General features: G+C 64.0%; 49 protein-coding genes (2 of these 49 only partly in view). 23 read left to right on the top strand and 26 right to left on the bottom strand.

Annotation, left to right across the window (positions count from 1 at the left end; all coding sequences use genetic code 11):
* A protein-coding gene (locus ACQR0W_RS21100; protein WP_409998682.1) for a PHA/PHB synthase family protein crosses the window boundary here: on the top strand, window positions 1-852 show its 3' portion. 822 nt of this gene lie to the left of the window's left edge; 852 of the gene's 1,674 nt are visible here — the last part of the coding sequence; the start codon falls outside the window, past its left edge; it ends in the stop codon at window positions 850-852.
* Window positions 853-892: 40 nt separating this feature from the next.
* On the opposite strand, the gene ACQR0W_RS21095 is transcribed toward ACQR0W_RS21100, so the two are convergent.
* Both ACQR0W_RS21095 and ACQR0W_RS21090 read right to left on the bottom strand, forming a co-directional pair.
* On the bottom strand, window positions 893-2,437 hold the full coding sequence (locus ACQR0W_RS21095) for an AAA family ATPase (protein ID WP_315712951.1): 1,545 nt from the start codon (window positions 2,435-2,437) through the stop codon (window positions 893-895).
* A 22-nt stretch (window positions 2,438-2,459) separates the two neighbouring features.
* Window positions 2,460-3,449: a zinc-dependent alcohol dehydrogenase family protein gene (locus ACQR0W_RS21090; protein ID WP_316169865.1), complete on the bottom strand. Its 990-nt coding sequence runs from the start codon at window positions 3,447-3,449 to the stop codon at window positions 2,460-2,462.
* A 251-nt stretch (window positions 3,450-3,700) separates the two neighbouring features.
* Here ACQR0W_RS21090 and ACQR0W_RS21085 point away from each other — a divergent pair, with 251 nt between their 5' ends.
* Window positions 3,701-6,394: a bifunctional acetate--CoA ligase family protein/GNAT family N-acetyltransferase gene (locus ACQR0W_RS21085; protein WP_316169726.1), complete on the top strand. Its 2,694-nt coding sequence runs from the start codon at window positions 3,701-3,703 to the stop codon at window positions 6,392-6,394.
* 38 nt (window positions 6,395-6,432) lie between these two features.
* Here the strand turns inward: ACQR0W_RS21085 and ACQR0W_RS21080 are convergent, their stop codons facing one another.
* Together ACQR0W_RS21080 and ACQR0W_RS21075 are read right to left on the bottom strand one after the other, a co-directional pair.
* Window positions 6,433-6,939 carry a phage holin family protein gene (locus ACQR0W_RS21080; RefSeq protein WP_315712946.1) on the bottom strand — a complete coding sequence of 169 codons (507 nt, stop codon included), beginning with the start codon at window positions 6,937-6,939 and terminating at the stop codon, window positions 6,433-6,435.
* Window positions 6,940-7,209, bottom strand: a complete 270-nt coding sequence (locus tag ACQR0W_RS21075) for a hypothetical protein (RefSeq protein WP_316169725.1) — start codon at window positions 7,207-7,209, stop codon at window positions 6,940-6,942.
* Window positions 7,210-7,370: 161 nt separating this feature from the next.
* Here ACQR0W_RS21075 and ACQR0W_RS21070 point away from each other — a divergent pair, with 161 nt between their 5' ends.
* From ACQR0W_RS21070 to ACQR0W_RS21060, 3 genes are read left to right on the top strand one after another with little or no spacing between them, the layout of a single operon-like run.
* Entirely contained in the window at window positions 7,371-8,507 is a 1,137-nt protein-coding gene (locus tag ACQR0W_RS21070; protein ID WP_316169724.1) for an MlaE family ABC transporter permease, read from the top strand.
* 2 nt (window positions 8,508-8,509) lie between these two features.
* Complete coding sequence (locus ACQR0W_RS21065; protein ID WP_315712944.1) at window positions 8,510-9,289, top strand: ABC transporter ATP-binding protein; 780 nt, start codon at window positions 8,510-8,512, stop codon at window positions 9,287-9,289.
* Between the two features lie 3 nt (window positions 9,290-9,292).
* Window positions 9,293-10,393: an ABC-type transport auxiliary lipoprotein family protein gene (locus ACQR0W_RS21060; RefSeq protein ID WP_316159259.1), complete on the top strand. Its 1,101-nt coding sequence runs from the start codon at window positions 9,293-9,295 to the stop codon at window positions 10,391-10,393.
* A gap of 10 nt (window positions 10,394-10,403) precedes the next feature.
* Here the strand turns inward: ACQR0W_RS21060 and ACQR0W_RS21055 are convergent, their stop codons facing one another.
* Window positions 10,404-10,721 (bottom strand): c-type cytochrome, encoded by a 318-nt coding sequence (locus ACQR0W_RS21055; RefSeq protein ID WP_315825125.1) that lies wholly within the window; start codon window positions 10,719-10,721, stop codon window positions 10,404-10,406.
* A gap of 138 nt (window positions 10,722-10,859) precedes the next feature.
* On the opposite strand from ACQR0W_RS21055, the gene ACQR0W_RS21050 reads away from it, so the two are divergent.
* Complete coding sequence (locus ACQR0W_RS21050; RefSeq protein WP_315712941.1) at window positions 10,860-11,573, top strand: helix-turn-helix domain-containing protein; 714 nt, start codon at window positions 10,860-10,862, stop codon at window positions 11,571-11,573.
* Between the two features lie 571 nt (window positions 11,574-12,144).
* Window positions 12,145-12,876 (top strand): Crp/Fnr family transcriptional regulator, encoded by a 732-nt coding sequence (locus ACQR0W_RS21045; RefSeq protein WP_315712940.1) that lies wholly within the window; start codon window positions 12,145-12,147, stop codon window positions 12,874-12,876.
* Between the two features lie 25 nt (window positions 12,877-12,901).
* Here ACQR0W_RS21045 and ACQR0W_RS21040 read toward each other — a convergent pair whose 3' ends face one another.
* From ACQR0W_RS21040 to ACQR0W_RS21030, 3 genes are all read right to left on the bottom strand, one after another.
* Complete coding sequence (locus ACQR0W_RS21040) at window positions 12,902-13,153, bottom strand: TRAP transporter large permease subunit (RefSeq protein WP_316169723.1); 252 nt, start codon at window positions 13,151-13,153, stop codon at window positions 12,902-12,904.
* Between the two features lie 206 nt (window positions 13,154-13,359).
* Window positions 13,360-14,358 carry a TRAP transporter substrate-binding protein gene (locus ACQR0W_RS21035; RefSeq protein WP_315825123.1) on the bottom strand — a complete coding sequence of 333 codons (999 nt, stop codon included), beginning with the start codon at window positions 14,356-14,358 and terminating at the stop codon, window positions 13,360-13,362.
* 55 nt (window positions 14,359-14,413) lie between these two features.
* Window positions 14,414-15,100, bottom strand: coding sequence for a GntR family transcriptional regulator (locus tag ACQR0W_RS21030; protein ID WP_315713634.1), 687 nt, complete (start codon window positions 15,098-15,100; stop codon window positions 14,414-14,416).
* A 361-nt stretch (window positions 15,101-15,461) separates the two neighbouring features.
* Between ACQR0W_RS21030 and ACQR0W_RS21025 the strand changes: the two genes are divergently transcribed.
* The 5 genes from ACQR0W_RS21025 (at window position 15,462) to ACQR0W_RS21005 (ending at window position 23,286) form a co-directional block, all read left to right on the top strand.
* Window positions 15,462-17,549 carry a molybdopterin oxidoreductase family protein gene (locus ACQR0W_RS21025; protein ID WP_316169722.1) on the top strand — a complete coding sequence of 696 codons (2,088 nt, stop codon included), beginning with the start codon at window positions 15,462-15,464 and terminating at the stop codon, window positions 17,547-17,549.
* A 187-nt stretch (window positions 17,550-17,736) separates the two neighbouring features.
* Entirely contained in the window at window positions 17,737-18,003 is a 267-nt protein-coding gene (locus ACQR0W_RS21020) for a hypothetical protein (protein ID WP_315753528.1), read from the top strand.
* 268 nt (window positions 18,004-18,271) lie between these two features.
* Complete coding sequence (locus ACQR0W_RS21015) at window positions 18,272-21,697, top strand: acyl-[ACP]--phospholipid O-acyltransferase (protein WP_316169721.1); 3,426 nt, start codon at window positions 18,272-18,274, stop codon at window positions 21,695-21,697.
* Window positions 21,697-22,434, top strand: a complete 738-nt coding sequence (locus tag ACQR0W_RS21010; protein ID WP_315753624.1) for an esterase/lipase family protein — start codon at window positions 21,697-21,699, stop codon at window positions 22,432-22,434. Before ACQR0W_RS21015 ends, ACQR0W_RS21010 begins: the two co-directional genes overlap by 1 nt.
* 72 nt (window positions 22,435-22,506) lie before the next feature.
* Window positions 22,507-23,286, top strand: a complete 780-nt coding sequence (locus ACQR0W_RS21005) for an enoyl-CoA hydratase/isomerase family protein (protein WP_315753532.1) — start codon at window positions 22,507-22,509, stop codon at window positions 23,284-23,286.
* A 698-nt stretch (window positions 23,287-23,984) separates the two neighbouring features.
* Here ACQR0W_RS21005 and ACQR0W_RS21000 read toward each other — a convergent pair.
* Both ACQR0W_RS21000 and ACQR0W_RS20995 read right to left on the bottom strand, forming a co-directional pair.
* Window positions 23,985-25,196: a DUF418 domain-containing protein gene (locus ACQR0W_RS21000; RefSeq protein ID WP_316169720.1), complete on the bottom strand. Its 1,212-nt coding sequence runs from the start codon at window positions 25,194-25,196 to the stop codon at window positions 23,985-23,987.
* Between the two features lie 43 nt (window positions 25,197-25,239).
* On the bottom strand, window positions 25,240-25,725 hold the full coding sequence (locus ACQR0W_RS20995) for a hypothetical protein (RefSeq protein WP_315753536.1): 486 nt from the start codon (window positions 25,723-25,725) through the stop codon (window positions 25,240-25,242).
* A 163-nt stretch (window positions 25,726-25,888) separates the two neighbouring features.
* On the opposite strand from ACQR0W_RS20995, the gene ACQR0W_RS20990 reads away from it, so the two are divergent.
* Window positions 25,889-26,761 (top strand): GNAT family N-acetyltransferase, encoded by an 873-nt coding sequence (locus ACQR0W_RS20990; RefSeq protein ID WP_410051239.1) that lies wholly within the window; start codon window positions 25,889-25,891, stop codon window positions 26,759-26,761.
* 1 nt (window position 26,762) lies between these two features.
* Here ACQR0W_RS20990 and ACQR0W_RS20985 read toward each other — a convergent pair whose 3' ends face one another.
* From ACQR0W_RS20985 to ACQR0W_RS20965, 5 genes are all read right to left on the bottom strand, one after another.
* Window positions 26,763-27,125, bottom strand: coding sequence for a VOC family protein (locus ACQR0W_RS20985; protein WP_315753540.1), 363 nt, complete (start codon window positions 27,123-27,125; stop codon window positions 26,763-26,765).
* Between the two features lie 87 nt (window positions 27,126-27,212).
* Complete coding sequence (locus ACQR0W_RS20980) at window positions 27,213-28,217, bottom strand: SDR family oxidoreductase (protein ID WP_316166145.1); 1,005 nt, start codon at window positions 28,215-28,217, stop codon at window positions 27,213-27,215.
* A 206-nt stretch (window positions 28,218-28,423) separates the two neighbouring features.
* The gene (locus ACQR0W_RS20975; protein WP_315753544.1) at window positions 28,424-28,852 is read right to left on the bottom strand and encodes a GlcG/HbpS family heme-binding protein; all 429 of its coding nucleotides are present in this window, start codon (window positions 28,850-28,852) and stop codon (window positions 28,424-28,426) included.
* A gap of 167 nt (window positions 28,853-29,019) precedes the next feature.
* On the bottom strand, window positions 29,020-31,977 hold the full coding sequence (locus ACQR0W_RS20970; protein ID WP_316186987.1) for an FAD-binding and (Fe-S)-binding domain-containing protein: 2,958 nt from the start codon (window positions 31,975-31,977) through the stop codon (window positions 29,020-29,022).
* 113 nt (window positions 31,978-32,090) lie between these two features.
* Window positions 32,091-32,849 carry a GntR family transcriptional regulator gene (locus ACQR0W_RS20965; protein ID WP_315753548.1) on the bottom strand — a complete coding sequence of 253 codons (759 nt, stop codon included), beginning with the start codon at window positions 32,847-32,849 and terminating at the stop codon, window positions 32,091-32,093.
* Between the two features lie 127 nt (window positions 32,850-32,976).
* Between ACQR0W_RS20965 and ACQR0W_RS20960 the strand changes: the two genes are divergently transcribed.
* The 6 genes from ACQR0W_RS20960 (at window position 32,977) to ACQR0W_RS20935 (ending at window position 39,716) form a co-directional block, all read left to right on the top strand.
* Window positions 32,977-34,182: a pyridoxal-phosphate-dependent aminotransferase family protein gene (locus ACQR0W_RS20960; protein WP_316186986.1), complete on the top strand. Its 1,206-nt coding sequence runs from the start codon at window positions 32,977-32,979 to the stop codon at window positions 34,180-34,182.
* A 208-nt stretch (window positions 34,183-34,390) separates the two neighbouring features.
* Window positions 34,391-35,584, top strand: coding sequence for a pyridoxal-phosphate-dependent aminotransferase family protein (locus tag ACQR0W_RS20955; protein WP_316195783.1), 1,194 nt, complete (start codon window positions 34,391-34,393; stop codon window positions 35,582-35,584).
* Window positions 35,584-36,381, top strand: coding sequence for an enoyl-CoA hydratase/isomerase family protein (locus ACQR0W_RS20950; protein WP_316166149.1), 798 nt, complete (start codon window positions 35,584-35,586; stop codon window positions 36,379-36,381). The genes ACQR0W_RS20955 and ACQR0W_RS20950 overlap by 1 nt, the downstream gene beginning before the upstream one ends.
* Before the next feature lie 133 nt (window positions 36,382-36,514).
* Entirely contained in the window at window positions 36,515-37,501 is a 987-nt protein-coding gene (locus ACQR0W_RS20945) for a tripartite tricarboxylate transporter substrate binding protein (protein ID WP_315825115.1), read from the top strand.
* Window positions 37,502-37,533: 32 nt separating this feature from the next.
* A complete protein-coding gene (locus tag ACQR0W_RS20940; protein ID WP_315753558.1) occupies window positions 37,534-38,076 on the top strand; it encodes a tripartite tricarboxylate transporter TctB family protein in 543 nt (180 codons plus the stop codon).
* 119 nt (window positions 38,077-38,195) lie between these two features.
* Complete coding sequence (locus ACQR0W_RS20935) at window positions 38,196-39,716, top strand: tripartite tricarboxylate transporter permease (protein ID WP_315712921.1); 1,521 nt, start codon at window positions 38,196-38,198, stop codon at window positions 39,714-39,716.
* A 61-nt stretch (window positions 39,717-39,777) separates the two neighbouring features.
* On the opposite strand, the gene ACQR0W_RS20930 is transcribed toward ACQR0W_RS20935, so the two are convergent.
* Complete coding sequence (locus ACQR0W_RS20930) at window positions 39,778-42,837, bottom strand: autotransporter outer membrane beta-barrel domain-containing protein (protein WP_316186984.1); 3,060 nt, start codon at window positions 42,835-42,837, stop codon at window positions 39,778-39,780.
* A 650-nt stretch (window positions 42,838-43,487) separates the two neighbouring features.
* On the opposite strand from ACQR0W_RS20930, the gene ACQR0W_RS20925 reads away from it, so the two are divergent.
* Window positions 43,488-43,694 carry a hypothetical protein gene (locus ACQR0W_RS20925; protein WP_316186983.1) on the top strand — a complete coding sequence of 69 codons (207 nt, stop codon included), beginning with the start codon at window positions 43,488-43,490 and terminating at the stop codon, window positions 43,692-43,694.
* 39 nt (window positions 43,695-43,733) lie between these two features.
* Here the strand turns inward: ACQR0W_RS20925 and ACQR0W_RS20920 are convergent, their stop codons facing one another.
* From ACQR0W_RS20920 to ACQR0W_RS20880, 9 genes are all read right to left on the bottom strand, one after another.
* A complete protein-coding gene (locus ACQR0W_RS20920) occupies window positions 43,734-43,895 on the bottom strand; it encodes a hypothetical protein (RefSeq protein WP_315712919.1) in 162 nt (53 codons plus the stop codon).
* Window positions 43,896-44,062: 167 nt separating this feature from the next.
* Window positions 44,063-45,253, bottom strand: a complete 1,191-nt coding sequence (locus ACQR0W_RS20915) for a CaiB/BaiF CoA transferase family protein (RefSeq protein WP_316186982.1) — start codon at window positions 45,251-45,253, stop codon at window positions 44,063-44,065.
* Window positions 45,254-45,390: 137 nt separating this feature from the next.
* Entirely contained in the window at window positions 45,391-46,611 is a 1,221-nt protein-coding gene (locus ACQR0W_RS20910; RefSeq protein WP_316169713.1) for a phenylacetate--CoA ligase family protein, read from the bottom strand.
* A 125-nt stretch (window positions 46,612-46,736) separates the two neighbouring features.
* A complete protein-coding gene (locus ACQR0W_RS20905) occupies window positions 46,737-47,573 on the bottom strand; it encodes an ABC transporter ATP-binding protein (protein WP_315712917.1) in 837 nt (278 codons plus the stop codon).
* Between the two features lie 166 nt (window positions 47,574-47,739).
* On the bottom strand, window positions 47,740-49,026 hold the full coding sequence (locus ACQR0W_RS20900; protein ID WP_316169712.1) for an ABC transporter substrate-binding protein: 1,287 nt from the start codon (window positions 49,024-49,026) through the stop codon (window positions 47,740-47,742).
* Window positions 49,027-49,084: 58 nt separating this feature from the next.
* Window positions 49,085-50,158 carry a branched-chain amino acid ABC transporter permease gene (locus ACQR0W_RS20895; protein WP_315712915.1) on the bottom strand — a complete coding sequence of 358 codons (1,074 nt, stop codon included), beginning with the start codon at window positions 50,156-50,158 and terminating at the stop codon, window positions 49,085-49,087.
* 3 nt (window positions 50,159-50,161) lie between these two features.
* Window positions 50,162-51,055, bottom strand: coding sequence for a branched-chain amino acid ABC transporter permease (locus tag ACQR0W_RS20890; protein ID WP_316169711.1), 894 nt, complete (start codon window positions 51,053-51,055; stop codon window positions 50,162-50,164).
* A 121-nt stretch (window positions 51,056-51,176) separates the two neighbouring features.
* Complete coding sequence (locus ACQR0W_RS20885; protein ID WP_316166155.1) at window positions 51,177-53,108, bottom strand: long-chain fatty acid--CoA ligase; 1,932 nt, start codon at window positions 53,106-53,108, stop codon at window positions 51,177-51,179.
* On the bottom strand, window positions 53,105-53,926 hold the full coding sequence (locus ACQR0W_RS20880) for an ABC transporter ATP-binding protein (protein WP_315712912.1): 822 nt from the start codon (window positions 53,924-53,926) through the stop codon (window positions 53,105-53,107). Before ACQR0W_RS20880 ends, ACQR0W_RS20885 begins: the two co-directional genes overlap by 4 nt.
* A 329-nt stretch (window positions 53,927-54,255) precedes the next feature.
* On the opposite strand from ACQR0W_RS20880, the gene ACQR0W_RS20875 reads away from it, so the two are divergent.
* From ACQR0W_RS20875 to fcl, 3 genes are all read left to right on the top strand, one after another.
* Entirely contained in the window at window positions 54,256-54,930 is a 675-nt protein-coding gene (locus tag ACQR0W_RS20875) for a Crp/Fnr family transcriptional regulator (protein ID WP_315753574.1), read from the top strand.
* Between the two features lie 132 nt (window positions 54,931-55,062).
* Window positions 55,063-56,145, top strand: a complete 1,083-nt coding sequence (gene gmd, locus ACQR0W_RS20870; RefSeq protein ID WP_315768775.1) for a GDP-mannose 4,6-dehydratase — start codon at window positions 55,063-55,065, stop codon at window positions 56,143-56,145.
* Window positions 56,129-57,082 carry a GDP-L-fucose synthase gene (fcl, locus tag ACQR0W_RS20865; protein ID WP_315753578.1) on the top strand — a complete coding sequence of 318 codons (954 nt, stop codon included), beginning with the start codon at window positions 56,129-56,131 and terminating at the stop codon, window positions 57,080-57,082. The genes gmd and fcl overlap by 17 nt, the downstream gene beginning before the upstream one ends.
* 130 nt (window positions 57,083-57,212) lie before the next feature.
* Here fcl and ACQR0W_RS20860 read toward each other — a convergent pair whose 3' ends face one another.
* A protein-coding gene (locus ACQR0W_RS20860) for a uroporphyrinogen-III synthase (RefSeq protein ID WP_315753580.1) crosses the window boundary here: on the bottom strand, window positions 57,213-57,357 show its 3' portion. It continues 698 nt past the right edge of the window; only the last 145 of its 843 coding nucleotides appear in the window; its start codon lies off the right edge, out of view — the gene reads right to left on this strand; its stop codon occupies window positions 57,213-57,215.

Below are 57,357 nucleotides of genomic sequence, written 5' to 3'. Positions count from 1 at the left end.
GACATGATCGGAACGATCATTCCGAATACGCCGGTCCATGCCGCAGGCTATTGTCTCGGGGGAACGCTTCTTTCGATCACGGCGGCAGCCATGGCACGGGATGGCGACCAGCGTCTGAAGACAATCACGCTGTTTGCGGCCCAGACCGATTTCACGGAAGCGGGAGAGCTGACGCTCTTCATCAATGAAAGCCAGGTCGCCTTTCTCGAAGACATGATGTGGGAGCGTGGATATCTCGATACCACCCAGATGGCGGGCGCATTTCAATTGCTGCGCTCCAACGATCTGATCTGGTCTCGTGTCTCGCGCGACTATCTTCTCGGCGAGCGCGCAAACCCGAGCGACTTGATGGCATGGAACGCAGATGCGACGCGGCTGCCGTATCGGATGCACTCCGAATATCTGCGCAAGCTCTTCCTGAACAACGATCTCGCCGAGGGGCGGTATCGGGTCGAGGGGAAGCCTGTTTCGCTCTCCGATATCCACACGCCGATGTTCGTCGTCGGGACGCTGCGTGATCACGTTGCGCCTTGGAAATCGACGTACAAGGTCCATTACGAGGTTGATGCTGACGTCACTTTCGTGCTCGCGAGCGGCGGCCACAATGCCGGCATCGTGTCGCCGCCGGGCGAGCAGGGGCGCTCCCATCAGATGCGGACCAAGGCTGCCGACGCTCCTTATCTCGGGCCGGACGAGTGGCAGAGCAGCTCTCCAAAGCTGGAGGGATCGTGGTGGCCGGCCTGGACAACATGGCTCGGACAGCAGTCGGGAGCGCCGGGCGCGCCGCCGCAAGTCGGGACAGATCGTTCGAATGATCTTGGAGACGCGCCGGGCGACTACGTGCACACGTGATCGCCGCATGTTGCGGCCAAGGAGCACCATCCCGTCGGGCTTAGGCGCTGGCCCGGAGCAATGAAAGGCTTCGGTCCAATGTCGTCTCAGCCGTGCCTGACGCATCGACCTGGAGCCAATCGAGACCGCCGATATCGTAGTGTTCCTGATCCTCGGCAACCCCGACCGTTGCATCGGACGCATCGGCGACTCGATGGTGAATCCGCTCCTGCCGGCTGCGCAAATCTGCAACGAGGAAGAGGCCGGCAAAGGGCACCTTCAGCCGTTTCGCGAGATCATGGATATCCTGCCGTTCATCCGAACGTGCAAACACGGCGTCGACGATCACCGTGAAACCTTGTGAGAGCACGCGGCTGGCCCGCGTCGTCAACTCTCGATAGACTCGTGCACTCGATTCCGGCGTATAGGCCTCAGCTGGGAGGCGTTCGGTTTCCTTCACGCCAGACAGTTGCTTGCGCAGCACATCGCTGCGCAACACGATTGCTCCCGGTGGAGGAACCAAGAGAGGAGCGAGAGCCCGGGCGAGCGCAGATTTCCCCGTTCCCGACAGGCCTCCGACCGCGATCATCCTCGGCTCCGCCGGCCGAATCAGGCTGCGCGCAAGTTGAAAGTAGCTCTCTGCGGTCTCGATCGTTGTGGAGCGATCTGCGTCCGAGTGTTCAGCATCAAGGCGGTCGAACCTTGCGACAAAGACTTGTGCACGGATGGCGGCCCGGATCGCCATGAACAGAGGCAGAGCAGCCAATCCTCCGGTCTGGTCGGGCGCCGCGGTCGAGAGGTAGCGGTTCAAGAGGTGGCTTGCAGCGACCGGCTGCGCGAAGTGCAAGAGGTCCATCAGTGGAAAGGCGAGGTCGTACAGGACGTCGATCGTGGCTATTCGGTCGTCGAACTCGATGGCGTCGAACAGCACCGGCTTGTCGTCAATGAGGACAATGTTGGCCAGATGGAGGTCGCCATGGCAGCGTTTCACGTGCCCGTCCTTTGCACGTTGCTCGAGCAGGGGGCGGAGCCGCGCGAAGGCCGAGTGGCAAAGGACGCGGAGTTCTTCGACCTCCGTTTCGCCAAATCGCGAGACTGTCCGAAAGCTGGCGACGAATGCGTCGATCCAGATTGGAATGGAGTCCGTCCACAGATTGGAGGAGCTCCGAACGGCGACTGCATGCGACGCCGCGATCGTCTCTGCCAGACGCTCGCCCAATCCGACGTCCAACTGCTGGCGGCGAGAAAGATGATCAAGCGTCTGGCTGTCATCGAAGCGACGCATCTCGACGGCATATTCGACCGGAGTGCCGGATCCACCGACATCGAATGACCCGTCTGGCGCCTTGGTGATGGCGACGACACGCAGATAGATGTCCGGAGCAAACGGGTGATTGATCTCCATTTCCTTTACGCACGCGGCCTTGCGCCGATCGAGCGTCGAATAGTCCAGAAATGGCAGCCGAACGGCGCGCTTGATCTTCAGGGCGCGGTCGCCGATCAGAAACACGGAAGCCGCGTGCGTGTCGATCCGGCGGACACCTGGATGTCGGGCGGTATTGCCCAAGAAGGAGAAGACCAGTTCCTGATCGGATGGTGATGCCATGGGCGGTGTTGCCGCGTTCAATTCAAAAGTCCGGGATGAGCACCGCCGCGCCGACGACGTCACCCCGCCTCAGGCGAGCCAGAACGTCATTTGCGTCGGACAGCGGATAGGGCGTCGTATGGGTCCGTATTTGAGCCTGCTGCGCGACTCGCAGGAAATCGAGACCGTCTTGCCGCGTCAGGTTGGCGACGGACACCACCTGGCGTTCTCCCCAGAGGAGGGAATACGGGAACGTCGGAATGTCGCTCATATGGATACCTGCGCAGACCACCCGGCCGCCCTTCCGAACAGCCCGCAGAGCGGCCGGAACAAGCTCGCCAGCCGGCGCGTAGATGACGGCCGCGTCCAGAGCAACATCGGGACGCTGGCCCGCCGCTCCGGCCCATGTGGCGCCAAGTTGGCGCGCCAAATCCTGCGCAGCCTCGTCGTGCTCGCGGGTGAACGCATAGATCTGGCGCCCCTGCCAGCGGGCCACCTGGGCAACGATGTGACCGGCCGCGCCGAATCCGTAGATGCCAAGCCTCTCGGCGTTCCCTACCATGACCAGGGATCGCCAGCCGATCAGGCCGGCGCACAACAGCGGTGCGGTGGCGATGTCGTCCTCCAGACCTCCGAGCGGGAACGCATAATTTGCGTCGACGACGGTGTGGGTCGCATAGCCGCCATCGCGCGTATAGCCGGTAAACGTCGGCTGGTCGCAGAGATTTTCCATACCAAGTGCGCAGAACGTGCAGTGGCCGCATGTATGCCCCAGCCATGGAATTCCGACCCGCTCGCCGAGCCTGTGCGTCGTCACACCAGGACCAATCTGATCGACATGACCGACGATCTCGTGTCCGGGGATGATCGGATACCGGATGTCGGGAAGCTCACCGTCGAACACATGCAGGTCAGTGCGACACACACCGCATGCCCTGACCTTGACGCGGATCTCACCGGGACCAGGATCGGGGTCCGCGAGTGTCTCGGGCTGCAGAGGCGCTCCAGGCTTTCGCAGAACCATCGCTCGCATCGGAGATGCCTCCCGGACGAATTTGCAGGGTAATAAGATAATCAGCCCGGCAATCGTTTGATGCTCATCAAGGACTTGGTTCGAATACTGCGGCCTACCGAGCAGAGCCGGCAGGTGCGGTCGGGGAACGGAGCGGTATTGCATCCGTCACTATGCTGGGATGATAAGTCGCGCTAGACCCGCTGCGGATTGAAACTAAGATCAATCTCCGGGATTCACCCGCCTTTCACCAACTGATGTTGGACGTGCAAATGTCGACCTACCGATTGCGGAACCTGCTTTTGCCTCGCTCCATCGCTCTGATCGGAGGGAGTCCGCGACCGAACTCGGTAGGGAAGGCCATTCTCGACAATATCGTCAAGGCGCGGTTCGAGGGCAAGCTTGGCCTGGTCAATTCCCGCTATCGGGAAATATCCAACATCGCAGCCGTTGGCAGTCTCGCCGAATTGGCGTTTGTGCCGGAACTTGTGGTGATCACGACGCCACCCCCTTCGATCCCGGATCTCATTCATCGCGCAGGCGCGTTGGGGACGGCAGGGGCTCTGATCATTACCTCGGGTCTCGGGCATGGAGAGGGGTCGCTCGCTGACCAGGCCGAGAAGGCAGCGCAGAAATACGGCATGCGTCTCATTGGGCCGAACTGTCTCGGCATCATGATGCCGACCATCAAGCTCAATGCGAGCTTTTCGGCGCACATGCCGGTTGCAGGCAGCCTGGCGCTCATTTCACAGTCCGGCGCTATCGCGGCGGGGATGGTAGATTGGGCTGCTCAGCGCGGTGTTGGGTTTTCTGGAATCGTCTCGATCGGCGATCAGTTGGACGTCGATCTCGCAGATCTACTGGACCACTTCGCGCTGGACGGTGGGACCCGCGCGATCCTGCTCTACATCGAAGCCGTCAAGGACGCTCGAAAGTTCATGTCCGCGGCGCGAGCGGCGGCAAGGGTCAAGCCGGTTGTGGTTGTGAAATCGGGCCGCGGTGCCGTCGGTGCGCAAGCTGCGGCGACACATACGGGCGCGCTGGCGGGAGCGGATGCCGTCTACGATGCGGCTTTTCGCCGGGCCGGCGTTCTGCGGGTCTCCGATCTGCGCGAGTTGTTCGACTGCGCCGAAACGCTGGGGCGGGTGGAGTCGCCCATGGGCAAGAGGCTCGCCATTCTCACGAATGGCGGCGGGATCGGCGTGCTCGCCGTGGATCGACTGGTCGAGCTCGGAGGCGTGCCTGCCGCACTTTCGCCGGTCATCCACGACAAACTCGACGCCATCCTGCCGCCGACCTGGTCCGGATCCAACCCGGTCGACATTGTCGGCGATGCCGACGCCGCACGCTACACGCTCGCGCTCGAGGCGCTGCTCGCCGATCGAGCGAACGATGCAATTCTCGTCATGAACGTTCAGACCGCGATTGCATCCGCGAGCGCCATTGCCACGGCTGTCACCGAGTTCGTCAGTACCTATCGAAAGCAACACCGGCGCTGGGCAAAGCCGGTTCTGGCGGCATGGGTCGGTGCGGAGCAGTCGGTCATCGAGACCTTGAGCGGGGCAGGAATTCCGAACTACCCAACGGAGGATGATGCCGTTCGCGGCTTCATGCATCTCGTTCGTCATCGGGAGGTGGTCGAATCGCTTGCCGCTGTGCCGCCGGCCATGCCGAGCTCTTTTGCGCCCGACGTCGAGGCAGCCCGCAGAATTGTAGCGACAGCCCTCGCCGACGGGCGGACCTGGCTCGATCCGGTCGAGATCAGTCGCCTGCTGGAGGCCTATGATATTGCGATGGTGCCGACGTTCGCTGCGTCCTCGGTCGACGAGGCGGTCGGATATGCGGAGCAGTTGTTCGCTCAAGGCACAACTGTCGTGCTCAAGATCTTGTCGAGAGATATCATTCACAAATCCGACGTCGGCGGTGTCGTGCTCAATCTCACTACGGCCGAGGCCGTGCGTAACGCCGCGAACGAGATCATGGCCCGCGCGAAGGCCGTTCGGCCCGACGCACGGATTTCCGGCGTGATCGTGCAAGCCATGATCGTCCGCGCCAAGGCGAGGGAGCTGATCATGGGCATTGCCGACGATCCGACCTTTGGAACCGTGATCGTGTTCGGCAGGGGCGGTACCGCCGTCGAGATCATCAACGACAAGGCGCTCGGTCTGCCTCCGCTCGATCTCCATCTGGCGCGAAACCTCATCGAGCGGACGCGCGTCTCACGATTGCTGCGCGCCTATCGTGATGTCCCAGCGGTCAAGCCCGATGCAGTCGCACTGGTGCTGGTCAAGCTTGCGCAGCTTGCAGCAGACGTTCCGGAGATTCGCGAACTCGATATCAATCCGCTGCTCGCCGACGAGAGCGGCGTCATGGCCGTCGATGCGCGCGTCGCCGTCGGCAGGGTTCCGCCGAAATTCAAAGGCTCTGGTCCGTCGAATTTCGCCGTTCGGCCCTATCCGAGCCAATGGGAACGGCATCTCCAGGTCAAGGACGGCTGGCGGATCCTTGCGCGGCCGATCCGACCCGAGGATGAGCCAACCATTCATGAGTTCCTCAAGCATGTCACTGCGGAAGACCTGCGTCTTCGATTCTTTGCTCCAATGAAGGAGTTCACGCACGAGTTCATCGCGCGCCTGACGCAGCTCGACTATGCGCGCGCGATGGCTTTTGTGGCTCTCGATGAAGCGACAAACGAACTGGTCGGCGTCGTGAGGATTCACTCCGACTCGGTCTACGAGAGCGGGGAATACGCGATCCTGTTGCGGTCGGATCTCAAGGGACGCGGACTCGGCTGGGCATTGATGCAGCTGATCATCGAATACGCCAAGTCGGAGGGCCTGAAGATGATCTCCGGCGACGTCCTGCAGGAGAATGTCGTCATGCTGGAGATGTGTAGGAATCTCGGTTTCGAGGTCAAAACCGATCCAACCGAGCGCGACCTTTGCAATGTCAAACTCAGGCTCTAAGCTCAGATCTTCGGTGTCCTCTCACCCGGTCCATCGGTTCAGGTCGGATGGTGGTCGTCATTGGACGGCGGACTCGCCGCCTCGCCTTCGGAAGCGCCATGCGAGCGGAGAGTTCTGATGATCATCGTCGCAATGGGAACGATGAGCAGCGGAATGAGGCTGTTGAGCGGATGGTTGACCACGCTCGAGATTCGGGACTGCAAAGCTCGTGCTTCCAATTGCAGCGAGTCCATCGCCGAGGAGTGAATCTCGTTGGCTAGTTCGAGTTCCCGGCCGGACGGTGCACGGGATGCGATGATCAGCAGGATCGCCGCAATCGCGATATTGCAGGCTCCGAGTGCCGCGGCTGCCACGACCGCGGAGGTGACCTGGACCAATGCAAGATAAGCCGCCAGCTCGAACATCAGGAGGCCAAAGACGGCGATCAGCGCCGCAAAGGCCCGGAGGCCAAGCCCGACGAGCAAGTGCCGAAGCCTGATGTCGGCAATGACCCGGTCCGTCCGCCAGAGAAGGCGTAAATGTTTAACGACATTTTCGGTATCCACTTAAGTTCTCCGCAGCAGGAGGCCAACGGCAAGCCCGAGGGCGAAGGCCGAAGCCGTCGCCACGATCGGACGATCCCTGATCATTCGTTCCACCTGAACGTCTGTCTCGCTTAGACGCATGTCTAGCGCCTCGATCGCTGCAGCGAGCATTCCGGCGGCTGGTTGCGCGTCCGGGTTGTCACGCGGCGTACCCGCGCCCCGCAACAGCTGGCTTAGCTCTCGCGTCAGGCTCTCCAGCTCGGTCCGGAGGGTCGTCGGGTCGATGGCCATGTTTTGTCCTTGCGTCAAAATCACTGTAGAACGTAGCTCGGCACGATGCTTGATTTCGCTCAACCCGTTGCGCTGACGGGATTGACGCAGATCAAGCGAGGCAGATCGGCGCGATTTAGGAACGGGTGTGCCTCGGCACGCCGACTGAGGGAGACATCCAATTGCGTGCTCATCCGGGACTGACCGCGGCGACGACGGAGGATGTGCTCGAGCTTCGTCCGAGCGGATCATGGGTGTCCCTGAACGTGGCAGAGCTCGAGAGCTTGACCAGCTCTGTCGGCAACAGCATCAACAGCGCGACCGCCGTGAAGCTCGATCTTGGGGCCGTCAGCGAAATCGATACCGTCGGTGCTTGGTTGCTTGAGAAGCTCGGCCGCCGGGCTGCTGCGGGCGATCGTCGGGTCGAGATGATCGGGGTAGCAGAAAACTACATCGGCCTCGTCGAGGAGGTCCGGCAGGTCAATCGACGAGTCGTCGAGCCGGCACCGAGACTGAACCCGATCCTCGCCAAACTCACCGACCTCGGTCGTTCGAGTCTGGGGGCCGCCCAGGACATCAAGGTGTTTCTGGACATGTTGGCCGCGCTGTTCTTTGCGCTGCTGCGCACGCTGCGCCGGCCTCAATCTCTGCGCGTGACCTCCCTCGTCTATCAGATGTACCGCATCGGGTGGCAGGCCATTCCAATCGTGGTGTTGATCACATTCCTGATCGGCGCCATCATCGCCCAGCAGGGGATCTTCCATTTTCGACGTTTCGGTGCCGAGTCTTACGTCGTCGACATGGTCGGAATTCTGGTCCTGCGCGAGCTTGGCGTTCTGATCGTCGCGATCATGGTGGCAGGGCGGTCGGGAAGCGCCTACACGGCCGAGCTTGGATCGATGAAGATGCGCGAGGAGATCGACGCGCTGGTGACGATGGGACTTGACCCTGTCGAGGTGCTGATTCTGCCCCGTATCGTTGCGTTGATCTTGACCTTGCCAATTCTCGCCTTCATCGGCTCGATGGCTGGCCTGTATGGAGGAGGGCTGGTGGCCCAGCTCTATGGCGGGATGGGACCGGCAATCTTCATCGCCCGGCTACACGATGCCATCTCGGTGACGCACTTCGAAGTGGGAATATTGAAGGCGCCGTTCATGGCCCTGGTGATCGGCATTGTTGCCTGCAGTGAGGGACTTCGTGTGAAAGGTAGTGCCGAATCGCTGGGGCAACAGACTACGACATCCGTGGTGAAATCCATTTTCCTGGTCATCGTGCTCGATGGTCTTTTCGCCGTGTTTTTTGCGTCCATTGGAATGTAGCGATGGATGATCTTGGCGTGTCCAGCGCGATCCGCGTGACCGATCTCGTTGTCGGGTTCGGCCGGCAGCTCGTTCTGAACAATCTTTCGCTCGACGTTCGTCGCGGTGAGATTCTCGGGTTGGTTGGCGCGTCAGGCGGCGGAAAATCCGTCCTGATGCGGACGATCATCGGACTCATTCCTCGGCGCAGCGGGACCATTGAGGTCATGGGGACAACCGTTGGGGGCGCCGAGGAGCGGACGACGCAGGCTGCAGCGAAGCGCTGGGGAATTCTGTTTCAGCAGGGTGCTCTGTTCTCGTCACTGACGGTCAAACAGAACGTACAGTTTCCGCTGCGCGAGAGCCTGCAGATGTCGCAGGAGTTGATGGATGAGATCGCGATAGCCAAGCTCGAAATGGTCGGCCTTCGCGCAGAGGACGGTGATAAATTCCCAGCCGAGCTATCCGGCGGCATGACGAAGCGCGCCGCGCTGGCGCGCGCCCTCGCTCTCGATCCGGCGATCGTATTTCTTGATGAGCCGACCTCCGGCCTCGATCCGATCTCCGCCGGCGACTTCGACGCCCTGATCAAGACGCTCCAGCTGACGTTGGGATTGACGGTGTTCATGGTGACCCATGACCTCGCCAGCCTCAACACGGTCTGCGACCGTGTCGCTGCGTTGGCCGATGGCAGGATCGTGGCGATTGGTCCTATGAGCGACCTCCTCCGATCAGAACATCCATGGGTCAAAGCCTATTTTCACGGCAAGCGATCCCAGATGCTGCAACCAAAAGCGAGTTGAAAGATGGAAACCCGTGCGCCCTTCGCTGTCATCGGCGGCTTCGTGCTGGCGGCCATCGTCGCGATCTTTGGCTTCGTTTACTGGCTCAACAACACCGGAGGACTCGGGCCTCGCACGACCTATCACGTGCAGTTCGAGGGCTCGGTGCCCGGCCTGCTGGTCGGGGCTGCCGTTCTGTTCAACGGAATCCGGGTCGGCGAGGTGACTGAGCTCGGTCTGGCGCCGAACGATCCGCGTCGGGTCAACGCAACGATTTCCGTGGCGTCGACGACCCCGGTGCGCGCCGACACCAAAGTAGGGTTGGAATTTCAGGGGCTGACCGGAGTGCCGGTGATCGCGCTGGAGGGCGGCGCGTCTGCAGGAGCGGCGAGTGCCGTATCGACCTTGATTGCAGAACCAGGCGCCGGACAAAGCATGACGCAGGCCGCCCGGGACGCCCTGCGGCGTGTCGACGCAGTTCTTGCGGAGAATGCCGGGCCGCTCAAAGATACGATCGCTAACCTCAAGACATTCTCGGACGGCCTCGCGCGGAATACCGGCAAGCTCGATGGAATCGTCTCGGGTCTGGAGAAAATGACGGGAGGCGGTGCTCCAGCACAGAAAGTCACCTATGATCTGAGCGCGCCAAGAGAACTGGGGCCGGTCAACAAGACCATCAAGGGTCAGCTCTCGATACCTGAGCCCACGGCCGTGGCGATGCTGCAGACTCAGCGCATGCTGTTCACGCCCACAAAGGACTACCCCGGGTTCGGTGATTTCCTGTGGGCTGACAGCATCCCCAAGTTGTTGCAATCACGTCTGATCGATGCCTTCGAGAACTACGATGTGGCCCACGCTCCGCTGCGGACATCCGATCTGGGCCAGCCGGATTTTCAGCTGCTGATCGATGTCCGCCGTTTCCGGATCAATGGCGATACCGCCGCGGTGGAAATTGGCCTGTCGGCTCGCCTCGTCGACAAGAACGGCAAGGCCATCGCGTCTCGGCTGTTTGGCGAAAGCCAGCCCGTTGCCCGGCTTGATCCTGCTGATGCCGTGTCCGCCTTCGATGAGGCCTTCGGCCGGATTGCCAAATCGATTCTGACCTGGACGATACAGGCGCTCTGAATCGATCGGGCTATTCCAAGCTCTTCAAATACGAGAGCAGATCGTGGATCTGCGGCGGCGCAAGCTGGAATTGGGGCATGGCCGGGTGACCAGTCATGATCCCCTCCGCGAGCGCTTCGCCCAAAGATTCGATCGGGTAGCGGAGATGGAGGCTTCGGAACGGAGGAGCCGGTTCGAACGGGCTATCTCCCGTTCGACCAATGGCGTGGCATCGTGCGCAGTGGGCCTTCGCGAAAGCCTGTCCGCGTTGCTGCGCCGTCGACGTCGCGTATGACGGGGTCGCCAACGCAATCGCGGCGAGAAGGTGGCACAGAACAAGCCGCTGCATTCACGATATCCATTGGTTGGGAGTGGCGGCCACGATAGGGCCCGGATTGTTGGTTCGTTTGATTTGAATCAATCGGAACTTCGAGCGTCCGTTAGAATGCAATCATTCTCTTTGCGCTTGGCCCACCGGAGCCCCCGTATGAAGACGTCTCTTGTTGCAATCGATTTCCACGGGCAGGCCTGTGCCGATTGTGCCGTGCGGGGATTCAGTGTCTGTGCGTCGCTCGACCAGTTCGAAATGCGCGAATTCGAGCACCTCAGCCGCCGAGCGCATTTTGCGACCTGCGAGACGGTTTTCGCGCAGGAAGACACGTCGTCCTGCTTCTACAATTTATTGGATGGGGTAATGAGGCTCTACAAGCTTCTCCCCGACGGACGCAGGCAGATCGTCGGATTTGCGCTCCCCGGTGACTTCGTCGGCATGACGACGGAGGAACGGCACGGATTTTCGGCTGACGCGATCGGTCCCGTCACCGTCTGCCAGTTCGCGAAGGGACCGTTCGGACGCTTTGCCGAGGACAAGCCGAATCTGCTGCGCCGGATGAACGAACTGGCCGTGCAGGAGCTGAATCAGGCGCGTGATCACATGGTACTTCTTGGGCGCCGATCAGCCGAGGAGAAGGTCGCGACATTCCTCGTTGGCTGGAGGGATCGGCTGGTGGAGCTTCGGGGGCCCTCTAACATGGTACCGTTGCCGATGAGTCGGCAGGATATCGCTGACTATCTCGGGCTCACCATCGAGACCGTCAGTCGAACGTTCACGAAGCTCGAACGGGAGGGCATCATCGCGATCCTGCCCGGGGGCGTCTCGCTTCGGGACTCGGCACGAGCCGAAGCAATGGCTGCTGCCTGACATCGTTGGCGAAATCCGCATTGCATTGATCTGGATCAAGGACTGTCGCGCAGCCGGTAGGGAACTGTATCTCAAACTCGAACAGGGGAGAGAGACATGCCGCTCGACGCTATGTTGGTCAGCTTTGCAGTTGTGGGGGTCTTTGTCGGGTTCGCCGCGGTCCTGCTTTGGGCTGATTCACAGACAAGGCATCGGGTGTGAGGTACAGGCTGCCCTTGGACTGCGGCATCTTGCGCTCAGAAGAGTAGCGCTGCTGGTCCGACGGGGCGGCTGGACGATTCCCACGCGCTGCACAATGTATGCCGGGCCCGTATCTGCGGCGGAAACGCCTCCGGCGTCGATTGGCACATGGCTTTGCCGTTGAGCGTTCGCCGCATTTTCCTGGACAATCCGCCGATCTGCCGTATTCCGAGGTGCAATGAAATCGAGGATCGGTGGTCGCAAGTCTGAGGGATCGTCTTTGCTGGTGGCTGTAGGCGTGTCCATAGTCCCCTGACATTCGCGGGGCTTTGGCCACCGGCTTTGGACCTCTCCCTTGGGCGGCGGTATTCGGACGCCTGGGAGATGCGGTGTGGCTGAGGAAAAGCGGGCGAGCGTCCGACCTACCAACAACGGCAAGCTGTCGGTGCTGCGTCAGCATCCGATTTTTCGTGAACTCGAGGCTGATGCGGTCGATCAGCTCTGCCGCTACGCCAAGCCGACATCGCTCAAGCGCGGTGCAACCATCTTCTCAAAAGGCGATCCCGGCTCGAGCTTGTATGCCGTGATCAGTGGCACCGTCAAAATCAGTGTCTCGTCGCCCGACGGCCGCAATGCTATCCTGAACCTGATCAGCGCCGGCGAGATATTCGGCGAAGTCGCCGTGCTCGACGGACGAGAACGTACAGCCGATGCAACGGCCAATACGAACTGCGAGATCCTGGTCATCGATCGGCGCGAATTCCTGCCGTTCGTAAAGAGCCAGCCGGTGCTGGCAATGAAGTTCATCGAGCTGCTTTGCGATCGGCTGCGCTGGACCAGCGACCAGGTCGAGCAGGTCATCCTTCAGGATCTTCCCCGCCGCCTTGCCAGTGCGCTGCTCGGCCTGACCGACAAGCGCAAGCTGGATGCCGCGAGCCGCACCATTGCCATCACGCAGCAGGAGATCAGCGAAATGGTCGGCATGACGCGGGAGAGCATCAACAAGCAGTTGCGTGCATGGGCCGCGCGGGACTGGGTCCGCCTCGAGCACGGGGCGATCGTGCTTCTGAACCCCGAGCCGCTACGCGGATTGGCGGAGGCTGGTCAAGACGAAGACGAGTAGGGGCGGCGAGGCATTTTCCGGCGTCCTACCTAGCCGATGATGGCCGTATCTCGCCGGCGGCGAGCTGGATTTCGGGGGGGCGGCGGACGACCAAATCCTTGGCCGGACCCGCTGGCCGTGGGGGATGGCCCTCGCGATAGGCGATCACGATGCAGAGCAGGATCAGCGAGAAGCCGAGCAGCGGCCCCGGGAATACACCCGCCATGAACAGCGCGCTGATCGAGATCGTCCCGCCGGTCGCGAGCGCGTGAAGGACGGCGTTAGGGCTTGGTGGCACCAGCACAACAGGACGGCCATCGCCTCGGGCCAGGAAGCGGCGCCGTTCAGGACGTAGCGGGTGAAGACCGCCCAAGGGATGACGGCTGAGATCAGCACGAGCGCCGTTACGCCCACGATGACGCAAGCGGGATACAGTGCATCCATCGCCCGGCGATAGAGTCCGGCCATCGTAAGCCTCCTGATCGTCCGAACCGAGCGTGCGGTCTATGCGATGTCCTGAATGCGCTTGATCATTTCTTGGTACTTCGGACCGTATTTGTCCCAGACCGGCTTCACGGCCTTCTGGAACGGCGCCTTGTTGGCGATTTCGACGATCTCGGAGCCACCGGCCTTGGCCTTCTCAATCGCTTCCCGCTCGTAGGCCTTCCAGAGTTCGCGCTCCTCCATCTGCGCTTCGCGCGCGAACTTCTTGATCAAGGTCTGGTCGTCGGTCGACAGGTTTGCCCAGGACCGCTTCGAGAATACGAGGATTTCCGGAATGACGAGATGCTGGGTGAGCGAATAGTACTTCGCGGCCGTGTAATGATTGCTGGAGACGTAGCTCGGCGGATTGTTTTCGGCCCCGTCGATCACGCCGGTCTGCAGCGCGCTGAAGACCTGATCGTAGCCCATCGCGACGCCGTTGCCGCCGAGCGCGTTCATCATGTCGATGAAGATGGGATTGCCGATCACGCGGATCTTGAGCCCCTTGACGTCCTCGACCGTCCTGATGGGCTTCTTGGTGTTGTAGATGCTGCGCGCGCCAGAATTCATCCAGCAGAGTGCGACGAGATTTGCGCTGGCATTGGCGCTGACGCGGTCCAGAAGGTCCTGACCGATCGGACCGTCCATCATCTTTTCAGAATGTTCGATGCTCTTGAACAGGAAGGGCATGTTGACGACGTTGACGTCGTCGACGATCGGGCCGAGCGCGCCGGCGCTGACCCGCAGTATCTGGATCGCCCCGATCTGGGTCTGCTCGATAGTCTCTTTCTCGCCGCCGAGCTGAGCGGAGGGATACATCTGGATCAACAGCCTGCCGTTGGTTGCCGCTGCAAGCTTCTTGCCGAGGTTTTCTGTTGCTGCAACCGTCGGATAACCCGGCGGCTGAACGTCGGATGCCTTGAACACCGCCTTCGATTGCGCAAGGGCGGCCGAGATCGGCGGCAGCGTTGCAACGCCCGCAAAGCCCACGCTCAGTCTGATGAAATCGCGTCTTTTCATGGCGTCTCTCCGACGGAATGATCGTGTCGCCGCAAGGTTCGATGCGATCATCTCGTTAGCCTGGTTGATCGAAATACTCTGGATTCTTGGTCTGAATTTCAGAGATGTCGTCGAGCAGGCGTTCCAGATGACTCGCCATGGCAGCCCTGGCACGATCCGGATCGCGCCGTTCGATGGCCTGGAGAATTGGTTCGTGCTCTGCGATCACTTCGGCCATCCGTCCGATCTGCGGCAGGGTCAGTCGACGATAGCGGTCGACGTGAACCTTGACCTGAACGATCAGCTTCCAGATCCCGGGATAGCCGGCGACCTCGGCGATGCCAGCGTGAAACATCTCGTCCGCCTGGTGGAAGGCTTCGCGATCCTTTGCGGCGCAGGCCTCGCGCTGACGTTCGAGGGTCGCATGCAGGTTGAGCAACTGGCTCGATGTCGCATGCTCGGCCGCCATCCGTGCGGTCGTCTCTTCGAGAGACTTTCGGATGATGATGGTCTCGGGGAGTGCTGCGACCGGAATGCGCGAGACGAAGATGCCGGACTGCGGAAAGATCTCGACCAGCCCTTCGTCCGCGAGTTTCAGAATGGCCTCGCGGACCGGTGTCCTGCTGACGCCATAGGCCGTCGCGATCTGCGCTTCCGAAATCGGTTCGCCCGGCAGGCGCACGAGCGACACGAGTTCGGACCTGAGATCGGTGTAGATGCGTGACGCTGCTGTCGCGCCGCGGGGGCGACCATTGCGGCGCATGCGGGCGACCACGGGCCGTGGCGCTGCGGCCAATTTCCTCGGGGGTCGACCGGACATCTTCGTTTCCTCAGCTGATATATTAATATATGAAACTGGCTTTGCAATCGAAATTGCCGTCAGCTGAGGACTCGCGATGGTGCACTGCGCTGTACGCAGGCAGCAACCACGAGCACGCGACAGAGCCTATCGTCTTTTCTTGCCGTCTTCATCTCGCTCCTAACGCCGGATCGGCCGTTGTCGGCGGCGACTTGTCCACATCCAGAAGCAAATCTGCGGTGGAGCAGACATGCACGAATCTCGTTCGTGCGAATGCCTCGCGAATGCTCTCGGCGGATGCATTCTTTGATGCTACCAATCGGGCATGAACCAGCAGACTCGGGTCGATATCCGCCATTCTACCTGCCCGCACGATTGTCCGTCGGCCTGCGCGCTCGACGTCGAAGTGCTCGATCGGAAGACGATCGGCCGCGTTCGCGGCTCGAAACGGCAGACCTATACGGCTGGCGTGGTTTGCGCCAAGGTCGCGAGATATGCCGAGCGGATTCATCATCCTGAAAGGCTGATGCATCCGATGCGTCGCATCGGTCCGAAAGGCTCAGGGCAATTCGCACGCATCTCCTGGGACGAGGCATTGGACGAGATCGCGGAGCGATTTCTCCAGGCGGAGCGCGACTTTGGCGCTCAGTCGGTCTGGCCGTATTATTACGCGGGCACGATGGGGCTCGTGATGCGCGATGGCCTCAATCGTCTCACCCATGTGAAGAAGTATTCGCGCTTCTACTCGACGATCTGCGCCAATGTCGCGCGTATCGGCTTTGCCATCGGCACTGGGAAGATCGCCGGCGTCGATCCGCGGGAGATGGCGCTCTCGGACCTGGTCGTGATTTGGGGCACGAACCCGGTGAACACGCAGGTCAATGTCATGACTCATGCCGCGCGCGCCCGAAAAGAGCGGGCCGCCAAGATCGCGGCGATCGATGTCTACGACAATGAGACGATGAAGCAGGCCGACATCAAGATCATCCTGCGCCCGGGCACCGACGGCGCCTTTGCCTGCGGCGTGATGCACGTGCTGTTTCGCGATGGCTTTGCCGACCGCGCCTATATGGAGAAGTACACGGACTGTCCTGCGGAACTCGAAGCGCATCTGCAGACGCGGACGCCGCAATGGGCATCGCAGATTTCTGGCGTTCCCGTGGCCGAGATCGAGGCGTTCGCCCGTCTGGTCGGCGAGACGAAGCGGACCTTCTTCCGACTGGGTTATGGCTTCACCCGCAGCAGGAACGGCGCGACGCAGATGCATGCGGCATCCTGCATTCCCGCGGTGACGGGCGCCTGGCAATACGAAGGAGGCGGTGCCTTCTTCAACAACGCGGCGCTGTGGCATTTCGACGAGTCCATCATCGAGGGCCACGACGCCGTGGATCATTCCACTCGCTTTCTCGATCAGTCCCAGATCGGGCGCATCCTGACGGGAGACGCGGTGGCCCTCTGTGGCGGCCCGCCAGTCAAGGCGATGCTGATCCAGAACACCAATCCGATGACGGTGGCACCCGAGCAGGAGCTGGTTCGCAACGGATTTGCGCGCGAAGACCTTTTCGTCGCCGTCCACGAGCAGTTCATGACCGAGACGGCGCAGATGGCGGACATCGTGCTGCCCGCCACGATGTTCATGGAGCATGACGATCTCTATTACGGCGGCGGCCATCAGCACATTTCGGTCGGACCGAAGCTGATCGACCCGCCCGGCGAGTGCCGGTCCAATCATGAGGTGCTGCAGGGCCTGGCGCGCCGGTTGCGGGCGGTGCATCCGGGCTTCGAGATGTCGCCGCGCGAGTTGATCGATGCGACGTTGAAGAAGAGCGGCCATGGCGATATCGCCGGGCTCGAGGCCGATGTCTGGCGTGACCTTCAGCCGGACTTTCGCACCTCGCACTATCTCGACGGTTTCGCGCACAGGGACGGTAAATTCCACTTCAAGGCCGACTGGGCTCATCCGCCATTCGGCCGCGTCATGGGCAATCCGGAGCGCATGCCGTCATTGCCCGACCATTGGGCGGTGACCGAAGAGGTCGATCAGCAGCATCCGTTCCGGCTTGCGACAAGTCCGGCTCGCTCGTTCCTCAACACCTCCTTCAACGAGACGCCATCGTCGCAGGCGCGGGAAGGGGGCCCCTCCGTCATGATCCATCCACTGGATGCAGCCCCGCTCGGCATTGTCGACGGCGACATCGTCACGCTCGGCAATGAGCGCGGACAGACCTCGCTTGCCGCCCGGCTGTTCGACGGAGTTCAACGCGGGGTGCTGATCGCCGAATCGATCCATCCCAATCGCGCCCATATCGGTGGACGGGGCATCAATGTGCTCACCGCAGCCGACACCGTCGCTCCGATCGGGGGCGCTGCCTTCCACGACAACAAGGTCTGGCTGCGCAAATCGGCGGGCTGACCAGCTCGGCAAAAGCCGAGTTATCAACATCCCTTTTGATTCCAAGGCGTTATTCACCTCTCACGCCTAGGAGCGGGCCGTTCACAGGATTATTTTACCTTTATCGGGCCTCTTGCATTCCCCGCTTGAGCGTCGCTCAAATTTGTTGTAAGCATTTTGAGCAACGCTCAAAACGTGGAGAAGTCCCATGCAGGTTCTCAGCTCTCGCGCTCCGCAACTTTTTTCGATCAATCCCATGGTGATGCTGAACGGTCTGGCGCGGTCCGCGTCTCACCTTTTGACGGCGCGCGTCGAGCGCATCGCAAATGCCTGTGATGTTGCCGGTCTGCTCGCTGCGCGACGAGCGAGGCGGCTGGCCGGACAACGTCTTTTTCGTGCCGCCGGGCGCGAAGGGCGCCGGCTTCGCCGTGGCGGCCTATTCGGCTGCTTCCGCTACCTGAGCGAACTGACCTGACCTTGTCTCGAATCCCCATCTCAGGCGCAACGAAGCGGTCACCATGTCCTTGCGTTCCATACATCCCCTCCAGCTCCTACAGGTCTGGATAAGCCTTTTGCACACGACCTACGCGCTACTCTTCGTGCTGGTCGGCGACCAACAGCAGAACGCGAAACCGCATGACCGCGTCTAACGGGATGCATCACCGGCACCACCTCATTTCATCACCAACCAAGGCTCTTGCGGTCCTTGCGGCCAAGCCGCTGCAGCACACCAGGAATCGATCATGATCAAGCAGTTGATGTCGTCGCGTCGTTTTGCCCCGCTGTTCTGGGCCCAATTCTCCTCGGCGCTGAACGACAACATTCTGAAGAATGCGCTGGTCATCATGCTGCTCTACGGCGCCGTGGCAACGCATGGCGACGCGCTTGTGACCGTGGCGGGCGCCGTCTTCATCTTCCCATTCTTCATCCTGTCCGGGCTCGGCGGCGAGCTGGCGGATCGATACGTCAAGGGAATCGTGGCGCGCCGGCTCAAGTTCGCGGAAATCTTCGCCGCAGGCTTCGCGGCGCTGGGCTTCTTTCTGCATTCGATCCCGCTTCTGTTCGTCGCCCTCGGCATGTTCGGTGTCATCGCCGCGCTGTTCGGCCCCGTGAAATACGCCATGCTGCCGGATCAACTGACGGTCGGTGAACTTGCTACTGGCAACGCGCTGGTAGAAGGTGCGACCTTCATGGCCATCCTGATCGGCACCATCGCCGGCGGCCAGCTCGTCTCCGGCTCGTCGCATATGGGATGGGTCGCTCTCGCCGTCATCGGCCTCGCGGTGATCTCCTGGGCTTCGGCGTCGCGCATTCCGCACACTTCGCCGTCGGCACCGGATCTGCGCATCACGGCCAACCCTTGGACATCGACCTCGCACCTTCTGAAGTCGTTGCATGCCATGCCCCGGCTGTGGGACGGCATGGTGATCGTGTCGTGGTTCTGGCTGGTCGGCGCCGTCGTGCTGTCGCTGCTGCCCGCGCTGGTCAAGGATGTCGTCGGCGGCACCGAGGGGGTGGTCACCTTGTGCCTCGCCGTCTTCGCGATCGGCATCGCCATCGGCTCGCTGTTCGCGGCGCATCTCAGCCACGTCAGGCCGAATCTCGCGCTGGTGCCGATCGGCGCAATCCTCATGGGCGTGCTCGGTCTCGATCTGTCCTGGACGATCGGGACGACAGCGACCGCGAAGGACCTCTCGCCGCTCGCCTTCGTCGGCTCCTGGGCGGGAGCGCGCATGCTGATTGATTTCGCGGTGTTCGCCTTTGGTGGCGGCCTGTTCGTGGTTCCTGCCTTCGCCGCGGTGCAGGCCTGGTCGGAGCCGACTGAGCGCGCCCGGGTCATCGCTGCCGGCAACGTGCTGCAGGCAGCCTTCATGGTGGTCGGCTCGCTGGGCGTGGCCGGTCTGCAGGCCGCAGGCCTCTCGATCGCCTGGATCTTCTTCGGTCTGGCTTTGGCGAGCTTCGGCGCCGTTTGGTTCGTGCTCAACAAATGGGGCAGGGAGGGCGTGCGCGACTTCGGCGCGATGCTGTTCCGCGCGCTGTTCCGCACTGAGGTGCGTGGGCTGGAGAACCTGCCGCCGGCCGGCACCCGCATGCTGATCGCGCCGAACCATGTCAGCCTGATCGACGGTCCGCTGCTCCACGCGGTGCTGCCGATCGATGCCACCTTTGCCGTCGACACCGGGATCTCCAAGGCCTGGTGGGCGAAGGTCTTCCTGAAACTTGTAAGCCACATCACGATTGACCCGACCAAGCCGCTCGGTGCTCGCGATCTGATCAAGCTGGTCGCCAGCCAGGAACCGGTGGTGATCTTCCCAGAGGGCCGCATCACGGTGTCGGGCTCGCTGATGAAGGTCTATGACGGCACCGCGATGATCGCCGACAAGGCCGACGCCGTCGTGGTGCCGATCCGCATCGAGGGCGCGCAGCGCTCGCATCTCAGCTATCTCAAGGATGGCCAAATCAAGCGCTCGTGGTTTCCCAAGGTGACGGTGACGATCCTGCCGCCGGTGAAGCTCACCATCGATGCGGCTCTCAAGGGCAAGACCCGCCGCAATGCAGCTGGCGCTGCGCTGCAGGACGTGATGATCGAAGCCATGGTGAAGAACGCAATGCTGGATCGAACGCTGTTCGAGGCGCTCGCCCATGCCCATCGCGACCACGACACCGGCAAGGTGATGATCGAGGATCCGCTCGGCACCAAGCTGACCTATCGCAAGCTGCTGCTGGGCTCGCAGGTGCTCAGCCGCAAGCTCGAGCAGGGCACGATGGTGGGCGAGAACATCGGCCTGTTGCTGCCGAACTCCGCCGGCGTCGCCGTGGTCTTCATGGCGCTGCAGTCGATCGGCCGCGTGCCGGCCATGCTGAACTTCTCCGCCGGCCCGGTGAACGTGCTGGCGGCGATGAAGGCGGCGCAGGTCACGACCGTTCTGACGTCGCGGGCCTTCATCGAGAAGGGCAAGCTCGACAAGCTGATCGCGGCGATCGAGGGGCAGGCCCGTCTGGTCTATCTCGAGGACGTCAAGGCCTCGGTCAGCCTGGCCGACAAGATCAAGGGAATGATCGACGGCACCAGGCCGCGCGTCGCCCGCAATGCCGACCACCCCGCCGTGATTCTGTTCACGTCCGGCTCCGAAGGCACGCCAAAGGGCGTCGTCCTGTCCCATCGCAACATTCTCGCGAACGCCGCCCAGGCATTGGCGAGGGTCGATGCCAACGCTAACGATCTTGTGTTCAATGTTTTGCCGGTGTTCCACTCCTTCGGCCTCACCGGCGGCATGATGATGCCCATGTTGGCGGGCATTCCGATCTATATGTACCCGTCGCCGCTGCATTACCGGATCGTGCCCGAACTGATCTATCAGACTGGCGCCACGATCTTGTTCGGCACCGACACCTTCCTGACTGGTTACGCACGCTCCGCTCATGCCTATGATTTCCGCACGCTGCGGCTGGTCATCGCCGGCGCCGAGCCGGTCAAGGATCGGACACGGCAGATCTACATGGAGCGTTATGGCATCCGCCTGCTCGAAGGCTATGGCGTCACCGAGACCGCGCCGGTGCTGGCGATGAACACGCCGATGGCCAACCGGGTCGGCACCGTCGGGCGCCTGTCGCCGCTGATGGAGTACCGGCTCGACAAGGTGCCGGGCATCGAGGAGGGCGGGCGGCTTTCGGTCCGGGGGCCCAATGTCATGCTCGGCTATGTCAGGGCCGAAAATCCCGGCGTGCTCGAGGCGCTGCCGGAGGGCTGGCACGACACCGGCGACATCGTCACCATCGACGCGCAGGGCTTCATCACGATCAAGGGCCGCGCCAAGCGCTTTGCCAAGATCGCCGGTGAGATGGTGTCGCTGACGGTGGTCGAGCAGATCGCCGCGACCTTGTGGCCGCAGGCGGCTTCGGTCGCGGTGTCGATCCCCGATCAGCGCAAGGGCGAGCGCATCGTGCTGATCACGACGCAGAAGGATGCCGAACGCTCCGCGATGCAGCGCCAGGCCAAAGGCCAAGGTGCGCCGGAGCTTGCGGTGCCGGCCGTCGTGATGGTGGTCGACAAGATCCCGCTGCTCGGTTCCGGCAAGACCGACTATGTCGGCGCCAAGGCACTTGCCGAGGCGAGTGCGGCAACCGCTACGACGGAGCGCGAGCCGGAGGAGCGGGAAGTCGCGTGATCGCATCGCTGCGCCGGCGTTCTCAGCACAGTGGCCCCCGCGGCGCGGGGGTTGTGCTGCTGCATGGCATCGCCGGCCGATCATTGATGCTGCGTCCACTGGAAAAGCGGTTGCAGCGCGCAGGTTTTGCGACGCTGAACCTCGACTATGAAAGCCGCAAGAAACCGCTCGAGTTTCTTGCCGACGACATCCGCCCGGCGATCGCCGATTTCACAGCCAGGATCGACGGTCCGATCCACTTCGTCACCCACTCGATGGGCGGGCTGCTGGCACGGGTCGCGATTGCGAAGCATCGGCCGGCGCGGCTCGGCCGTGTCGTCATGTTGGGAACGCCCAATGGCGGCAGCGAGCTTGCCGACCGGCTGCAGAACGTCGGGCTCTATCGCGCTTATTTCGGTCCAGCCGGCCTGCAATTGGTGACCACGAAGGACGTCACGCTCGCCTCTCTGCCACCCGCCGACTACGAGATCGGCGTGATCGCCGGCAACCGCTTCCTCGATCCGATCGCCGGGCTGTTCCTGCTGCCGTGGCCGAACGACGGCCGCGTCTCCGTCGAGAGCTGCAAGCTCGCCGGGATGACGGACCACACCACCATCAAGGCGTCGCACATGGGCCTGCTGGTGCATCCGACGTCGTTCCGGCAGACCATCGCGTTCCTGCGCACTGGCCAGTTCGAGCCGGTGCGTCCGCTGCTGCACGGGGTCATCGCCGAGATCGGCCGCCGCGCGGCCTCTTGACGCAAGTTTTCCTTGCCCGCGGCAGCTATCCCGCGACAATCTCGCATCCGACATCAAGCGACAGGCAAGGCGATGACCGACGACAGCGTGATTCTCGACAAGCGCGGGCAGGCCCTCTGGATCACCATCAATCGTCCGGAGAAGCGCAACGCGCTGAATGGCGACGTGATCGCCGGGATCTCGCGCGGCTATCGCACGGCACATGACGATCCCGAGGTGCGCGTGATCGTGCTGACCGGCGCAGGAGACAAGGCGTTCTGCGCCGGCGCCGACCTGCAGAACTCCGGCGCGGCCTTCGCGATGGATTTCTCCCGCCCGAATGTCGATTACGCGGACTTGCTCCGGCTGTCGCAGAATTCCACCAAGCCGGCGATTGCGCGCGTCGGCGGCGTCTGTATGGCCGGCGGCATGGGCTTGCTGTGCATGACCGACATGGCGGTCGCAGCCGATCACGTCGTCTTCGGCCTGCCGGAGGTGAAGGTCGGCGTGTTCCCGATGCAGGTCCTGAGCCTCTTGCAGAGTATCGCGCCGCCGCGTCTCGTCAACGAATGGGCGCTCACGGGCGAGCCGTTCGACGCCAAGACTGCACAGGCTGCCGGGCTGCTCAACCATGTCGTTCCCGCCGCCGAGCTCGACGGCAAGATGGACTGGCTGATCGGCCGTCTCGTCGACAAGTCGCCGACCGCCATCCGCCGCGGCAAATACGCCATGCGCGCCATCGCCTCGATGTCGTTCGACGAGTCCATCGCCTATCTCGAAAGCCAGATCGCGCTGCTGGCGATGACCGAGGATGCCAAGGAGGGCCTGAGGGCGTTTGCCGAGAAGCGCAAGCCGGTGTGGCCGGGGAAGTAGCTCGCTGCGGGTAGAGTGTGTGACGGCGGCTCTGTTGTTGCCGCTGTCATGCTCCGCGAAGGCGGAGCATCCAGTACGCCGAGGCCTCCCGGTTCGATGACCACGGCCTCTGGAATACTGGATAGCCGGCTTTCGCGGGCGATGACAGTGGAGGGGTGGAAAGGTTCTTTGCTCCAACAATATTTGTCCACCTAGGGTGATACATGGATCGGCGATCTCGCGACGCTTCACGTCCGAGTCTTGCGTCAGATTTCGCCCTCTGAACGAAGAGGGCGCAGGGAAGGCCGGGAGCTCGCCGCCCCCATGGCCCGCCTGCAGGAAGAAAAGCAGGCGGCAGTCACCACAGGTTTGGCCGCAACTACCGGCCTTCCCTGCGCGACGGGCTTACGGCTTATACGTGGTCTCCCTGGTGCGCCGGGCTTTCAGGCCACCATCCTCGCGCGAAGCAAAGCCTCGTCGCGAGTTGACATCAGCGTCGGGATGTCAGGACCACACGATTTCGCCGTCCGCCACGCCACCAGTCGTCTTGCGCAAACGCGCCTGACGCCGCGACGGCCATCGCATCACCGGCCCAACGCTCGTGACGATCGCGAGGCGCCCCTCTCGTAGGCCGTGACGCCGGGAAATGTGCAGCTGATTTGCCCGACGGCGCAACACCCGTTGGGGTGCGACATAGTAACCCGACGGGTGCAGTCGCGTCAGGAGTGCGGCCGAAGCCGCATCGGCTGCAGCTTATTGTACATCAGGCTGCGCCACAGCCATTCGATGGGGCCGAACTGAAACAGCCTCAGCCAGCACCAGCTCGCGATCACCTGGAGCACATAGACGACCACGCCGATGCCAAGTGCGAGCGAGACGCTGAGCCGGCCGAACAGGCCGAGGCCATAGCCGTAGAACACGACGCCGAAGATGACGGACTGCATGAGATAGTTGGTGAAGGCCATCCGGCCGACGGGAGCCGCCCAGCCGAGCAGGCGGGCGCCCCAGATGGTGCTTGCAGCCGAAAGGATCAGCGCACCATAGGCAAGCGCCAGGCTCACAGTCGCAAGCGATGCGCCGGCGTCGATCGTGACAGCGAGTGCGGCCAGGGCCGTCAGCAGCAGCATGACGCGGTGATGCGGCATATCGCGCAGAAGGCCGGATCGCCAGATGACGATGCCGGCGAGGAAAAGTCCGAGCGTGCGCGGAAAGATCCACAAATGCAGCGGCGCGATGGCGCTGATTTCGGACAGCCGGAACACCAGGATCTGCGAGAAGTTGCCGTTGGCATAGATGCGATTGGCATCGACAACATGCTGCATCATCCAGGAGGAGCTTAGTAGCGGCAGCACGGGAATAAGCCAGCTGGTGAAGTACAGCCCGAGCAGGGTGAGGCTGCTCGCGATCACCAGCCAGCTTGGCGCGAACAGGAACGGCAGCACGAGCAGTCCGGCAAGCGCATATTCGGTCAGGATGTCACCATTCCACAGCAGCGTCAGGTGCAAAATGCCGATCGCGAGCAGGACGAGCAGCCGCCGGAGCAGCAGGGGGATACGTCGCTCCGGAGCGATCCGGTCGAACTGCATGGCCAGCCCGATGCCGAACAGCAGCGAGAACAGGGCAAGCGCCTTCATGGAGACGGCGCGCGCGAGACCATCTTCGATGGCGCGATTGAAGGGCGAGTCTCCGACGATGGCCCACAAAAGCTTGACCGTCTCCGGTGATGACGATCCGGCGAAGAAGGTCGTGCCCGCTTCGTGCGCTCTCGGCGTCGGCAGAAATTGCTGGAAGATCGAGATACGGAACTCAAATACGACGTTGATGGCCATGACGCCAAAGAGGGCGAGGCCGCGGAGGATGTCGATGGCTGGCAGCCGGTCGCCACCAGAGGCAGGCCCCGTCGGATTAGCTGATCCGATCGTCGCAGTCATAGGGCTGAGAACTCATAAGCAGGGAATGGACTGACTTCCGCGTTCACAGGCAGGCGTCATGATGGCTTGCTGTCACCTCTGTGATCGCTCCTGCATCGTCTGACTTCCAGGTCACGTCGATCGTCTGCACACAGGCTGGATTGCCCCATCGATAGAAATGGACATTGGCGGTCTCGGACGTTCGGCATGGTGCATGAATCTCTCCCAGCCGCACCACGATATGTCCGTCGCGGACGCAATCCGGGAACGGTTCGAATCCTTGCTTCAGCAGCGTTGCTGTCAACATCGCGGCTGGTGTTCCGGATGGGAATTCCGCCTGAAGGTGGGCCGTGAGCCGTTTTCCGCTCTCCACTGATTTGAGCCAGGAGTCCGCAACGTCGTTCTCGAACATCGGAGGTGGCCGTGTATTCATGAACAGCGGCGAGGTGAGTATTGAAAGAAATAGAACGGCGGCCGGTGGATTGAAGATGGCGATGAAAGCTGACCCCGTCGCGAGCAATGCGGCACTGGCCATGAGGCCACGCAGCATCCATGTCAGCCACCGAGGGCGCATGCGATCGGTTTGTGCGTTTCGTCGTATCATGGGAGATGAACGTTAGCCCTGCGCAGCGTTGTGCGCAACGATCGCAATATTCCCGCCCAAGGGCATCTTTGTTGCTGCGAAGGACGGCAGTTGGCGCTAGCGTTGTGAGATGATGCAAAGTGGCCCAATTGCAACCGACGGCCTTCTCATCCGGCCGATGCGGCCGGAAGAGATTCCGCTGGCCATCGACTGGGCGGCGGCCGAGGGCTGGAATCCCGGCCTGTCCGACGCCGCGTGCTTTTCCGTGGTCGATCCGCAGGGATTTCTCATCGCCGAACGTGACGGTGTGCCGGTCGCGACGGTGTCCTGCGTCAACTACGACGAACGCTTCGCGTTTCTGGGCTTCTACATCGTACGTCCTGATCTGCGCGGGCATGGCTATGGCCTGCGGCTCTGGCAGGCTGCGATGGCGCATGCGGGATCGCGTGTCGTCGGCCTCGACGGTGTCGTCGCGCAGCAGGACAATTATCGAAAGTCCGGCTTCAAATATGCCTATGCCAATGTCCGCTATGGCGGGAAGGCCGCTACGGTGCTGCCGGCTGCTGCGCGATCGGACTTCGTTGCGCTGAGCGACGTGCCGCTGGCCGACATCGAAGCCTCCGACGCGGCTGTGTTTCCGGCGTCGCGCCGCGCGTTCCTGCAGGCCTGGATCGGAGCCGCCGGCCATGTCGGCCGCGCTGTCATCCGCGATGGCGCGCTTGCCGCCTGGGGCGTGATCCGGCCGTGCCGCACCGGCTCTAAGATCGGTCCGCTGGTCGCGCACAGCCGGGCCGATGCCGAGGCCATCGTCTCGGCGCTGCTGAGCGAGATCGGCGACTCCGAGGTCTTCCTCGATGTGCCGGCGATCAACCCGGAGGCGGTGGCGCTGGCGGAGAGTCTCGGGCTGAAGCCGGTGTTCGAGACCGCGCGCATGTACACCCGCCCGATCGCGCCACTACGCATCGAGCGGCTGTTCGGCGTCACCACTTTCGAGCTCGGCTAGCTCATTTGTCGAGCGGCCGCGCGAAGCTCAATTCGTGACCGTCGGGATCGGTGAGATGGAAGTAGCGCTCGCCCCATTCGGCGTCGCGCGGCGTGGTGGAGGGCGAGAAGCCGGCGGCCAGCGCCTTGGCGTAGACGGCGTCGACGTCCGAGACATGAAAGATGATGCGGCCCCACCAGCTCCACTGCTTGTCCTCCGGCATGGCGATCAGGTTGAGATAGCCCGCGCCGACTCGGAAGGTCGTGAACGGGGTGTCGGCGCCGCCATACGGGATGTCGTCGAAGCCGAGCGCGCGATAGAAGGCGACCGCGCGGGCCATGTCATGGGTGGCAATGGTGATCGCGCTGATGCTTTCGATGGTCATGCAGGCGCTCCGGACGGGAATGGATAGCGCGGAGCAGAAAAGCGCATCTCGCCGGTGTCACGCAAGCACCGCGTTGCAACGCGCGGCCTAGCGCCTCCCCCGCCGGCTCAGCGTCGCTCCCAGCGCAAAGAAGACAGCGGCCCCGATTGCGACGGTCGCGGCGCGGGCCACATCGCCGGGCACGAGCATCGCGTGCAGGGCCGCGCCACGGCTGAACGAGCCGCGTGTGCGGTGCAGGCGTGTAACCGGGTGATCGAGATTGTCGGTGCGGTCGGGCACCAGCGGCACGTCGGTCTGCTGCCCGGCGATCGCCTTGGCGGCGAGGTAGCGGTCGAGCAAAGCCGGGGCGACGGCGTTGCCGAGGATGGTCAGCAGCGTCGGCCAGCCGATCCAATATTCGCGGAAGCCGCCATCGGCAACGCGATAGACGGCGTCCGCGATCACCTCAGGCTCCACCGGCCGGCCCATTGGCCGTGGCGTATGCGCAAGGTGCGCGCGAGCCCAGTCGAATTGCGGTGTGTTCACCGCGGGCAGATCGACGATGCAGAGCGTGATGCCTGAGCGCTCGTGCATCAGCTCGGCCCGCAGCGAGTCGGTGAAGCCCCGGATCGCATGTTTGGCGCCGCAATAGGCCGCCTGCAGCGGAATGCCGCGATAGGCGAGCGCCGAACCGATCTGGATGATGCGGCCTTCGCCGCGTCGGCGCATCGATCGCAGCGCCGCCATCGTGCCGTGCACGAAACCGAGATAGGTCACCTCGGTGACGCGGCGGAATTCCTCCGGTGTGATGTCGGCCACGGTCGAGAACACCGTTTCCATGGCGTCATTGATCCAGATGTCGACCGGACCCAGGCGCTGCTCGAGCCGCTCGGCAGCGTCGAACAGGGCCTGCGCATCGGCGACATCGACGGCCTCGTATTCGGCATGGGCAAACCGCGCCTGCAGCTCGCGCTGGACGTCGCGCAGCGCATGCTCATCGCGCGCGATCAGGCCGATGCGATCGCCGGCCTCGCCGAAGCGGTTCGCGATGGCACGGCCGACGCCGGCGGAGGCGCCAGTGATGATGATGGTGCGAGCTCGTCTGCGAGGCATGTCCGGTTCTCCACGCGCCCCGTCGTACAAACGTGCAGCAGCCGGCAATGTTTCGGGCCGGTCAAGCCGGCCGAATGAATTCTCCGTCAGCCGCGATCTGAGCCGTGGAATTCGACGCATGATCGATCAGGCTTCGAGAGGGCGGCCAGCCCCCTCGAGATTGTGGGACGGAAAAGCTCGCTGAGCTTTGCAGGTGCGACCGGAGCTCAGCCCGGATTGGCCTTGAGGCCGGCGGCCTCGATACCGGCGACGGCGCAGATCTCGTCATTGTCGGAGCTGTCGCCGGAGACGCCGACGGCGCCGACGAGCGTCGTGCCGTCCATGATCAGCACGCCGCCGGGCACCGGGACCATGCGGCCCTGGGCCAGCGTGTTCACGGCGTCGATGAAATAGGCCTGCTCCTGGGCGCGCTGGAACAGGGCGCGGGAGCCGAGGCCGAGCGCCAGCGCGCCATAAGCCTTGCCATGCGCGACCTCGGCCCGCATCAGGCTGGTGCCGTCCTGGGCGGCGGCGGCCTTCAGGCAGCCGCGGGCGTCGAGCACCATCACGGCGAGCGGCTTGAGCTTCTTCTCGATGCCCTTCGCGAGCGTGGCATCCAGAATCTTGCGAGCGGCGTCGAGCTTGAGATCGGCCATGTCGGTGTCCTTTGCGATTTGTGATGAAAAGTCGGCTCTATCATCCGTCATTGCGAGCGAAGTGAAGCAATCCAGGACGAAAGAAAAGGTCTGGATTGCTTCGTCGCTACGCTCCTCGCAATGACGAACATTGAGGTCGCGCTCCGCGGCGTCCGGTCTCTCGTGACCTACGTTGATGCTAGCGCCCGCTCCAGGCTCATCGCCAGGAGCTGCGCGGCGTGAACGGCACCGCGGGCGGCGCCGTCCTGGATCTGGTGGCGGCAGGAGGTGCCGTCGGCAACGATGAACGTTGCGGCGTCGGCGTTGCGCACGGCGGGCAGCAGCGACGCCTCCGCCATCTGCAGCGAGACCTCGTAGGTCTCCGCGCCATAGCCGAACGCGCCGGCCATGCCGCAGCAGGAGGATTCGATGGTCTCGACCGTGAGCTCCGGAATGAGTCGTAGCACCTGCTCGACAGGCTTGAAAGCGGCGAAGGATTTCTGATGGCAATGGCCGTGCAACAAGGCCTTACCGGGCAGGGGGGCGAGCGGCAGCGCCAGCCTGCCGCTCTCGGCCTCGCGCGCCAGAAACTCTTCCAGCAGCAGCGCGTGTGCGCTGATCGTTTTCGCGGTGGCGTCGTTGCGCAGCGACAGCAGTTCGTCGCGCAGCGTCAGCAGACAGCTTGGCTCGAGGCCAATGATCGGCACGCCGCGCGAGGCGAACGGCGCGTAGGTCTCGACCAGGCGCTGCAGCTCGGACTGGGCCTCGTCGACGAGGCCGGCGGAGAGGAAGGTGCGGCCGCAGCACAGGGCGCGGCCGCCATCGGCCGGCTTGGGCACGTAGACGCGATAGCCGCCGGCGATCAGCACGCGCAGCGCGGCGTCGAGATTTTCGCGCTCATAGACGCGGTTGAAGGTGTCGCCGAACAGCACGACCTCGCGGCCATCAGCCGGACCGAACGCGTCGGCGTCGACGCGGAAGGTGTCGGTGCGGAAGGCCGGAAGCTTGCGCTTGGCGCTGATGCCCGCAACGCGCTCCATCAGCACGCGCAGGGGCGCAACATGATTGCGCAGGTTCACGAGCGGCGCGATGCGGGCAGCCATATCGGCATAGCGCGGCAGATAGGCGACGAGCCGGTCGCGCAGCGTGAGGCCATGCGTCGTCGCCCGGGCCGCCAGCACCTCGATCTTCATCTTGGCCATGTCAACGCCGGTCGGGCACTCGCGGCGGCAGGCCTTGCAGGAGACGCAGAGCTTCAAGGTCTCCATCATCTCGTCGGACGACAGCGCGCCGGGACCGAGCTGGCCGGAGATCGCGAGCCGCAAGGTATTGGCACGGCCGCGCGTGACATCCTTCTCGTCGCGGGTGGCGCGATAGGACGGGCACATCACGCCGCCGTCGAGCTTGCGGCAGGCGCCGTTGTTGTTGCACATCTCGACCGCGCCCTGGAAGCCGCCGGCGGCACCCGGATAGGCCGACCAGTCGAGCACCGGCTTGATGTCGTCGACGATGCGGTAGTCCGGCGGATAGCGGAACAGCGAGCGGTCGTCCATCCTGGGTGGATCGACGATGCGGCCAGGATTGAGCACGTTCGCCGGATCGAAGCGCTGCTTGACCTCCTTGAAGTCGGCGACGATGCGGCTGCCGAACATCTGCTCGTGGAATTCCGAGCGCACGATGCCATCGCCATGCTCGCCGGAATGCGAACCCTTGTACTCGCGCACCATGGCGAAAGCTTCCTCGGCGATGGCGCGCATCGCCTTGACGTCCTTCTCCAGCTTCAGGTTCAGCACCGGGCGCACATGCAGGCAGCCCTCGGAGGCGTGCGCGTACATCGTGCCGCGCGTGCCGTGCCTGGCGAACACCTCGTTGAGCCGCGCGGTGTAGTCGGCGAGGTGGGGCAGCGGCACGGCGCAGTCCTCGACGAACGACACCGGCTTGCCGGCCTCCTTCATCGACATCATCACGTTGAGGCCGGCGGCGCGGAAGTCGGCGACGGCGGTCTGAAGCGCAGGGTCTGATATCTCGACGACGCCGCCCCATTTGCAGATCTCGTTGCTCCAGGAGAAGCCGAGATCACCCATCAACTCGGAGAGCTGCTTCAGCTTGGCGAGGTTCTCGTCCTTCGTCTCCTCCGCGAACTCGACCACCAGGATCGCGTCGGGATCGCCGCGCACCGCCGCCGCGATCACCGGCTGGAACATCGCGATGTCGCGGCCCAGCCCGATCATGGTGCGGTCGACCAACTCGACCGCGATCGGCTTCAGCTTGACCAGATGCTGGGCCGCATCCATCGCCTGATAGAAGCTGCCGAAATGACAGACGCCGAGCACCTTGGTGCGGATCAGCGGCCACAGCTTGAGCTCGATCCGGGTGGAGAAGGCCAGCGTGCCCTCGGAGCCGACCAGCAGATGGGCCAGGTTGTTGGCGGCGTTGCGCGGCGTCAGTGCGTCGAGATTGTAGCCGCCGACGCGGCGCTGCACCTTGGGAAACCTGTCGGCGATCTCCGCGGCCTCGCGCTCGCCCAGCGCCAGCATGTCGCGAAACAACGTGCGCGCCCTGTCCGGCGCGCTGACGTCACGAAGGTCTCGCGCCACCTCGCCGAAATGCGCCAGCGTGCCGTCGGCCAGCGCGGCGTCGATGGCGATGGTGTTGTCGCGCATCGTGCCGTAGCGCAGCGAGCGGCCGCCGCAGGAATTGTTGCCGGCCATGCCGCCGATCGTGGCGCGGGACGCCGTGGAGACGTCGACCGGAAACCAAAGGCCGTGCTTCTTGAGCTGGCGATTGAGGTCGTCGAGCACGATGCCCGGCTCGACCACGCAGGTCCGCCCCTCGACATCGAGCGAGACGATGCGGTTCAGGTGCTTGGAGAAGTCGACGACGATCCCCTCGTTGACCGTCTGGCCGCATTGCGAGGTGCCGCCGCCGCGGGGCGTGACGATGCGGCCGTCGTCGCGGGCGATGGCGAGCGCACGCAGCGCCTCGTCCATCGTGCGCGGCACGACCACGCCCGCCGGAATGACTTGGTAGAACGAGGCGTCTGTGGCGTAGCGGCCGCGGTTGAAGCGGTCGAAGAAGACGTCGCCTGTCATCTCGGCGCGGAGCTTCTGTTCGAGCCTGGACGGACCGGCTTTGGCGTTCGGCATGGTGATCCCTGGTGGGGCCCGGCTGTCGTCCGGCGGGCGCTGTTCCGCCCGGTGTCATTCATTTCCGCAAATGCGTCAATCTGATTGCATGCAAATTTGCGCAATCCCCGGCGTTATTCGACCTTGTCTGGCTTGGCTGCCGCCAGCGGCGGCTGGCTCTCGGCGAAGTACGCGATCGCAGCCGCGCCCTTGTTGCGCAGATGCTGGAACAGGATGTCGGACAGCTCGCTTCCGGCGCGCCGGCGCAGGGCATCGAGGATCAGCTCATGCTCGCGCATGGCCTCGCTCCAGCGTTCGCGCTTGCGGGCGAAATTGGCCGAGAAGCGAACCCGGCGGATGCGGCCCGCCAGGCTCTCATAGGTCGCATGAAGGGTGGCGTTGGCGGCGGCGTCGACGATCGCCCGGTGGATCAACTGGTTCATGCGGAAATAGCCCTGCATGTCCTGCCGCATGTAGAATCCGTACATATCATGATGAAATTGCTCGATTTCCGCGATCGCTTCATCTGAAATCTTCTCGCAGGCGAGGCGTCCGGCGAGGCCTTCCAGGCCTCCCATCAGGTCGAACAATTCGTGGATGTCGGCGGCGCTGAGGGGGCGCACCCGGGCGCCGCGATTGGGCAGCAGCTCGACCAGCCCCTCGGCTGCGAGCACCTTGAGCGCTTCGCGCAAGGGGGTGCGGGACACCCCCAGCATTTCGCAAAGCTGCCGCTCGGACAGGCGTCCGCCGTCGGCGACATGGCCCTCGACGATGTAGTCGCGCAGCCGCGCCAGGATCTCGTCATGCAGCGAGGTCTCGTCCCGCGCAGGCACGGATCGACCGCTTGGCCCTGCCAAGGGTGGCGTCTCGATATCGGGAATCGTGGAATTCATCTTACGCATTGTAGCGGTAGTTACAGATGTGGTCGACCTCGTGCGTGCATGCGATTGAGCTCTTGCATGCTGAAGGATTGAATGCAATCATGGGTGCCAGAATGCCGTCGTCGCCCGGAGCTCTGTCGTGACCCGTCCCCAAGGCCGTCATTTCTTGCATATTCCGGGCCCGAGTCCGGTGCCCGAGCGGGTGCTGCGGGCGATGGATATGCCGGTGATCGATCACCGCAGCGCCGAGTTCGCCGAACTCGGCAAGGCCGTGCTCGGCGGCTCGCAGGCGATCTTCAAGACCACGAGCCCGGTGATCATCTATCCGTCTTCGGGCACCGGCGCCTGGGAGGCTGCCATCGTCAACACGTTGTCGCCGGGCGACAAGGTGCTGATGGTCGAGACCGGCCACTTCGCCACGCTGTGGCGGCAGATGGCGGCGCGGTGGGGAATCGAGGTCGACTTCATTCCCGGCGACTGGCGCCGTGGCGTCGACCCTGCCGTCATCGAGGAGACGTTGGTCGCCGACGCCGGTCATCGGCTCAAGGCGGTGATGGTCGTGCACAACGAAACCTCGACCGGCGCGACCAGCCGGATCGGTGAGGTGCGCGCCGCGATGGACCGCGCCAAGCATCCGGCGCTGCTGATGGTTGACACCATCTCCGGTCTCGCCTCGGCCGACTTCCGCTTCGACGAGTGGAAGGTCGATGTCGCCGTGTCCTGCTCGCAGAAGGGCTTCATGCTGCCGCCGGGGCTCGGCTTCAACGCCGTCTCGGACAAGGCGCGCCTTGTTGCCAAGGCCAACAAGATGCCGCGCTCGTTCTGGGATTGGGAGGACATGCTGAAGCTGAACGCGAACGGCTTCTTCCCCTATACCCCGGCGACGAACCTGCTCTATGGCCTGCGCGAAGCGATTGCCATGCTGCTCGAGGAGGGGCTCGACCAGGTGTTCGCGCGCCACCAGCGGCTTGCGGCCGCGACCCGCGCCGCGGTCGAGCATTGGGGTCTCGAGGTGCTGTGCCAGGAGCCGAAGGATTTTTCCCCGGTGCTGACCGCCGTGCTGATGCCGCCGGGCCATGACGCCGATCAGTTCCGCCAGGTCGTGCTCGACAATTACAACATGTCGCTCGGCTCGGGCCTGTCCAAGGTCGCGGGCAAGGTGTTTCGCATCGGCCATCTCGGCGAGTGCAATGCGCTGACCCTGATGGCGGCGCTGAGTGGAGTCGAGATGGGGCTGCGTGCGGTCGGCGTGCCGCATCGCGCGGGCGGTGTCGATGCCGCGATGGTGCTGCTGGATGAGCCATCGCAGGGCAATGCGCCGCGCCAGCTTGCGGCGGTGAAATGAGGCCAAACCGCGTGCAGCAAGCTGGGGCGTCCCGCTATGCCGCACTGCACAGAAGAAGGGGATTTGTGTGCATCTGAGGGATGTCAGCCCGGAGCGATCGGTGCTTGCGTCTTCTTTATTGACGCCAGCGGTCTGGCGGGAGAAAAGCGCGGCCAGCGCGTGGGATGCCACGTCCGCGCACCAACCAAATGACCGGGGATGGACGCCAATGACTGTGCACACGGGACGGCATTTTCTTCAGATTCCGGGACCGACCAACGTGCCCGACCGCGTGCTGCGCGCGATGGACATGCCGACCTTGGACCATCGCGGTCCGGAGTTCGCGGAGCTCGGCTTCGCCGTGCTGGCGGCCAGCCAGCGCATCTTCCGCACCAAGCAGCCGGTGATCATCTATCCGTCGTCGGGCACCGGCGCGTGGGAAGCCGCGATCGTCAACGCGCTCGCGCCCGGCGACAGGGTGCTGATGGTTGAGACCGGCCAGTTCGCTGTGCTGTGGCGGGGCATCGCCGACAAGTTCAAGCTCGACGTCGACTTCATCCCCGGCGACTGGCGTCATGGCGCCGACGTCGCGGCGATCGAGCAGCGTCTGGTCGACGACAAGGCGCACAAGATCAAGGCCGTCTGCGTCGTGCACAACGAGACCTCGACCGGCTGCCTGACGCCGCCGCTCGAGGTGCGCAAGGCGCTCGACCGGTCCGGCCACCCGGCACTCCTGATGGTCGACACCATCTCCGGCCTCGGCTCGATGGAGTATGAGCACGACGCGTGGGGCATCGACGTCTCCGTCGCGGGCTCGCAGAAGGGCCTGATGCTGCCGCCGGGCCTCGGCTTCAACGCCGTCTCGGAGAAGGCGCTCGCCGCCGCCAAGGCCAATCCCGGCATGCGCTCCTACTGGGACTGGCAGGAGATCATCACCTTCAACAAGCTCGGCACCTTCCCGTACACGCCGGCCTGCAATCTGCTGATGGGCCTCAACGAGGCGCTGAAGATGCTGGAGGAGGAGGGGCACGAGAACGTGTTCGCCCGCCACCGCCGCCACAGCCTTGCGACGCGCGCCGCCGTGAAGGCGTGGGGCCTCGACACGCAATGCGCCGATCCGCAGGCGCATTCGCCGGCGCTGACCGGCGTGGTCATGCCCGAAGGCCATGACGCCGATCAGTTCCGAAAGACCGTGCTGGAAAACTTCGACATGTCGCTCGGCACCGGCCTCAACAAGATCAAGGGCAAGGTGTTCCGCATCGGCCACATCGGTCATTTCAACGACCTGATGCTGATGGGGACGCTCGCCGGCGTCGAGATGGGCCTTGCGCTCGCCAATGTGCCGCATCGTGCCGGTGGCGTGCTCGCGGCAATGGACGTCCTGAAGGCGCGCGAGGCGGCGCCAATCCCGAAGGTGGCCTGATGACCGCGCCTGTGACCGGCTCCGACGATCTGATCTATGCCGTCGACGACGGCATCGCCAAGATCACCTTCAACCGGCCGCAGGCGCGCAACGCGATGACCTTCGCGATGTACGACCGGATGGCCTCGATCTGCGAGGCCATCAATGCCGACCGGTCGATCAAGGCGCTGATCCTGACCGGGGCCGGCGACAAGGCGTTTGCCTCCGGCACCGATATCTCGCAATTCCGCGCCTTCAAGACCGCGCAGGATGCGCTCGACTACGAGGCGCGGATCGACCGCGTGCTCGGCACGCTGGAGCTGTGCCGTGTGCCGGTGATCGCGGCGATCGCGGGCGCCTGCACCGGCGGCGGCGCCGGCATCGCCGCCTGCTGCGACATCCGCATCGGCACCGAGACGACACGTATCGGTTTTCCGATCGCGCGCACGCTCGGCAACTGCCTGTCGATGTCGAACATCTCGCGCGTGGTCTCCTTGATCGGACCGGCGCGCACCAAGGATCTGATCTTCAAGGCACGGTTGGTCGAGGCGCCGGAGGCGCTCGCGCTCGGTCTGCTCAACGAGATCGTGCCCGACGTCGAGACGCTGCAGACACGCGCGCTGGAGACCGCGAGGCTCATCGCCTCGCACGCGCCGATCACCCTCGAGGTGACCAAGGAGGCGGTGCGCCGCATTCGCCGGACCCTGTCGCGGGACGAGGGCGAGGATTTGATCCTGCGCGCCTATATGAGTGAGGATTTCCGCGAGGGCATGGAGGCGTTCCTCAACAAGCGGACGCCGAACTGGAAAGGCAAGTAGTCCAATGCCGTGCTTGCGACCTTATGCCGAGGAACATGAGGCCGCATCATGCTTGTGTTCTTGAACTGACCACAATAAGCCAGCAGTATCCTGGTAGGATGCAAGCTGGCGCTTCGAACGGGGAAGAAAACACGTGCGCAAACTCATCAAGATCGCGGCCGCAACGGCGGCCTTTTTTGCAACTGCGCCCGCCTTTGCCGGCTGGGAGCCGACCAAGCCGGTCGAGATTGTCGTCGCCGCAGGCGCTGGCGGCGCATCAGACCAGATGGCGCGGATGATGCAGGCTGCCATTCAGAAGAACAATCTTCTGAAGCAGCCGGTTGTCGTGTCGCTGAAGGGCGGCGCGTCGGGCGCCGAAGCCCTGATGTACATGAAGTCCAGCGACGGCGATCCGAACAAGATCCTGATCGCCTATTCGCTGATCTACATGCTGCCGCTGTCGGCCAAGCTGCCGTTCGACTGGCACGAGCTGTCGCCGGTCGCGGTGATCGCACTCGATCAGTTCGTGCTGTGGGACAACGTCAACGGCCCCAAGACGGTGAAGGAGTTCATCGAGGCTGCCAAGGCGTCGAGCTCGCCGTTCAAGTTGGGCGGCACCGGCTCCAAGCGCGAAGATCACGTGCTCACGGTCTTCATGGAGAAGAAGACCGGAGCCAAGTTCTCCTATCTGCCCTACAAGTCGGGCGGCGAGGCTGCGACCCAACTGGTCGGCGGGCACACCGAAGCGAACGTCAACAATCCTTCCGAGAATCTCGAAGTCTGGCGCGCCGGCCAGGTGCGTCCGCTCTGCGTGTTCGACAAGGAGCGCATCTCCTACACGACCAAGGTCACGGAGACGCAGTCCTGGAACGACATTCCGACCTGCAAGGAGGAGGGGCTGGACGTGCAATACCTGATGCTGCGCGCGATGTTCCTGCCGGGCAAGGTGACGCAGGAACAGCAGGAGTTCTACGTCGACCTGTTCAGCAAGCTGGTGCAGACACCGGAGTACAAGGACTACATGGAGAAGCAGGCGCTGAAGCCGATCTTCCTCACCGGCAAGGACATGCTGCAGTTCCTCGAAGAGGACGGCTCGCTCAACAAGCAGCTGATGACGGAAGCCGGCTTCGTCGCCAAGTGAGGCTGGGCGGGGCGAGGGGATGAGGAGGATCGATGTCCAACGCTGAGCTCGAGATTGCCGTCGACGATCCGACCGCGCCGGAGGAGAATTCTCCGGCCGTCACCTCTACCCGGACCGTCGACGTCGCGGTGTCGCTGCTGCTGCTCGCGCTCGCGTCCGTACTCGCCTGGGACAATTGGCGGACCGGCGCGTCCTGGGACTCGACCGGTCCGGAGCCCGGCTACTTTCCGTTCTATCTGTCGGTGATCCTCGGCGGCGCCAGCCTTTACGGGATCGGTGCCGCCTTCCTGTCGAGCAAGGAAGCGGTCGAGACCTTCGTGACGCGCGCGCAACTGCGGCGCGTGATGGCCGTGTTCGTGCCGACCTTGTTGTTCTGCATCGCGATGCAGTTTCTCGGCATCTATGTCGCGAGCTTCCTGCTCATCGCCGGGTTCATGCGTCTCGTCGGCAAGATCGCGATCTGGAAATCGCTGCTCACGGCGTTCCTGTTCAGCGCCGTGATGTTCGTGACGTTCGATGTCGTGTTCGACGTGATCATGCCGAAGGGCCCGCTCGAAGCGGCGTTCGGGTACTGACACCGGTCTCTCCCCCGTCATTGCGAGGAGCAACGCGACGACGCAATCCAGGGCTGCGCACTCGACTCTGGATTGCTTCGCTGCGCTCGCAATGACGAGGAAACAGTTGGAATGAAATCATGGAAGCCTTGGGTCTGCTGCTGCACGGGTTCGCGGTCCTCCTGACCTGGAAGACGCTGCTGCTGATGATGGTTGGGCTCGTGCTCGGCGTCTTCGTCGGCGTGCTGCCCGGGCTGGGGGGGCCCAACGGCGTCGCCATCCTGCTGCCGCTGACCTTCTCGATGGACCCGACCTCGGCCATCGTGATGCTGTCCTGCATCTACTGGGGCGCGCTGTTCGGCGGCGCCATCACCTCGATCCTGTTCAACATTCCCGGCGAGGCGTGGTCGGTGGCGACCACTTTCGACGGCTATCCCATGGCGCAGCAGGGCAAGGCAGCGGAGGCGCTGACGGCCGCCTTCACCTCGTCGTTCATCGGCTCGCTGGTCGCGGTGATGCTGATCACCTTCCTGGCGCCCTGGATCTCGTCGTTTGCGCTGAAGTTCGGTCCGCCTGAATTCTTCGCCGTGTATCTCCTGACCTTCTGCTCATTCGTGGGCCTGGGACGCGAGGACAAGCACAAGACGGTCATTGCGATGGCGCTCGGCCTGCTGCTTGCCGGCGTCGGCATGGACACCGTGTCCGGTCAGTTGCGGATGACCTTCGGCTCGACCGATCTGTTGCGCGGCATCAACTTCCTGGTCGCGGTCATCGGCCTGTTCGGCATCAGCGAGATCCTGCTGACGATGGAGGAACGCCTGGCGCTGCGCGGTCACGCCGCCGCGATCTCCTTGCGCACGGTGCTCGCCGTCTGGAAGGACCTGCCGAAATACTGGATGACCCTGCTGCGTTCCTCGGTGATCGGCTGCTGGCTCGGCATCACGCCGGGCGGCGCGATCGCGGCCTCCTTCATGGGCTACAACCTCGCCAAGCGATTCTCCAAGAATCCGGACAGTTTTGGCAAGGGACGCATTGAGGGCGTGTTCGCGCCTGAGACCGCAGCGCATGCCTCAGGCACGGCGGCGCTGTTGCCGATGCTGGCGCTCGGCATCCCCGGCTCGGGCACCGCGGCGATCCTGCTCGGCGGCCTGATGGTGTGGGGCCTCAATCCCGGCCCGCTGCTGTTCGTGGAGCACAAGGACTTCGTCTGGGGCCTGATCGCCTCGATGTATCTCGGCAATGTCGTCGGCCTCGTGCTCGTGCTTTCCACCGTGCCGATCTTCGCCTCGATCCTGCGCGTGCCGTTCGCGGCCGTGGCGCCGATGATCGTGGTGTCCTGCGCCATCGGCGCCTACGCGATCCAGAACGCGATGTTCGACGTCTGGCTGATGCTCGGCTTCGGCGTCGTCGGCTATGTCTTCAAGAAGATCAAGATCCCGCTGGCGCCGTTCACCTTGGCGCTGGTGCTCGGCAGCCGTGCCGAGGACGCGTTCCGGCAGTCGATGATCATCTCCGGCGGCAACATGAAGGTGTTCTGGGCGAACGGGCTGGTGGGCACCATCACGACGCTGGCGATCGTGCTGCTGTTCTGGCCGCTGATCGATCGTGTGATCGCGACCTTCAGCAAGTCGGGAGCGCCGGCCGCGAAGGCCGAGGCTTAGTACGGTTGTCGCTGATCACCCCTGCCAGCTGGACGCCTGCGCTCGATCGGCTACGCCGCTCCTACCACGCGTAGCGCACGCTGCCCTTGCCGGCATAGGAACGGGTGACGCTCGAGAACTCGCCTTCGAACGTCGCCACGGCGCTCCAGCCGTTCTGCCAGCTCATCTCGACCGAGGTCGTCGTCAGCGCGGAGTCGCGCGCCTGCGCGGCGCCGTTGACGACGAAGCTTGCGCCCTGCAGCGTCTGGAACGTCGCCGCGACCGAACGATCGGGATTGAAGTCGTGCGCCCAGGCGAGGCGGCCGCGCAAGGTGAGGGCGCCGTCTGCCAGCGCGTAGGACTTGTCGGTGCGCAGGCCGAACTCGGTGCGTGTGTCGGTGACGGTCTTGCCGGTGTAGCTCAGTGCGAAGGTCGACGTGCCGGAGATGGCCTGCTCCACATAGGCCGGTAGGCGCAGGCTCGTCACCTGCGCAGCCGCGTAAGGCGTCAGGCCGATGCCGCCTATGGGAGCGACGAAGCGCGTGCCGCCCTCGATGCGGCCGATCCAGGCATTGGCTTGATAGGTCGCGCGCAGCCGGTCGACACCGGAGATGGTGACGGTGCGATCCGCGGTGACGTCCTGCCAGCCATAGGCCAGGGCCGCTCTCAGATAGCTCGGGCCGATATGATGATGCAGATAGGCGCCGGCCTGGAACAGATCGGAGCGGCCGGAGCCGAGGCCGTTGACGCTGAAGCTGGTGCCGCCGCCGCCGAGCGCGAAGCCCGCAATCGTGCGCGGTGCGATCCGGTAGTCGGCGCCGACGGCGGTGCCGGCGATGCGGCTGGTGGTATCGTTGGAGCCGACGACTGCATTGCCGCTGGTCGTTTGCGAGCCGCCGAAGCCCGCCGCCCAGACATTCCAGCGCTGCGCAAACTCGGCCGGCCTGTCGTCAGTCAGCATCGCGAAAGCATCGGTGCGCTTGCGGGATGTGTCAGCATAGCTGATCGCGCCCCCGCCGCTGGCTTGACCTTGTGCGAAGGGATCGGTCAGCAGGCTGGCGAACTGGCTCATGGCGTTGAACGTGGTCTGTTGCACGCCGGTGGCGCTCTCGCCGGACGCCTGCGTGAGGCCCGCCTGGTTCAACTTGCCGAACACGACGGGAATATCGCCGGTGCGATCGAAGAACACCGACAGCGTATCGCCGACCGTCTTCTGATTGCCGTTGAGTCCGCCGGGCACGGCGAAGGCGAGGATCAGATCGAGATAGACGTTGTTGGCGTCGTAGCTCAGGCTGGTCTTGAAGCCGGAGGGCAGGTTGGTCTTCACCACCGATCCGAAGCCGCCCGAGATGCCGCCGCTCGTGGTCAGGATGGTGTAGCGCTTGTCGATATAGCCGCCGCCGGTGCCGAACACGGCGTTGACGGTGGCGCCGCCGAGGGTGGCCGTTCCGGTGACGCTCGCGAATGAGGCCGTGGTCGGATCGAGCTGCACCAGATAGTACGCACCGGACTGGAAGGCGAGATTGCCGACGATGGTCATCGACGAGCCGGCGGTGCCATTGCCCGGCGCCAGCGTGCCGCCGGCATTGATGCCGACCGTCATCGGCGGATCGACGAGACCCGCACCCGTCAGGGTGCCGCCGGCATTCACGGTCACCCCAGAGGTGTTCGTGATCGCACCTTCGACGTCGAGCACGCCGCCGTCGATGGTCGTCGCCCCGGTGTAGCTGCTGGTGCCTGACAAGGTCAGGATGCCTACGCCGACCTTGGTGAGCCCCCCCGTGCCCGAAATCGTCCCGCTGAGTGTCGCGTTGTTGCCGTTGGTATCGAACGTGCCGCCGCCGGCATTGAGGGTCACGGTCCGGCTGGAGCTGAAGCCGGCGAGATATTGCAGCGTGCCGCCACCGAACGACATGCTGCCGGAAGCATCGCCGAGATTGGCATCTGATGACACCGCGAGCGCGCCCTGGTTGATGCTCCACGGCGTAACCGCGGTCGTCGTGCCGGCCAGCGTCCAGGTCGCGGTGCCCGTCTTCACGAAACTCGAGAAGCCCTGGAATTGTGCGGTCGCGCCGATCGTGGAAACGTCGAAGCTGCCGTTCGCGGCGCCACCGAGCCGGAACGTATCGGTGCCGGTGCCGACGACGTTGCCATTGATGATCGAGCTCGCCCAGATCTCCAGCACGTTGCTGCCGCCGGTGAAGCTGATGGCGGCGGGGGCTGCGAACAATCCGAAGCCGTTACCGCGCGAGATCGTGCCGCTGTTGATGATCGCGAGATTGGCGCCGATGACGCCCGCACCGGCCGTTCCAGCCGTGCCGGAGTGACTGGTATCCGTCGCGCCGGCCACGCCTGCGTCGCCGCCGGTGATGGTGCCGGAGTTGATCAGCGTGCCGCCCGCGGCGAAGGCGACGCCGGCGGCACCACTACCACCGTCACCACTCGCATTCGGTTGGGTGCTGGATGGCGCGTCACCACCATTTCCGCCGCCACCGCCTTTGATGGTGCCGGCGTTGTTCAGCACGACGCTGCTTCCCGTCAGAAAGATACCGTAACCGCCCTGGCCGCCATTGCCGCCCCAGCCATTCACGACGACATTTAGCGAGGCAGCCGCGCCGCCATTGCCGCCCTTGCCTCCCGTGATGCTGCTGCCATTGCTGTAGGTGAGCCCGTTGCCATCGACGACCACCCCGTATCCGCCGGCGCCGCCGCCGCCACCGCCGAAATCCCCGGTGGTGGCGCCGCCACGTCCACCATTGCCGCCGGACAGCGCTGCGGAGTTGCTCGTGTCCGTGGTTACGACGGCGCCATGTGCGCCACCGCCACCTCCGCCTCCGCTGTGAATCGAGAAGCCGCTTTGACCGCTTAGTCCGTTGGCGCCCGGACCGATCCCGCCGCTGCCACCCGGTGCGGCACCGGTCGAATCGCTGCCGCCGGCCCCGCCGAGTGTGCCGGCGCCGCCACCGCCGCCGCCTCGGGTAGGAATAGGTGCATTGGCGCCGACATTTCCAACGGCCGTGGCCGAGCTGGCACCGCCATTGGCGAAGGTGTCCTGGCTGCTGCCGCCGGCGCCGCCTCTGGTGGCCTGCGCAACGGCTGGCGCCGCCGCAAGCACCGGGGTGACCAGCGCGGCCGCTGACAACCAGCACAACCGCCTCGAGCGCGAGACCGTATGGGGACCGGATCGGTTTGCGATCAGCACGTCAGCCTTTGCATCTTCGCGATTGAATCCATGTCGTGCAGGCGCCGTCAGGCGCCTCCAATCGTGCCAGACGGCATATCGCAGCCAAGATCGCCTCGGCGGGTACTGTGATTTTTTGGGTGGATTTCGAGACGGCCTAAGTTCGTCGCTGCCTGTGACCGTCGTGCAACATTCGATACGAACCAGCCTCCGCCTCCGGTTGTGCGTGGTCGTTCCGCAACCGAATGGCGCGCATGCGGCGGGCTTGTGCAGCATGGGCTGTGGCATCAGCGATCCTGCCTCGGACGCTGCGGATAGACCGCGACGAGCACCTGAATTGCCCAGATTCTCCCTGCGCGTCAGCCTCGCGGACCGAGCCGGCCAAACGCGGCGGGTGAACAGGCCACACGCTGAGGCTCCAACGACCATCGGCATCAGTTGCGAGTTTCTGATTGGGACCATGCCGTAATTGGTTTGCGGATTGTGGTGGATAGGGCTTGGCTGGGAACACCAAAACAATCGTACCGATGTTCGAAGCCGTCGGGCGCTTCTCCAGAGGTTGTGTCTTTGCGATGACAGCATTTTAGGCAGAGCGGTGATAGGCTCCATTCATGGGCAGATATCGTTCTGCTCACGCGCGGTGCCTGATCTCTGGTCATCGCGCCCTGATGTTTCCTCCCGAGACGATCACCTTGCCCGGCGCGTGCGTCGGGCTTTTTTTTGCGTTCGGCGGATCAGAGTTTGCAGCTCATCCCGCCGCCCTCGAAAAGAAAAAGCCTCCGTCCGGCTTTCGGAACGAAGGCTTCGAGCAAAGATGATGCAGGTCAGCGGGCGCGCGGACCCGAGGCGAGTCAGCCTCAGTGGGCCTTCTCCGCAACCGGCATGTGGTACCAGTCGGACTCGTTGTCGAGCATCGTTTCGTCGAACGGCAGAACGCCGACGTGATTCAGAGCGGCCGCGTTGACGTCGCGCACCATGTCCATCGCCGTCAGAAACTCGTTCAATTCCGTCGCGCTCATGGAAGGCTACTCCTCACACGCGCGGGCCGAAGGGGTCCGCGATCAACTGATGCGAAGAGATTAACGCGGTCTCCCTCTGGCCTCAATCCCGCCCAGGTCGAAGTTCCAACGTGGTGACATCTGGGCCACAGCGGCGGGATGCCGCAGCTTGGTCATATTGCACCTGCTCACACGACGCGGTGCAGCCGGAGATCGGCGATCTCGCCATCGGTGAAGCCGAACTCGGAGAGGATCTCCTCGGTCTGCTCGCCGAACTCCGGCGGCCGTGCCGCCATCCGGCTCGGCGTGCGCGACAAGGTGAAGGGCTGCGCCACCAGCGTGATGTCGCGGCCGTCGTCGCTGGCGACCTGCTGCGCCATGCCGAGATGCTTCACCTGCGGGTCCTCGAACATCTGATCGATCGCGTAGATCGGCCCGCAGGGCACGCCGGCGGCATTGATCTCGGCGACCCATTGCTCGCTCGTCTTCGCCAGCGTGCGCGCATTGATCTCGGCGTTGAGCGCATCGCGGTTCTTGGAGCGCGCCGGCGCGGTCGCGTAGTCCGGATTGTCGATCCATTCGGGCGCGCCGAGCGTCTGGCACAGCCGCTCCCAGATCCGCCCCCCCGTGGCGGCGATGTTGATGTAGCCGTCGGAAGTCTTGAACACGCCGGTCGGAATGCTGGTCGGATGGTTGTTGCCGGCTTGAGGGGCGACCTCCTTCTCCATCAGCCAGCGTGCGGCCTGGAAGTCGAGCATGAAGATCTGCGCCTGCAACAACGACGTCTGCACCCACTGGCCCTCACCGGAGACCTCGCGCTCGAGCAGCGCGGTGAGGATGCCCATCGCGCAGGACAGGCCTGCGGAGAGATCGGCGATCGGGATGCCCGCGCGCATCGGGCCCTCGCCAGGCGCGCCGGTGATCGACATCAGCCCGCCCATGCCCTGCGCGATCTGATCGAAGCCCGGCCGCTTCGCATAGGGGCCGTCCTGGCCGAAACCGGAGATGCTGCCATAGACGATGCGGGGATTGACGTTGCGCACGGCCTCGTAGTCGATGCCGAGCTTGGTCTTCACATCAGGGCGATAGTTCTCGATCACGACATCGGCCCGCTTGGCCAGCCGCATGAACACGTCGACGCCCTTTGGGTCTTTCAAGTTGAGCGTCATCGCGCGCTTGTTGCGATGCAGGTTCTGGAAGTCGGAACCGCGGCGCGGGCCGCCCAGGGCCTCGCCACCATCCTCCATCATGGCGTCGATCTTGATGACGTTGGCGCCCCAATCGGCGAACTGCCGTGCGCAGGTCGGGCCGGCGCGCACCCGCGTCAAATCGAGGACAGTGAAGCGGGACAGGGCTTTGGACGCGCGCGGAAAGGCCATGCGGACGAACTCCGAGAGAACGTGACATGGCTGTATAGGAGAGCGTGCGGGAGGCGACAATTGCGTGCGGGTGGTGCGGGCCGTCCCGCTCATGCCGCTGGCGCAGGGCTTCCTGCTACGGGAACAACGCGAGGACTTCACCGCTCGTCGGCGATCACCTTGCCGTCGTTGGGCAGCGTGCCTGGTGCGATCAGCTCGATGCTGCCGCCGAGCTTGGTGATGTTGCGCAGGCTGGCGGCGAGCGCGTCCTGCAGGCCATCTGATGGCGAGGCGCATTCCGCCTTCAGCGTCATCGCATCGGTCTCGCCGGCGCGGGTGACGACCAGGCGGAGGCGGCCGAGCTCCGGGTGGCGCTTGCCGATCTCGGCGACCTGCTCGGGGCGCACGAACATGCCCTTGATCTTGGTCGTCTGGTCGGCGCGGCCCATCCAGCCCTTGATGCGCATGTTGGTGCGGCCGCAGGCGCTGGTGCCGGGCAGGGCGGCGGTGAGGTCGCCGAGGGCAAGCCGAATCCAGGGATGGTGGCGATCGAGCGAGGTGACGACGATCTCGCCGACATCGCCTGGCGCCACCGGATCGCCGGTGCCGGGGCGGACGATCTCCAAGATCAAGTCCTCGTTGACGACCATGCCGTCGCGCGCTGCGGTCTCATAGGCGACGATGCCGAGATCGGCGGTGCCGAACGCCTGATAGGCATCGATGCCGCGCGCCTTGATCTCGGCCTGCAGCGACGGCGGGAACGCCGCGCCCGACACCAGCGCGCGCTTGAGCGAGGACACGTCGCGGCCGGCGCTGGCGGCGCTGTCGAGCAGGATCTTCAGGAAGTCGGGCGTGCCGCTGTAGCCGATCGGGCGATAGGCCTCGATCAACTCGAACTGCGCCTCGGTGTTGCCGGGGCCAGCCGGGATCACCGCGCAGCCGAGCGCGCGCGCCGAGGCGTCGAAGATGAAGCCGCCGGGCGTGAGGTGATAGCTGAAGGTATTGAGTACGATATCGCCGCTGCGGAAGCCCGAGGCGAACAGGGCGCGGGCGCCGCGCCAGGGATCGCTGTGCGCCGCCTCCGGTTCGAAGATCGGCCCGGGCGACGTGAACAGACGCGAGAACGCGCCGGGCGCCTGCGCGACGAAGCCGCCGAATGGCGGGGCCGCCTTGTGCAGGGCAGGCAGCTCGGATTTGCGCAGCACCGGCAGTTGCGCGAGCGCAGCGCGCGTCGTGATGTCCTGGGGATCGACGCCCTGCAGCAGCCCGGCATAGGCCGGCGCCTTCATCGCCGCGTGCAGCACGTCGGGCAGGCGGCCGAACAGATCCTGCTCGCGGGCTGCGGGATCACGGGTTTCGAGGGCGTCGTAGTGGGTCATCGTACCCAGTCCTTGAATCTTGCGGTCGTCATGCCCGGGCTTGTCCCGGGCATCCACGTCGTTCGTCGTTGCGGCTCGTGCGTGGATGGCCGGGTCAAGCCCGGCATGACGAGGAGAGAGTTCGGCTACAGCCACCGCTTCCGCCGCTTGAAGCTCTTCAGGTTCTTGAAGCTCTTGCGCTGGTCGCCGGCGCCGCCGAGGTAGAATTCCTTGACGTCCTCGTTGTCGCGCAAGCTGTCGGCGGTGCCGTCGAGCACCACCTTTCCCTGTTCCATGATGTAGCCGTGGCTGGCCACCGACAGCGCCGCGCGCGCATTCTGCTCGACCAGCAGGATGGTGACGCCGAGATCCCTGTTGATCTCCTTGATGATCGCGAACACTTCCTTCACCAGCAGCGGCGACAGGCCCATCGACGGCTCATCCATCAGGATCATCTTCGGCCGCGCCATCAGCGCCCGTCCAATCGCCAGCATCTGCTGTTCGCCGCCGGAAAGATAACCCGCAAGGCCGGTGCGTTCCTTCAGCCGCGGGAAATAGTTGAACACCATCTCGATGTCACTGTTGACCTCGCGATCGGATCGCGTGAACGCCCCGAGCTTGAGGTTCTCCAGCGACGTCATGTCGGAGACGATGCGGCGGCCCTCCATGACCTGGAAGATGCCGCGGCGGACGATCTTCTCCGGATCGATGCCGTCGATGCGCGTGCCGTCGAACATGATCTCGCCGCGCGTGACCTCGCCGTCCTCGGTCTTCAAGAGGCCGGAGATCGCCTTCAGCGTCGTCGACTTGCCGGCGCCGTTGGCGCCGAGCAGCGCAACGATCGCGCCCTTGGGCACGTCGAGGCTGAGGCCGCGCAGCACCAGGATGACGTCGTCATAGACGACCTCGATGTTGCGGACGGAGAGCAGCGGGGCTGCGCTCGCGGTCGCATTTGCATTGGGCTTATCGAGGGTCTCAACCATATCCGTTCACCTCACTGTCGTCCCCCGCGGGAGGCGGGGGGCCCAGTATTCCAGAGCCGCCGATGCTCGGTGGAGAAGCCGCGGCGTACTGGATCCCCCGCTTTCGCGGGGGATGACGATGGCGTGCGGAGCGGCTGCTGAGTTGATTCAGCGGCCGCCTGGCAACTTACCAACCCGCCCATTCCGCCTTGCGCGGCAGCTCGATGGTCTTGACCTTCTCGAGCTTGATCACGCCCTTGGCCATGAGATCGTTGAGGTCGCCATCGGTCGGGCCGGTCACCTTGGCGCGATAGAGGTCGACCTTCATCGTGCCGCGGTGATCCTTGTCGGTCCAGGTCGAGGGGCTGCAGACGCCTTCCATCCCTGCGGGCACCCAGTCCTTCTTCTGGTAGAAGCCCTTGGCGACGTTCTCGCCGGTGGCGCCGCCGTTCTTCGCAGCCCACTCGATCGCCTCCTTCATGTAGAGCGACGAGCAGACCGCGGCGACATAGTGCACCGGTCGATAGACCTTGCCGGTCGGGTCGGACATCTTGGAGATCTCCTGCACCGTCTTCATGCCCGGCGCGTCGCCGCCCCAGGCCACCGAGGTGCGCAGCGGAAAGACGACGCCGTCGGCGGCATCGCCCGCGGTCTTGGCGGCGTTCTCGTCCATGCCCCAGACGTTGGACAGGAATTGGACGTCGACGCCGGCATTCTTGCAGGCCTTCATCACCGAGATGTTGGAGGCCGCGGTGTTGCCCAGATAGGCGTAGTTGGCGCCGGAGCTCTTCAGGCTCAGGCACTGCGCGCTGTAGTCGCCGGGCGCCAGCGCGAACACCAGCGGCGGCAGCACCTCGAAGCCGAGCTCGGTGGCGAGCGCTTCGCCCGCGGCCTTCGGGGCGTTGGGATAGGGATGGTTGGCGCCCATGTGCACGAATTTCGGCTTGCCGGGCTTGCCCTTGGCCTTCCAGTCCTCGGCCGCCCAGGTCAGCTCGGCGCGCAGCGCGTCCGAGTAGCTTGGGCCGTAGAAGAAGTTGTACGGCGCGGCCTTGGCCTTGCCGCTGGTGCCTTCAGGGTCGGTCAGCGCGGCGGCGTAGGAGCCGGACATGTCAGGGATCTTGTCGTTGGCGAGGAAGCCGGTCAGCGCCTCGGTGTCCGCGGTGCCCCAGCCCATGATCGCCGCGACCTTGTTGTCCGGGGCCGACCACTTCTTGTACAGCGCGATCGCGCGCGGCACCTGGTAGCCGTAGTCGTTGCTGTCGACCGCGAGCTGCTTGCCGCCGATGCCGCCGTTCTTGTTGACCCAGGCGAAGGTGTCCATCACGGCCTGGCCATAGGGCGTGCCGACGTCGGACGTGCCGCCCGAGAGATCCTGCAGATGCCCGATTGCGATCTGCTGCGCCTGCGCGGTTGAGGCGAAGGCGCCTGCGAGCAGCGCCAGCGCCGCCGAGCCGAGCAATGATTTCATCGTCATAGTGCTTCCTCCTGTGATGCGTTCGGGCCGGATTGTCGCCGGTCCCTGTTGGTTGAGTTCAATGTGAGAACGGATAGAGCTTCCAGTATGTCTTGATCTGGCGCCAGCGATGCGCCAGCCCGTCGGGCTCGAACATCAGGAAGGCGATGATGATCAGGCCGATCGCGATCTCGCGCAAAAAAGTGATGTTGTTGTTGAGCGCGAGCGCCTTGTCGATCGCGCCGCCCTTGAGGTGGTGGCTCAGCCATTCCATCGATTCCGGCAGCAGAACGACGAATGCTGTCCCCATCAGGGTGCCCATGATCGAACCGGTGCCGCCGATGATGATCATGGCGAGAAACAGGATCGAGCGCTCGATGCCAAAGCCTTCCTGCGAGATCACCAGCTGGTAGTGCGCGTAGAGCGCGCCGGCAATGCCGGCGAAGAACGCGGCGAGGCCGAACGACAGCGTCCGGTACTTCGTCAGGTTGATGCCCATGATCTCGGCCGAGAGATAGTGGTCGCGGATTGCGATCAGCGCGCGGCCGTCGCGGGTGCGCATCAGGTTGGTGACCAGGAGGTAGCACACCACGACATAGGCCAGCACGACGTAGAAATATTGCCGGTCGCCGCGCAGCGTATAGCCGAAGATCGAGAACGGATTGGCGGAGGCCGGCACCGAGCCGCCGGAGAACCACTCGGCGCGGGAGAAGAAGTCGAGCAGGATGTATTGCGCGGCGAGGGTGGCGATGACGAGATAGAGACCCTTCAGCCGCGCCGCCGGAAGTCCGAAAATCAGCCCGACGAGTGCTGTGATCACCCCGGCGAGCGGGATCGCGAAGAACACCGGGATCGCGTAGGTGTTGTTGATATAGGCCGAGGTGAAGGCGCCGAGCAGGAAGAAGCCGGCCTGTCCGATCGAGATCTGGCCGGTGAAGCCGACCAGGATGTTGAGGCCTAGTGCGGCGATGGCGAAGATGCCGATCTGGATCGAGACCGACAGCCAGTATTCGGAGAACACCTGCGGCGCGAAGCACAGGAGGATCACGCCGGCGATCGCGAAATTGCGGCTGGTTCTGGTCGGGAAGATCGTGGTGTCGGCCGCGTAAGAGGTGCGGAAGTCGCCGGCGGGTATCGTGGAGCGCGCAACCATGATTCAGATCCGCTCGATGTCTTTGGTGCCGAACAGGCCGTAGGGCTTGATCATCAGGATGATGATCAGCACGTAGAATGGCGCGATCTCGTACAGATTGCCCCAGTGCAGATACTGGCTGTCGACATACTGCGCGATGTTCTCGAGGAGGCCGATGATGATGCCGCCGAGCACGGCGCCACCGACCGAGTCGAGGCCGCCGAGGATCGCCGCCGGAAAAACCTTGATGCCGTAGGCCGACAGGCCGGAGGAGACGCCGTTGACCACGGCGACGACAACACCGGCCACGGCCGAGACCGTTGCCGAGATGGCCCAGGCCATCGCGAACACGTTCTTGACGGAGATGCCGAGCGACTGCGCGACCTGCTGGTCGAAGGCGGTCGCCCGCATCGCCAGGCCATATTTGGAGGCCTTGAAGAACCAAGCCATGCCGAGCATCATCAGGACCGATACCACGAGGCTCATGACGTAGACCGTCTGGATTTGAAGTCCGAACAGGTCGACGGACGTGCTGGCGAACACTGGCGGGAACGGCTGGGGGTTGACGCCGAACATCCATTTCAGCGCCGCCTGAAACACGGTCGAAAGGCCGATCGTGACCATGATGACGGAGATGATCGGCTCCCCGATCATCGGACGGAGGATCACGACCTGGATCGCGATGCCGAACGCGAACATGAAGACCAGCGTCAGCGGCATGCCGACCCAGAACGGCACCTGATATTTCGTCAGCAATGCCCAGCACACCCAGGCGCCGATCAGCAGCAGCTCGCCTTGCGCGAAATTGACGACCTGGGTCGCCTTGTAGATCAGCACGAACGACATCGCGACCACGCCATAGAGCGTTCCGACGACGAGGCCGTTGACCAGGAGCTGGATGAGGAAGGCGGTGTTCATGATCGTTCTCACTCGTCACCGCCGGGCTTGACCCGGCGATCCATCGCGAAGGAGATTTTCGGAAGAGGATGGATGCGCGGGTCAAGCCCGCGCATGACGACCTCATGTGGCAGAAGGCGCATCACTCCGCGGCCTCCGCCATGGCGCCATGTCCACCCAGATCCACCACCTTCAGCGTCGTGCGGATGCGCTGGGTGGTGCCGTCCTGGAAGCGGATGACGGTATCGACGGGGATGGCAGGCTTGCCGCCATAGATGCCGTCGATGATATCGGCGTACTTCTCGTTGATGACGCTGCGACGCACCTTGCGCGTACGTGTGAGCTCGCCGTCGTCGGCGTCGAGCTCCTTGTAGAGCAGGAGGAAGCGGGCGATGCGCTGCGCCGGCGGCAGGTGGGCGTTGACGGTCTCGACCTCCTTCTGCAACAGCGCGTAGACCTCGTTGCGCGAGGCGAGATCGGAGTAGGTGGTGAACGCGATGCGGTTCTTCTCCGCCCATTTCGAGATGATCGAGTAGCGGATGCAGATCATCGCGGCGAGATGCTCGCGGCCGGCGCCGAGCACGACGGCCTCGGCAATATACGGCGAGAACTTCAGCTTGTTCTCGATATATTGCGGCGAGAAGCGTTCGCCGCGCGCGGTCTCGGCGAGATCCTTGATGCGGTCGATGACGACGAGCTGCTTCGCCTCGTTGAAATAGCCGGCGTCGCCCGAATGCATCCAGCCGTCCTTGACGTCGGCGGCCGAGGCTTCCGGGGCCTTGTAGTAGCCCAGGAACATGTTCGGATGGCGTACCAGGATCTCGCCGATCCCCTGGCTGTCGGGCTGGTCGATCTTGATCTCGATGTCCTCAGCCATCGGCACGCCCGTCGTGTCCGGATCGACCTTGTCGGCCGGGTGCAGCGTGTAGGCCCCGAGCAGCTCGGTCTGGCCGTAGAGCGTGCGCAAGGGCACGCCCATGGCGCGGAAGAACTTGAACGTGTCGGGCCCGAGCGCGGCGCCGCCGGTGGCGGCCGAGCGCAACCGGGTGAAGCCGAGCCGGTCGCGCAGTGCCCGGAACAGCAGCATGTCGGCAAGGCTCGAATGCTGGCCCCTCTCCAGCGCGGCAAGGCCGGTCGACATGCCCAGATGATACAGCCGCTGCTTCAGCGGCGAGGCGTCCATGGCGGCGGCACGGACGTCGGCCGCGATCTGCTCCCACACCCTCGGTGCGAACAGCACGAAGGTCGGCGCGATCTCGCGGAAGTCGTTCATCATCGTATCGGGCTCTTCGACGAAGTTGACCTTCATCCGGCAGAGCAGACCTTTGCCGAGCACATAGACCTGTTCCATGATCCAGGGCAGCGGCAGCACCGAGACGTATTCGTCCTCCGGTCCCTTGGGATCGAAGGCGAGATAGGTGGCGCAATGCTTGAGCACGCGCGCGGCCGAGAGCATCGCGAGCTTTGGATGCGAGGTCGTGCCCGAGGTGGTGCAGAGGATGGCGACGTCGTCGCCGACGGTTGCATCGACCATGCGGTCGTAGAGATCGGGCTCGCGCGCCGCCCGGTTGCGGCCGAGCTCGGCGAGCTTGTCCGCCGGCAGCAGCCTGGGATCGTCATATTTGCGCATGCCGCGCGGATCGGAATAGACGATGTGCTTGAGCGCCGGCACGCGCTCGGCGAGGTTGAGCAGCTTGTCGACCTGCTCCTCATCCTCAGCGAACACCAGTCGCGCCTCGCCGTAATTGAGCAGGTAGGCGGCCTCGTCGTCGAGCACGTCCCGATAGAGCCCGAGGCTCATGGCCCGGATCGCATGCGTCGCGACCTCCGCGGCAACCCAGTCCGGCCGGTTGTCGCCGATGATGCCGATCACGTCGTCCTTGCCGAGGCCGAGCTCCACCATGCCGAGCGCGAAATCGCGCACGCGCGCCTGGTAGTCGGCCCAGGTGAAGGTGCGCCACAGCCCGAGATTCTTCTCGCGCAGCGCGATCTCCGTCCCGTGCTCTTTCGCGTTCAGCCGTAGCAGCTTCGGATAGGTGTCGGCCTGCTTGACGCGACCCGCATAGTCCATCATGCCGCGTCCTCCGCGATGGACGGCGCCTCGTCGGGATCGACCAGCAGTTCGTCCTCCTCGCCGAGATAGGCACGCTTGACGTGAGGATCGGCGAGCACGGCGGCCGGGTCGCCCTCGGCGATCTTGCGGCCGAAATCGAGCACCATGACGCGATGGGAGATGTCCATGACCACGCCCATGTCGTGTTCGATCATCACGACCGTCATGCCGAATTCCTCGTTGAGGTCGACGATGTAGCGCGCCATGTCCTCTTTCTCCTCGAAGTTCATGCCGGCCATCGGCTCGTCGAGGAGGATCAGATGCGGCTCCAGCGCCATGGCGCGCGCCAGTTCGACGCGCTTGCGCAAACCGTAGGAGAGGGTGCCGGCGGGCGCCTTGCGCACCGACTGCAGGTCGAGGAAGTCGATGATCTGCTCGACCTTCTCGCGATGCTTCAGCTCCTCGCGCCGCGCGCCGGTGAGCCAATACAGAGAGCCGGTGAGGAAATTGTTCTTCAGCAGGTGATGGCGCCCGACCATGATATTGTCGAGCACGCTCATGTGGTGGAACAGCGCGAGGTTCTGGAAGGTGCGGCCGATGCCGATGTTGGCGCGCGCGCTCGGTGGCAGGCCGGTGATGTCGCGGCCGCGATGGAACAGGCGGCCCTCGGTCGGCTTGTAGCGGCCGGAGATGCAGTTGACGATCGAGGTCTTGCCGGCGCCGTTCGGGCCGATGATCGAGAACAACTCGCCCTCGCGCACGCCGAAGCTGACGTCGGTCAGGGCTCGCACCCCACCGAAACGCAGCGACACTCCGCGCGCTTCCAACGTATAGTCCAAGTCGTCCTCCCGAACTGTCTTCGGCGCTTGGCGCGCTCTTCAAGGCATCGTGTCGCGCGACGTTGAGTTCGTCGCATTGGGTGCAATCCTATCCCGGGCATCGGTTCCGCGCCATCCGACGAATGACGGGCCACCCGGGCGGGCGCATTTTGCCGCATCTCGATGCGCCTCGTCCGTGTCCAGAGGCGCGAGTCGAAGACGGTGGTCCTCGATAGGGGAAAGCGCTATCAGGAATTGTCTTGCGCCTGACAATTCCCAGGCAATATTCACTGCAGGATTGTTGCGATGCAATATGGTCGCCGCGAGCTTCGACGAGACGAGATGCCGGCTTGATCTCTCCCGATACCCTTCTGCGCATCGCGCCCTGGTCCCGCCATCTGAAGCCCGAGGAAATCGACACGGCTGCGGCCGGCATCGTCGAGCGGTCGTTTGCGGCCAACGAGCACATCTTCCTTCGCGGCGATCAATTCGACTACTGGACCGGGATCGTCACCGGTCTCGCGCGGATGAGCACGGTGTCGCGCGGCGGCAAGGCGACGACATTCGCCGGCATGTCGGCGGGCGCCTGGTTCGGCGAGGGCAGCGTGCTGAAGAACGAGCTGCGCCGCTATGACGTCGTGGCGCTGCGCGATACGCGCGTCGCGCTGATGGAGCGGCCGACCTTCATGCGGCTGTTCGAGAACAGCGTCGGCTTCAACCGCTTCCTCGTCACCCAGCTCAACGAGCGGCTCGGCCAGTTCATTGGCCTCGTCGAGGTCGGCCGCACGCTGGATGCGACGGCGCGGCTCGCCCGCAGCATTGCCTCGCTGTTCAATCCGATCCTCTACCCGAATACGACCCGCCATCTGGAGATCACCCAGGAGGAGATCGGCGCGCTGTCGGGCCTGTCGCGGCAGAACGCCAATCAGTGTCTCAAGACGCTGGAGCGCGAGGGCCTGCTGCGGGTGGAGTATGGCGGGGTGACGGTGCTCGATCTCGACCGCCTGCGCTGCTACGGGGATTAGGTCCTGCTTTTCGTTGCGCCGATACGGGATTGATCCAACGCCTGTTTTCCGTTGAGCTTGACCGGCGGCTTCGGCTGTGGACTGCTCGCCGGGAACTTCGGCCCGAGGGGGCGCGACGGTGTTGGAGTGAGCATGGCGGGGAAGGATTGCAGCGGCCGCGTGGCGCTGATCACGGGCGTCACGGGCCAGGACGGCGCGTATCTGGCCGAATATCTGCTCGGTCTCGGCTACACCGTGCACGGGATCAAGCGGCGGTCATCGTCCTTCAATACCGCGCGGATCGACCATCTCTACCAGGATCCGCACGAAGGCAACGTGCCGTTCCTGCTGCACTACGGCGACATGACCGATTCCACCAACCTGATCCGGCTGGTGCAGCAGATCCGCCCCGACGAGATCTACAATCTCGCCGCCCAGAGCCACGTCGGCGTCAGCTTCGAGAGTCCGGAATACACCGCCAATGCCGACGCGCTCGGGGTCCTGCGCTTGTTGGAAGCCATTCGCATTCTCGGCATGGAGAAGCAGACGCGCTTCTACCAGGCCTCGACCTCGGAGCTGTACGGCCTGGTGCAGGAGATCCCGCAACGGGAGACCACGCCGTTCTATCCGCGCTCGCCCTATGGCTGCGCCAAGCTCTACGGCTACTGGATCACGGTGAACTATCGCGAGGCCTACGGGATGTTCGCCTGCAACGGCATCCTGTTCAACCACGAGAGCCCGATCCGTGGCGAGACCTTCGTGACCCGCAAGATCACCCGCGGCGTCGCCCGCATCGAAACCGGCCTGGAGGAGACGATCTATCTCGGCAATCTCGAGGCCAAACGCGACTGGGGCCATGCGCGCGACTATGTCGAGGGCATGCATCGCATCCTGCAGGCCGATACGCCCGACGATTTCGTGCTGGCGACCGGTGAGACCCATTCGGTGCGCGAACTGGTCGAACTCGCCTTCGCCGAGGTCGGTCGCCGCATCGAATGGCGCGGCGAGGGGGTCGAGGAGACCGGGATCGACGCCAAGTCCGGCAAGGCGGTGGTGCGGATCGACCCGACCTATTTCCGACCGACCGAGGTCGACCTCTTGATCGGCGATTGCAGCAAGGCGCGCGACAAGCTCGGATGGAAACCAAGGACGAGCTTCGCCCAACTGGTCAAGGAGATGGTCGCCAGCGATCTGTGCGCCGCGCGGCGGGAGGCGAGCAGTGGCCACGCCGTTTGATCTCCGCGGCAAGCGTGTCTTCGTCGCCGGCCATCGCGGGATGGTCGGCAGCGCGCTGGTGCGGCGGTTGGCGAGCGAAGGCGTCGAGTTGCTCACGGTGCCGCGTGGCGAGGTCGATCTGCGCGACCAGGCGGCGGTGTTCGCATGGTTCGCGCGCGCCAGGCCGCAGGTAGTGTTCCTTGCTGCGGCGAAGGTCGGCGGCATCGTCGCCAACAACACGCTGCGCGCCGAGTTCATCTACGACAACATTGCCATTGCTGCCAATGTCATCCACGCCGCGCATGTGAATGGCGCCGAGAAGCTGATGTTTCTCGGTTCCTCCTGCATCTATCCGAAGCTTGCCGCGCAGCCACTGCGCGAGGACGCCATGCTGACCGGGCCGCTGGAGCCGACCAACGAGCCCTATGCGATCGCCAAGATCGCCGGCATCAAGATGGTCGAGGCCTATCGCAGCCAGTACGGCGCCGACTTCATCAACGTGATGCCGACCAATCTCTACGGTCCCGGCGACAACTACCATCCTGAATACAGCCACGTCGTCGCGGCGCTGATCCGCCGTTTCCACGAGGCCCGGCTCGCCGATGCGCCCGAGGTGGTCGTCTGGGGCACGGGAACGCCGCGGCGCGAATTCCTCTATGTCGACGACATGGCGGATGCCTGCGTGCACCTGATGAAGACCTATTCCGACGCCGGGCTGGTCAACATCGGCACCGGCGAGGACATCACGATTGCCGATTTCGCCCGTGTGGTCGCGGCAACGGTCGGCTATCAGGGACGGATCAGCTTCGACACCTCGCGGCCAGACGGCACGCCGCGCAAGCTGCTCGACGTGTCGCGCCTCGCCGCGCTCGGCTGGCGCGCGACGACGTCGCTGAAGGACGGCATCGCGCGCGCGTATCAAGCGTTCCTGCAGGAGAGGGGGCACGCGCAAGCGTAACCCTCCGCTGTCGTCCCGGCCTTGAGCCGCGACCCATAACCACCGAATGCTGTGAGACGCGCGGAATGTGCCGTTTGCCCATGTCAGACATCACGCGGTACGGGTCCCGGCGTTCGCCGGGACGACACCATTAGTTTGGTGAAGCGCGTGGCACTTTCACGCCCAGCGCCGTGGCCATCGCCGAAATCAGCGGCTTCATGAAATAGGCCTCGCCCGCCGGCGTGATCGACGGCGCCAGCCCATGCGCAGCCAGCTCCTCCGTCACCACGGGCCCG

The organism is Bradyrhizobium sp. HKCCYLRH1034, from assembly GCF_051168375.1.
Classification (GTDB): domain Bacteria; phylum Pseudomonadota; class Alphaproteobacteria; order Rhizobiales; family Xanthobacteraceae; genus Bradyrhizobium.
Note: the sequence above shows the minus strand (reverse complement) of the source record. Positions and strands in the feature narration are given on the sequence as shown.

Excerpts from the sequence above, each read along its gene's own strand:
- ACQR0W_RS21095 (WP_315712951.1), bottom strand. The coding sequence starts at position 2,437 with ATGGCATCACCATCCGATCAGGAACTGGTCTTCTCCTTCTTGGGCAAT.
- ACQR0W_RS21090 (WP_316169865.1), bottom strand. The coding sequence starts at position 3,449 with ATGCGAGCGATGGTTCTGCGAAAGCCTGGAGCGCCTCTGCAGCCCGAG.
- ACQR0W_RS21085 (WP_316169726.1), top strand. The coding sequence starts at position 3,701 with ATGTCGACCTACCGATTGCGGAACCTGCTTTTGCCTCGCTCCATCGCT.
- ACQR0W_RS21075 (WP_316169725.1), bottom strand. The coding sequence starts at position 7,209 with ATGGCCATCGACCCGACGACCCTCCGGACCGAGCTGGAGAGCCTGACG.
- ACQR0W_RS21065 (WP_315712944.1), top strand. The coding sequence starts at position 8,510 with ATGGATGATCTTGGCGTGTCCAGCGCGATCCGCGTGACCGATCTCGTT.
- ACQR0W_RS21060 (WP_316159259.1), top strand. The coding sequence starts at position 9,293 with ATGGAAACCCGTGCGCCCTTCGCTGTCATCGGCGGCTTCGTGCTGGCG.
- ACQR0W_RS21055 (WP_315825125.1), bottom strand. The coding sequence starts at position 10,721 with ATGCAGCGGCTTGTTCTGTGCCACCTTCTCGCCGCGATTGCGTTGGCG.
- ACQR0W_RS21050 (WP_315712941.1), top strand. The coding sequence starts at position 10,860 with ATGAAGACGTCTCTTGTTGCAATCGATTTCCACGGGCAGGCCTGTGCC.
- ACQR0W_RS21035 (WP_315825123.1), bottom strand. The coding sequence starts at position 14,358 with ATGAAAAGACGCGATTTCATCAGACTGAGCGTGGGCTTTGCGGGCGTT.
- ACQR0W_RS21030 (WP_315713634.1), bottom strand. The coding sequence starts at position 15,100 with ATGCGCCGCAATGGTCGCCCCCGCGGCGCGACAGCAGCGTCACGCATC.
- ACQR0W_RS21025 (WP_316169722.1), top strand. The coding sequence starts at position 15,462 with ATGAACCAGCAGACTCGGGTCGATATCCGCCATTCTACCTGCCCGCAC.
- ACQR0W_RS21020 (WP_315753528.1), top strand. The coding sequence starts at position 17,737 with ATGCAGGTTCTCAGCTCTCGCGCTCCGCAACTTTTTTCGATCAATCCC.
- ACQR0W_RS21015 (WP_316169721.1), top strand. The coding sequence starts at position 18,272 with ATGATCAAGCAGTTGATGTCGTCGCGTCGTTTTGCCCCGCTGTTCTGG.
- ACQR0W_RS21005 (WP_315753532.1), top strand. The coding sequence starts at position 22,507 with ATGACCGACGACAGCGTGATTCTCGACAAGCGCGGGCAGGCCCTCTGG.
- ACQR0W_RS21000 (WP_316169720.1), bottom strand. The coding sequence starts at position 25,196 with ATGACTGCGACGATCGGATCAGCTAATCCGACGGGGCCTGCCTCTGGT.
- ACQR0W_RS20995 (WP_315753536.1), bottom strand. The coding sequence starts at position 25,725 with ATGCTGCGTGGCCTCATGGCCAGTGCCGCATTGCTCGCGACGGGGTCA.
- ACQR0W_RS20990 (WP_410051239.1), top strand. The coding sequence starts at position 25,889 with ATGATGCAAAGTGGCCCAATTGCAACCGACGGCCTTCTCATCCGGCCG.
- ACQR0W_RS20985 (WP_315753540.1), bottom strand. The coding sequence starts at position 27,125 with ATGACCATCGAAAGCATCAGCGCGATCACCATTGCCACCCATGACATG.
- ACQR0W_RS20980 (WP_316166145.1), bottom strand. The coding sequence starts at position 28,217 with ATGCCTCGCAGACGAGCTCGCACCATCATCATCACTGGCGCCTCCGCC.
- ACQR0W_RS20975 (WP_315753544.1), bottom strand. The coding sequence starts at position 28,852 with ATGGCCGATCTCAAGCTCGACGCCGCTCGCAAGATTCTGGATGCCACG.
- ACQR0W_RS20970 (WP_316186987.1), bottom strand. The coding sequence starts at position 31,977 with ATGCCGAACGCCAAAGCCGGTCCGTCCAGGCTCGAACAGAAGCTCCGC.
- ACQR0W_RS20965 (WP_315753548.1), bottom strand. The coding sequence starts at position 32,849 with ATGAATTCCACGATTCCCGATATCGAGACGCCACCCTTGGCAGGGCCA.
- ACQR0W_RS20955 (WP_316195783.1), top strand. The coding sequence starts at position 34,391 with ATGACTGTGCACACGGGACGGCATTTTCTTCAGATTCCGGGACCGACC.
- ACQR0W_RS20950 (WP_316166149.1), top strand. The coding sequence starts at position 35,584 with ATGACCGCGCCTGTGACCGGCTCCGACGATCTGATCTATGCCGTCGAC.
- ACQR0W_RS20940 (WP_315753558.1), top strand. The coding sequence starts at position 37,534 with ATGTCCAACGCTGAGCTCGAGATTGCCGTCGACGATCCGACCGCGCCG.
- ACQR0W_RS20935 (WP_315712921.1), top strand. The coding sequence starts at position 38,196 with ATGGAAGCCTTGGGTCTGCTGCTGCACGGGTTCGCGGTCCTCCTGACC.
- ACQR0W_RS20925 (WP_316186983.1), top strand. The coding sequence starts at position 43,488 with ATGGGCAGATATCGTTCTGCTCACGCGCGGTGCCTGATCTCTGGTCAT.
- ACQR0W_RS20920 (WP_315712919.1), bottom strand. The coding sequence starts at position 43,895 with ATGAGCGCGACGGAATTGAACGAGTTTCTGACGGCGATGGACATGGTG.
- ACQR0W_RS20915 (WP_316186982.1), bottom strand. The coding sequence starts at position 45,253 with ATGGCCTTTCCGCGCGCGTCCAAAGCCCTGTCCCGCTTCACTGTCCTC.
- ACQR0W_RS20910 (WP_316169713.1), bottom strand. The coding sequence starts at position 46,611 with ATGACCCACTACGACGCCCTCGAAACCCGTGATCCCGCAGCCCGCGAG.
- ACQR0W_RS20905 (WP_315712917.1), bottom strand. The coding sequence starts at position 47,573 with ATGGTTGAGACCCTCGATAAGCCCAATGCAAATGCGACCGCGAGCGCA.
- ACQR0W_RS20900 (WP_316169712.1), bottom strand. The coding sequence starts at position 49,026 with ATGACGATGAAATCATTGCTCGGCTCGGCGGCGCTGGCGCTGCTCGCA.
- ACQR0W_RS20895 (WP_315712915.1), bottom strand. The coding sequence starts at position 50,158 with ATGGTTGCGCGCTCCACGATACCCGCCGGCGACTTCCGCACCTCTTAC.
- ACQR0W_RS20890 (WP_316169711.1), bottom strand. The coding sequence starts at position 51,055 with ATGAACACCGCCTTCCTCATCCAGCTCCTGGTCAACGGCCTCGTCGTC.
- ACQR0W_RS20885 (WP_316166155.1), bottom strand. The coding sequence starts at position 53,108 with ATGATGGACTATGCGGGTCGCGTCAAGCAGGCCGACACCTATCCGAAG.
- gmd (WP_315768775.1), top strand. The coding sequence starts at position 55,063 with ATGGCGGGGAAGGATTGCAGCGGCCGCGTGGCGCTGATCACGGGCGTC.